Genomic DNA, 47421 nt, shown 5'->3' with positions numbered 1-47421 from the left:
ATGGTAACATGTTCAGCTGACCGATACTAATAGGTCGAGGGCTTGACCAATACAAATTATTACAAAGTAAACTTAAGTGCAATTTTGAAAGAATAATCTTTCAATATCTAGTGATGATGCGTCTAAGGGTTACACCCGTACCCATACCGAACACGAAGGTTAAGACTTAGACGGCTGATGGTACTGCATGGGCGACTGTGTGGGAGAGTAGGTGGTCGCTAGGTTGTATCTTTTAAAGATACAATATTCCGCGATAGCTCAATGGTGGAGCACTCGGCTGTTAACCGATAGGTTGGAGGTTCGAGCCCTCTTCGCGGAGCCATTTGTACATAACGCCAGTATATCTGGCGTTTTTTTATTTTGGAAAAATACTTTATAGCAAGTGCTTTTTTAAAATTATATATCCACAGATTAAAAAGCGGTGGCACTATAATATGTGGATAATTCATCGTAGACACATTAATTATGTGGATAAATAATTAAGTAATAGAAATTACATATAATTATTATCTATAAAATTATAAAAGTTTAATATTTATATACAATCTAAATAAGGTTATGAAAGAAATAGATTAAGATTTGAAAAGAGCGAATGAAGTAAACGGTTTATTAGCACATATACACAAACTATAACATTGACGTTAATGTTATAGTTTATTAAAATTATAAATGGAGGCGAAAAACATGGAACAAAAGTATTATCAAATAGACGATGTTTCTAAAGTTACTGGCTTGACTAAGAGGACCATAAGATACTATGAAGATATGGAGTTATTTGCACCTACAGCAAGGACAGATTCAGGTTATAGAATGTATAGTGATGATGATATAAATATCATAAATGAAATAAAAGAACTTAGATCTAAGCTAGGATTAACTATACCAGAGGTAAAGCAAATATTAGGGTTGAGGAAGATATTAAATAAGATCTGGTCTAAAGATATCACTGATAAAGATCATATTAAGGAAGCTTTAGAGAAATTAAGTACCCTAATAGAAACTATCGATGAGAGAGAAAAGGTATTAAGAAGAGTAAAAGATAATTGCAATAATAGTTTAAATAAATTAATTACACTACTAAATGAGAAAGAGGAATAGTAAATGAAAAAAGATAATTACAAATGGATAGCATTATCCTGTACTACAATTGGTGCATTGCTGTCAGTTATGAGTGGTAGTACTCTAATGATAGCATTACCTGTAATAATGAAAGATATAAATGCAGGAATGGGCATAGTTACTTGGGTTCTTATGGGATATATGCTAGTTTTAACGATATTAGTTCCTTCAATAGGAAGAGTGGCTGATATGGTTGGTAGAAAAAAGTTGTATGTAAGTGGATTCGCTGTATTCACAATAGCGTCTTTTTTATGTGGATTAGCACATAGTGGAATAACACTACTTATCTTTAGATTAATACAAGGTATAGGTGGTTCACTAATGGTAGCGAATAGTACAGCTATAGTAACAGATGCATTTCCAAAGAAGGAGCTAGGCAAGGCTCTTGGAATTAATACCATGATAATAAGTGTTGCTAGTGTTATAGGACCTATATTAGGTGGGTTTTTAGTTAATTTTGGATGGAGAAGTATATTTTATATAAATGTACCGATAGGTATTGTAGGAACTATTTGGGCAGCAGTTCAATTAAAGGAAATAGCTAATTTACCAGAGAAACAAAAATTTGATTTTAAAGGAACTATAGTATTTACCTTAGGTATGTTATCATTACTTATTGCATTGACTATGGGAAGTTTTTCAGGATGGTTTAATCCAAATGTAGTGATTTTAATAATAGCATCAATTATATTAATTGCATTGTTTGTTAATATAGAAAGTAAAATTAAATACCCAATGTTAGACATGAGATTATTTAAGAATAGAATATTAGCATTTGCATATGCAAGTAACTTTTTTAATGGAATAGCGAGAGGAGCAGTAACGTTCCTATTAGTATTCTATTTTCAAGGGATAAAGGGGATTGATCCAATAATAGCAGGCATATTATTGACTCCACTTGCAATATCAATGATGATCGTTTCACCTATAAGTGGAGTATTATCTGATAAGTATGGATCAAGGGCATTAAGTTCAATAGGACTTGCAACTTCTGCCGTAGGACTAATAGGATTTATGTTTATAAAAGAAAATTCATCTATGACACTGTTGATAATATCAATGCTTATAATGGGCTTAGGTTCTGGGTTATTCTTCTCTCCAAATACAAATGCTATAATGGGCTCTGTACCAGCAGACAAAAGAGGTGTAGCTGCTGGGGTAAGAACTATGCTAAATAATGCAGGAACAGTTTTAAGCATAGCTCTTTCTATGGCTATAATAGCTTCAAGTGTGTCACCAGAAGCTATGCAGGCTTTATTTGTTGGTACTCAAGTTGGTGCTGAAGGAATAGCTATCGGGAAGTTTATCGGTGGATTGAGGTTAGCTTTTACTATATCATTCATATTTAGTGTAGTAGCAGCTCTATTGTCTTATTTAAGAGGACCAGAACCAGCATGGGACGAGAATGAAGAAGAAAAGGTTGCATAGAAAACTATAAATAAAGATAGGCTGTCCGTAATAAGTTTAATACTTATATGGACAGCCTATTGCTTATTATAACTAATTTATAGTTATAAGCTTTAGTTTTTATTAGTTAATGTGTTCATTTCCTTAGCTAAATCTCTTAGGTATTCTGAACTCGCAGCTATTTCTTCACCAACAGCAGCATTTTGATTTACTGAATCAGACACTTCTTTGAATTTATTTATCGTTTCTTCAGTAAGTTCAGATATCTTGGAATTAAATGAAACAACATTTTCTGTTTCATTAATCATTGAGAATGCTAATTCACTTATAGTACTAATATTAGTATTAGATACCTTCAGTTTATCAACCATAGTAGATACATTATCAACGGCATTAGTCAATATAGTATTACCAGTGGAAATTTGAGCGTTATTTTCAGTCATTAGCCCTTCTACTTCTCTTATTTTTTCTTTAAATTCGCTTAATATTGATCCTATATCAGTTAAAGAATTTCTACTATCTTCAGCTAATTTTCTAACTTCTTCAGCAACTACAGCAAAGCCTTTGCCTAGTTCACCAGCTCTAGCAGCTTCTATAGATGCATTTAAAGCAAGAAGATTAGTCTGCTCAGATATATCGCTTATTATCCCTATAATACTATCTATTTCAGCTGATTTTTCTTCAAGCACTTTAGAAGCTTCAAAAGTATTTTTTATTCTTACGCTTATATGATTTATTATATTTAGAGCTTCTCTTAGAGATTTGTTATTTTCATTAGATAATGAAATAATTTCATTAGAAAATGCTTTAGTATTATCAACCTTATTAGAAACATTCTTATTTATGTCAAGTAAGTTAGATAGTATGGTTTCATTCTTTTGAGAGTTATTTAGCATGTGGTTTGCATCATTATTAATGTCATTACTTAATGAGGCAATATATTGAAGAGATCTTGCTTCTTGATCAACAGCTGTTGATAAAGTTGTACTTGAATTTAATAGCATCTCTGAGAACTCACTTATTTGAGAGAATAAATTAAAGATACGTTCGTTTTTTTCCTTTATATCTTTTTCATTATTACTTATGTCTTTAAGTAATAGTGAAGAGAAATATGTAAAGATATATATTGCAAAAGAAGTAAGTGTTATTACAATTATTCTAATAACTATTTCTCTTAAAAAAACTTGATTTTCAGGTAGTAAGTTTGAATTACTAAAGAATATATATATTTGTGATAATATACTAACTCCAACTGAGATAAGAGTTAGCTTGTGATCAAATAAAAGCGCACTTAATAGTATAAAATAAAACACTACTAACCATAACTCTTTAGATGGAACCATCCAAGTCAAATAAATATAGTTTACATAGCATATGATCACTAAGCTAGCTTTTAGAAAAGCTAAACCTCTTTTCCATGACTGAGCATCTTTCATAGCCCATTTGTATCCTAGTCTAAAAAGTATAACCTCAAATAAGGTTAGAGCCATTAAAATATACAATGAGCTCCAACTTATTTCAGGATATAAATTCATTACCTTCATACCTATAAATACTGTTCCTGCCATTAATGCACTAACAGAATATATTATTAATACGAATTTTAATGTTTTTTTCTGAAAGTCAATTATACTGCTTGATAAGGCTTCCATTCTTATCCCCCTGTTTCTAAAAATTAGTTACCATTTATAGATTAGAGAAGACATAGTGTAGCCTGCTGCAACAGAACAAAATATTAGAATATCTCCTGATTTAAAACCTTCAATAGATAATTTATCATCTAGTGCCATAATTGGGCTTGCACAACCGGTATAGCCATACTTATCACCAATAAATATAGCCTTAGATTTATCTACACCTAGTTTTTCAATAGTTTGATATAAATCATATTTAGAAAATTGTGATATAAAATAATGAGAAACTTCTTCTGGAGTAAGATTATAATCTCTTAACAAAGAGCTTATAAGTTTAGTCCATTCATCAGAAAGAAAACCAAAATCGAAAGGATCCCATTTTAATCTTCGATCGTAATTTGAAGTTTTTTCATCAGTTATTTTTGATAAACCACAATTAGGAAATCTTATATTTTCATTATAACTATCATCAGTAAATACCCTAGAACCTAAAAATCCCCTTTCTTCCTCCTCTTCTATAATTTCAAGTATAATAGCTGCAGCGCCATCTGATATACCTTGATAAACAACCAAATCATCTTCTCTAGAAAATGGTACCATGTTCATTGAACCTAATACAAGAATTCTCTTATATTTATCGTCCGTTTTTAAAAATCTTGAAGCAATGTCGATTCCTGTAAGCATACCTATACAATCATTATTTATATCAAAAACATTTGTAGCATTTTTTGCATTTAATTCATTTTTTATAATTAGTGCACAACATGGTGTAAGAAATTCTGGGGTATCTGATGCTGATATTATTGCATCAATATCCAGTGCGCTAAGATTACTATTGCTTAAAGCAACTTTTGCAGCTTCTACTGACATGGTAATACTTGTCTCACCTGGAGAAGCTATAGTTCTCCTGTCTCTTCCCATCTTCTCCATCAGCCCTATTGCATGATTTTCTGTTCCAAATTTTTTATAGTGTTCTACATAATAATCATTATACAATGTCTTTTCAGGATGATAACTTCCTACGCCTTTTATTATTACATTCTTTGCCATAATATCTCCTCCTTGTGATTAAAAATAATATTAAAAATAAAAATGGACAAATTAGAACTTGTCCATTTTTAATCCAATAAACTTAGCAGCCTGGCAATCATAAATAAAATTCTTAGATCCATAGCTTTGCGTCCCTACCTTTCGATAGGTTTGCCTTTATTAAGTAAAAATAGATGACATTATTAATATAACTTCTTGGTAAAAAATACTAATTACGACTATATTACCAAATATTATGTAAAATGTACATAAATACACAAAAAATTAACATTTGTCACAAGAAATGTTATTCTCAAAATAAAGTTTTTTCGGTATAAGGTATAATTTATAGATTTATTCCAATAATTAGAGATATAGAAAATGTTTTCAGAATTTTTCGAAAATAAGAAGGATAATAATTTAAAGAAGAGAATATTATTTAATATAATAATATATAAAAGTTATGAATACATTTATTAGTAACTAATTCTATTTTATTCTTTAGGATTTTATAATTAAATTATATATGTGGATAATTATGCGAATAGACTTAAGACATAATATAAGTTAAAGAATAAAAAGGAAGAATATCCCGCCATATGATACACAACATCTATAAAATTAAATCTATTAATTTAACTTTCAACACATTAATATTTAATCGTTTATATTTACCATTAATACATTCTGTTCAAAAAGAAAATATTCTTAGCTATGGGAATCTTTAGCTAGTTGATATGAATTTCTTTAGTTTTAGTAAGATATTAAAAGATTAGTGTAGTATCTTGCAAAAATAAATCTCAAAGAGACATAAATCAACTACAGCTTTATATACAGCTAAAGTCTAAATTTTAATGGAAGGTAGGTGAATATCTTAACTTTATAGATTATGGAGTTAAGATAAAATGTATGAAAGACTATAAAACTGATAATCTAAGAAATGTAGGTATAATTGGACATAGTTCATCAGGGAAAACAGCCCTAGCAGAAGCTTTATTATATTATACTAAAACCGTTGATAGATTAGGAAATATAGAAGAAGGCACAACTACAAGTGACTATGATGTTGAAGAAAAAAAGAGGGGAATCTCTTTATCTGCTTCTGTCATTCCTTTTGAATGGAATGATAAAAAGATAAACCTTGTAGATATTCCTGGATATTTTGATTTTGTAGGTGAGGAAATACAAGGGATTAGAGCTATAGACGTTTCCATGATAGTAGTTTGTGGTGCCGCTGGAATACAGGTTGGTACGGAAAAAGCATGGGAATATTGCAATAAAATGAAGTTACCTAGAGCATTTTTTATAAACAAGTTAGATAGAGAAAACTCAGATTATGATAAAGTGTTATCTGATCTAAAGAGCAAATTTGGTATAACAGTAGTTCCAATACAATATCCAATTGGGAAAGAAAGTGAATTCTCAGGTGTAATTGATGTAATAAAGGGAAAAGTTAAGGTTCATGATAAAAAAACTAATAAAGTTGAGTTAAAAGAAGTTCCAGAGGAATATTTAGATAAAGTTGAAGAGTGTAAACAGATGATTATGGAAGCTGTGGCAGAAACTGATGAAGAGCTTTTAGATAAATATTTTAGTGAGGGAAAATTAACTGATGAAGAGATATATAGAGGATTAATTAATGGGTGCTGTACTGGAGAAATAGCTCCAGTTATGTGTGGTAGCTCACTAGAAGTAATTGGTATGGGAGCGTTGATTGAAGATATAATTGAATGTTTTCCTTCTCCAGATAAGATGGTGAGAAGTGGATACAAAAAGTTAAACGATAACAATAATTCTGTAAAGATAGATGAAGAGAAGCCTTTTTCAGCCTTTGTTTTTAAGACTGTGGCTGACCCCTTTGTAGGAAAGTTGTCTATATTTAGAGTATTAACAGGGAAGGCTGTGGCTGATTCTATAGTGTATAATTCATCTAAGGAAAGAAATGAAAAGATGGGAAATTTATATTTCCTAAGAGGAAAAAATCAGATATCTACAAAAGAAATCACTGCTGGAGATATAGGTGCTGTAGCTAAGCTTCAGTATACAGCAACTGGTGATACAATTTGTGATAGTAATAATAAAGTTATATATGAGCCTATGGAATTCCCAGATCCAGTTATATCTATGGCTGTACTTCCTAAGAGTAAGGGAGATGAAGATAAGATATCATCAGCACTTACAAAGTTATTAGAAGAAGATCCTACGTTTAGGGTATCTAGAGATGTAGAAAATGCAGAAACTATAATTTCAGGTGTTGGAGAAACCCATCTTGATGTTATTGCATCTAAGTTGAAAAATAAGTTTGGTGCAGAGGTTATTCTTCAAAATCCAAAGGTACCATATAGAGAAACTATAAAAAGCTTGGCAGATGTGCAAGGTAAGCATAAAAAACAATCTGGTGGGCATGGTCAATACGGCGATGTAAAGATTAAATTTGAACCTAGAAATGATGGCTACGATGAGTTGCAATTTGTAGATCAAGTAGTAGGAGGAGTTGTTCCGAGAAATTATATACCAGCTGTAGAGAAAGGGCTTAAAGATTGTATACAGCACGGAGTATTAGCTGGATACCCAGTTATAAGATTAAGAGCAACTTTACATGATGGTTCTTACCACCCAGTAGATTCTTCAGAAATGGCATTTAAGATTGCAGCATCATTAGCATATAAAAAGGGTGTTGAGATGGCAAAGCCAATCTTGCTCGAGCCAATAATGCATTTAGAAGTTATGGTTCCTAGTGATTATATGGGAGACGTTATAGGAGATATAAATAAAAAAAGAGGAAGAGTACTAGGTATGGAGCCTGTAGATGGAATGGAAAAAGTTACAGCAGAAGTTCCTATGGCAGAGCTTTTCAAGTACGCTACTGATCTTAGATCAATATCTCAGGCAAGGGGAAGTTTTAGATGTAATTTTGAAAGGTATGAAGAGGTACCGGCATTAGAAGCTGATAAAATAATAGAGAATGCTAAGAAGTTAAAAGAATTACGAAGTGAAGCTTTATAATAGTGGAAAAGTGTAAAACTTAGTACATGTTTTTTAAAAGATTGAGTTAATATTTAGTATTTACTCAGTCTTTTTTGCTTAATAAAAGCTGATCTTGAAGGAAGAGATAGATACTTTTTTATATTATAAAATTTACTAAAATAAAAATTAATTAAACAAAGGAATATTAATCATATTTTTATCTATACTAATAGTAAAAACTTATATCTAGGGGGTTGCAAATGTCAGATTATAAAATGGATATTAGAGGAAGCATCGGACTTAGCGATTATAGCAATATTTATGATTATATTGGTGTGGTAGATAACAAAGATAACTTTACGATAACGGTAGATAATTGTGGAAATGAGAGTATACAAGTTATATGTAAAATGTTGTCAGATAGCGACTTTTACATAAAAGATCAAGGTTATGATAATCAAGGTAGGTATTATATAAATGCCTATAAGAATAAATAGAATTTAGTTGTATAAGGTTAAATAGAAAATAATATTTTCAATATATACAATATTCTAATGAAAATTTAGGAATATTGTATAAATATTATAAGGTGATAAAATATACAATAATATTAATTGTATATATGTTATAATATTGTTGTAAAATTTTAAGAGAATTATGTTTTATCTTAGGATATGGGGGGAAAATAATGAGTAACTATGTTATAGGTATAGACTTAGGTGGAACAAAAATAAGTACTGCCTTGTCTGATTTTAATGGAAACGTTGTAAGTCAATCAATAATCGCAACTGATGCACATGAAGGAGAAGCTGCAGTATTAGGTAGAATAATTAAGACAGTGGAAGATGTTATAGAAAATGGAAAGGTAGATGCTGTTCAGGTTAAGGCTATTGGAATCGGATCTCCAGGTCCGCTAGATGCTAAAACTGGGATAATAATAACTACTCCAAACCTTCCTTTTAAGAATTTTGACTTAGTATCGCCTATTAAAGAAAAATTTCAAATTCCAGTATACTTAGATAATGATGCTAACGTTGCTGCTATAGGTGAATTCATGTTTGGTGCAGCAAAAGGTACTGAAAATATGGTTTACTTCACAGTTAGTACTGGAGTAGGTGGTGGAGCAGTACTTAATGGAAAGATATACAGAGGAAATACAAGTAATGCTCTTGAAATCGGACATGCTACTGTAGCACCAAATGGTCCTAGATGTAATTGCGGAAATATAGGCTGTCTTGAAGCTACGTCATCTGGTACTGCTATAGGAAAGAGAGCAAAAGAAGCTTTAGAGAGCAAGGTAGACACATCACTTAGAAAGTATAAAAGCGTAACTTCAGCTGAAGTTTTTACTGAAGCAGCTGCTGGTGACGTAATATCACAAGATATAATAGATAATGCATTAAATTACCTTGGAATAGGTGTAGCTAATGCAATTTCTATATTTGACCCTGAAATGATCATAATAGGTGGAGGGGTATCAAAAGCAGGAAAAATAGTTTTTGATAAGGTTCAAGAAGTAGTAAATAAGAGATGCTTTAAGAATATGGCTGAAGCATGTAAGATAGTTCCAGCAGGTCTTGGAACAGATGCAGGTGTTATAGGTGCAGTAGCTCTAGCTATTATGGAGAGTAAATAATATTAAACAGAACCGAATGATTAAAAGAGTTTGAAGCTTATAAAGCTTTAAGCTCTTTTTTTGTGTAAAAAACTTACTGAAGAAGGTAACTTTAGCGATTTTTTTATAATCACATAATTATTTAGAAAGATACACAAAAGGTAAGTTAAAAATACTATGAATATTTGAAATAGAAAGTACATAAATTAAAGAGTGAAGAGAGGGACAAAGTTCCAGAAAACAAAAGAAGGAGTGATGAACTATGCCAAAAGATAGTCAAATTGATAACAAGTTATCTAGAAAACTTAAGTCAAATTGGGATACAACCTTAACAGACGAAGAACCAAAGAATAGTAATAGAAATGCTAAGAGGCAGTCTACAAAGCCAGGCTCTGGGCAATAAATTCTTTTTCTCATACATGGCTTACTTTGAATATACTTTCGAATACTTAACTGATAGCCGTGTCAGTTTTTATTTGTACCCCTTCTCACAAATAAAGACTGTATAATTCCATATGTAAGCTTTGAGAGAAAGAGTTTTTTTAATACTGCTCATCGTAATTTTATTTTACGGTGAGCAGCTTTATTATATGTGGAAATCCACAAATACATATAATTTTAGTCACTACATGATAAGTCAGTATTATAGTATAATAAGTATAGATATCCAGACTTTAGTTGTAATCTTATATTTTTAACAGTCGTAAGAAGTATGATTTTTAAAATATTATGATTTAAGTACGCATAGGGTATATCGATATACACATTGAGTGTAAAAACAAATATTTTGGAGGTAGCAATGAGGGGGCACTTATTCGCAGATAACAAATTTATTAAAAGCATAGAGGAAAGAATTCTAGTTCTCGATGGGGCAATGGGAACTATGATTCAGAACTATAAGCTTAAAGAAGAAGACTTTAGAGGAAGTCAAATTCAATCGAATAAAGAACAAAAAGGAAATAATGATGTGCTTGTACTTACAAAACCTGAGATAATAACAAGCATACATAAAGCGTATTTAGAAGCAGGGGCAGACATAATAGAGACTAATACTTTTAATAGCAATATTATTTCACAAGAGGATTATGGTCTTCAGGATATGGTTTATGAGCTTAACCATACTGGAGCTAAGCTTGCTAGAGCAGCAGCAGATAGTCTGTCTACAGAGGATAAACCAAGGTATGTGGCTGGATCAATAGGACCAACAAATAAAACCTTATCTATGTCTCCAGATGTGGAAAATCCAGCTTATAGAAGTGTTACCTTTGATCAGGTTGTAAATTCATATAAGATACAGGTATCTGGCTTACTAGATGGAGGAGTAGATGTACTACTTATCGAAACTATTTTTGATCATTTAAATGCAAGAGCTGCATTAATAGCTGCAGAGGAAGTTTTTAAAGAAAAGAATAAAGTACTTCCAATAATGTTATCAGGAACTATAAATGATAAAGGTGGAAGACTTCTATCTGGTCAAACTTTAGGAGCATTTGTTAAGTCAATGAGAAGTGACTATGTTATATCTATAGGACTTAATTGCTCTTTTGGAGCTAAGGATCTTGTACCTTTTGTAAAAGAACTATCAAAAGAGCATGAGTTATATATATCTTTATATCCAAATGCAGGCCTGCCTAACATTTTAGGTGAGTATGATGAAACACCAGAGGTAACTTGTAGTTATCTAAAGGAATTATTTGAAGACAAATGCCTAAATATAGTTGGAGGGTGCTGTGGTACAACACCAGAGCATATAAGAGCGATAAAAGGGTTAGCAGAAAACTATCTGCCAAGAGCTTTAAAGAAACAAAAAAAAATCAGTACTTATGCAGGTTTAGAATTACTAGAAGCAAGAGCTGAAAATAACTTTATAAACATAGGTGAAAGATTAAATGTGGCTGGTTCAGCAAAATTTGCAAGACTGATAAGAGAAAAGAAATATGAAGAAGCACTGGCAATAGCAAGAGAACAAGTTGAAAATGGTGCGCAAGTTTTAGATATAAACTTTGATGACGGTATGTTAGATGGAAAGGAAGAAATGTCATATTTTTTAAGACTTTTGGCTTCTGAACCAGAAATAGCATGCAAACCTATAATGATTGATTCTTCAAGGTGGGAAGTAATTACAGAGGGATTAAAGTCCATTGGAGGAAAGTGCATTGTAAACTCTATTTCCTTAAAAGAAGGAGAAGAAGAGTTTATGAAAAGGGCTTCCATAATAAAAAGTTTTGGAGCAGCAGCTGTCATAATGGCTTTTGATGAAAAAGGTCAAGCTGATAGCTATGAAAGAAAGATTGAAATATGTAAGAGGGCATATGACATATTAACAGAAAAGGTTGGATTCCCTTCTGAAGATATTATATTTGATCCTAACATATTAGCTATAGCAACTGGTATTGATGAGCATGACAATTATGCTGTGGATTTTATAAAAGCTACAAAGTGGATTAAAGAAAATCTCCCTAATGCAAAAGTGTCTGGAGGAGTATCTAATTTAAGTTTTTCCTTTAGAGGGAATAATTTTATTAGAGAAAGTATGCATGCAGTATTCTTATATCATGCGATAAAATCAGGAATGGATATGGGAATAGTCAATCCTGGAATGATAAGAATATATGATGATATACCTAAAGATGTTTTAGAATTAGTAGAAGCTGTAGTTCTAAATAAAAGAAGCGCAGCTAAAGAAGAGTTATTAGAGCTTGCAGATAAATATATAAATAGTGAAGAAAAGCAAGATGAAAAAATAAAGCTATGGAGAAATGAAGAAGTAGAAAAAAGATTAAGCTATTCCATAGTAAAAGGCATAAGTGAATACTTGGAGGAAGATTTACAAGAAGCACGAATTAAGACATCACGAGCACTTAATGTAATTGAAGGCCCGCTTATGAATGGGATGAAGGTTGTTGGAGATTTATTTGGTGATGGAAAAATGTTTCTTCCACAGGTAGTAAAATCAGCTAGAGTGATGAAGAAAGCTGTAGAAATATTGCTGCCATTCATAAAAGAAGATAATTCAGATGAAAGCAGCAAAGCAGGAAAAGTTCTTTTAGCCACTGTAAAAGGCGATGTTCATGATATAGGAAAAAACATTGTAGGTGTGGTATTGGCCTGCAATAATTTTGAGATAATAGATTTAGGTGTTATGGTATCCTGTGAAGAGATTCTTAGAGTAGCAAGAGAGGAAAAGGTTGATGTTATAGGACTTAGTGGACTTATTACACCTTCGCTTGAGGAAATGGCACATGTTGCAGAAGAAATGGAAAGGCAAGGCTTCGATATACCATTATTAATAGGTGGAGCCACTACTTCAAAGATTCATACTGCTTTAAAAATAGCTCCAAAGTATAGCAAAGGTGTAATTTATGGTGGAGATGCATCTAAAACCGTAGAAATAATGAAAAACCTTATGAAGGATAAATTATCCTATTTGGAGAATATAAGTAAAGAATACAAAGATATAAGAGAAAATTACAAGCAGATGACTACGGCAGATAATATATCAATTGAAGAAGCAAGAATGAATAAATTTAGAGTTCAATGGCATAAAGAAGCTATCGATATTCCTGAGTTTATTGGGATAAAAGAAGTAAAATACTCAGTAAAAGAGCTTAGGGACTATATAGATTGGACGTTTTTCTTCATAGCTTGGGAGATGAAAAAGACTTATCCTGAGATATTAGATGATGAAGTCTACGGAGAGGAAGCTAAAAAGTTATTTCAAGAAGCAAATAATATGCTAGATGAATTAGAGGGTAATAACAGAATATCACCAAAGGGAGTATTTGGAATATTCAAATCCAACTCTGTAGAAGATGATGTTGTCATATATGATGGTGATTATGAAATAGAAATATTTAATTTTCTTCGTCAGCAGAAGAAAGTAAAAGAAGGAAATCACATGTGCTTATCTGATTTTATAGCTCCTAAGGAAAGTGGAAAGACGGATTATATAGGAAGCTTTTTAGTTACTGCTGGCAATGAAATCTATGAGTATGAAAAAGAACTTAAAGAAGCTGGTGAAGAGTATAAGGCAATTATGCTTAAGCTTTTATGCGATAGATTGGCAGAAGCTGCAGCTGAAAAGCTTCATGAAGACATAAGAAAGATATACTGGGCGTATGATAAGAATGAGAGCATTACTAAGAAAGAATTGTTCCAGGCTAAGTATAGAGGTATAAGACCAGCCTTTGGATATCCTTCACTGAAGGATCAGAAGCAAATGGAGAAAGTATTTAAGCTTTTAAAAGTTACTGAAAGAACAGGTGTGACACTTACTGAAAGTTACATGATGAATCCAGTTGCATCAGTATGTGGATTATATTTTGGGTCTAAGCATGCTAAATATTTTGACTCATTTAAATTATCTAAGGATCAAGTTATAGATTACTGCAACAGAATTGATGAGCCTATAGAAGATGTAGAAAAGAGATTGAATAATTATCTTCATCCAAGATACAACGGATAATTATATGTCTTAATAAATTAATATAGGTTGAAGTTTATATGAGGAAAGAAGGTAAGGAACATGAGGGCAGAAATAATTTCTGTAGGAACTGAGATATTGTTAGGAGATATAGTAAATACAAATGCTCAATTTTTAGCTAAAGAACTGGCAGCTATAGGTATAGATGTTTATAACCAAACCGTAGTTGGTGATAATGAAGAAAGAATACTTAAAGCTTTTAAAAATGCTTTTGAAAAGTGTGATTTGATTGTTACTACAGGAGGGCTTGGGCCAACACCAGATGATTTAACAAAGGAGACAGCTGCTAAGTTTTTTGATCAAGAACTTGTTGTTCATGAAGAATCCTGGAAACATATAGAAAGCTATTTTAGTAAAAGTGGGAGAATCATGGAAGGAAGCAATGCTAAGCAGGCGTATTTTCCAAAAGATGCAGTAGTACTACCTAATCCTAATGGGACAGCGCCAGGTGCTATATTAAAAAAGGATGAAAAAATGATAGTAGTGTTGCCTGGTCCGCCTAAAGAAATGAAGCCAATGTTTATTAATCATGTTGTTCCTTATCTTCAGCAGTATTCTGATACAATACTTATATCAAAGGTTCTTAGAATTTTTGGTATTGGTGAAGGAGTTATGGCAGAAGAAATTTCAGATATAATAAATGGTCAAAGCAATCCTACTGTTGCGCCTTATGCTAAGGAAAGAGATGTAACTCTTAGAATAACCGCTAAAGCAAAAGATGAAGAAGAGGCAAGAAAGCTGATTAAGCCAGTTGAAGATAAAATAAGAGAAAGGCTTAATGATAATATATACGGTGAAGATGATGTAACCTTAGAAGAGGTTGTGGCTAAAATACTTGTAAATAATAAACTCACTATAGCTACAGCAGAGTCTTGTACTGGGGGACTTATTGCAGCTACTCTTATAAATTATCCTGGAATATCAGAAGTGTTTATGGAGGGTGCAGTGACTTATTCCAATGATAGTAAGATGAAAAGACTAGGGGTAAAAGCAGATACACTAGAAAAGTATGGAGCTGTAAGCGAAGAAACTGCTGGAGAAATGGCTGAAGGTATAGCTAAAAAAGCTGGAACAAGGGTTGGGATATCTACTACTGGAATTGCAGGACCTGGTGGTGGTTCAACTGATAAGCCAGTGGGACTCGTTTATATGGGAATTCATCTAGATGGAAATACAGTAGTTAGAAAATTTAACTTTCAAGGAAGTAGAGAAAGAATTAGACAAAGAGCTACCATGAACGCATTGGATTGGCTTAGAAGAGAACTTATAAAGAAGTTTAATAGTTAGCCTTTGCGCTGAAATAAGTGATTACGCATCAAATGCTTTAATTCTAATAGCTCGCTCATATAGCACCTCTTGCATAAGCACTTAATTTTAACAATATTCTTAAACATAAACTAATATTAAATGGAGAATTATCAGCAAATAAAAATTCCTCTTAAAGTGAGGAAAAACATCACTAAAAGAGGAATTTTCTATATTAAATAAAATGGGGGAGAGGCAATTTAATATAAAAGTTATCTACAATAATAATTGTCTCCTAAAAGGAAGAAAATATACATTAGCATAAAAATAAATGCATAAATAAAAACATATGTTATGGTATTTATGAGTAAGAGATTAAGGAGAGATTTATGAAACCTGTATTTAAATCAAATTTATATTTTTTGATAGTATTGTTTGTATCAATGGTAGGACCTTATATAGTAAGAAGACCTCTTGCACTTTTAGGTTTGAATTATGGAGAACTTCTAATGACTGTGCACGCCATATTTTTTATATTGCCTGCCATAATATATGTTATAGTAACTAAGGCTCCAGTAAAGCAAACCTTCAGGTTTAACAAAGTAAGTTTAAAGGAAATAGGTTATGCAGTTCTAATAGCTCTTTTAGCGCAACCTATAATGACTTTATTTTCCTTAATAACTTCATTTTTCTTTGATAATGATGTTGCAAAGGCTATGGACGTTATGAAAGATCTGCCATACTGGATGATGCTTTTAGTTGTGGCGGTTACGCCTGCCATTACGGAAGAGATAACAATGAGAGGTATAGTATTATCAGGATATAACCATAAGAGTAAGATAAAAGCTTCATTAATGATAGGTTTATTATTTGGTATTTTTCACTTAAATGGGCAACAGTTTCTCTATGCAGCAGCTTTAGGCGCACTTTTTGCTTATATGGTAAGAGTAACTAATAGTATATTTGTATCTATGATATGTCACTTTACAGTAAACGGATTTCAAGTAAGTCTACAGGCTGTACTTTCACCATTCACTAAACTTGTAGCTAATAGGCAAGATTATTCTTTAAGAAGTTTACCTATGAATGATAAGATAAATATGGTTCTTACATGGGGGTTTGTAGCAGTAATCTTTGCAGCTTTGGTTGCAATTTTAATTAAGAAACTAAAAGAAGCAGCAGAAGAAAGAGGAGTAGTTGATAGTTATGACCTACTAACTAACTACGGAAGAGAAGCTATTAACGGAACAAGTGGTTTAGCTTTAAAAAAGGACAATATAATAAATATACCGTTTATAGCTACAGTAATTATTTATTTAATATATATGATATTTTTTGCGTAGTATTTAAATTAAGTACTGCTCTAAACTAATGATGAGTTTAGAGCAGTTTTTTTAGTTGCTTCAGCACCTTTTTTCATGTAAACAATTTATATATATAATATAGTAAGAATTTCTTTTGACAATACTCTATAGAATACCTTAAAATATTCATGTTATTATTAAAAGTTTAAATTGCAATATTCTTAAATATAAACATATAAAAAATATATGATTATAGAATCAAATAAATATAAAATTATATAAATATATAGTATTCATGCAGGTTTTAGGGAAGAAATTTTATTATAAGAAGAAGAGGAGAAATATAATGAGTATACTTACAGTAAAAAACCTTAGTCATGGCTTTGGTGATAGAGCTATATTTGAAGATGTATCCTTTAGACTTTTAAAGGGAGAACACATAGGATTTATAGGTGCTAATGGTGAAGGTAAATCTACGTTTATGAATATAATAACAGGAAAACTTATGCCTGATGATGGTAAGGTTGAATGGAGCAACAGGGTTAGAGTTGGATATATGGATCAGCATGCTCATCTTGAAAAAGGAAACTCAATAAGAGATGTACTTAGAGGAGCATTTCAATATCTTTTTGACTTAGAAAAAGAGATGCTCGATATGTATGATAAAATGGCTGATGCTACACCTGAAGAGTTAGATAAAATGATGAATGATATAGGAACAATCCAAGATATGCTTGATCATAATGGATTCTATGTTATAGATGCTAAGATTGATGAAGTTGCTGGTGGACTTGGATTAAAAGATGTAGGTCTAGATAAAGATGTTATGGATTTAAGTGGTGGACAAAGAACTAAGGTTTTATTATCTAAGCTTCTTTTAGAAACTCCAGATATACTTCTTTTAGACGAGCCTACTAACTATTTAGATGAAGCTCATATAGAGTGGCTGAAGAGATTCCTACAAAGCTACGAAAATGCATTTATATTAATATCACATGATATTCCGTTCCTAAACAGTGTTATAAACTTAATCTATCATGTTGAAAATAGACAGCTTAATAGATATGTTGGGGATTATGATAACTTTAAGAGAGTACATGAAGCTAATAAGAAGCAGTTAGAATCTGCTTATGAAAGACAACAACAAGAGATAGCAAAGCTTGAAGACTTTATAGCTAGAAACAAAGCTAGAGTAGCTACTACTGGAATGGCTAAAGCTAGACAAAAGAAATTAGATAAGATAGAAAAAATAGAGCTTACTGCTGAAAAACCAAAGCCAGAGTTTAATTTTAGAAGTGGAAGAACTTCAGGAAAGCTTATATTTGAGACTAGAGATTTAGTTATTGGATATAATGAGCCTCTATCAATACCTCTTAATTTAAGAATGGAAAGAGGCCAAAAAATAGCTCTAGTAGGAGCAAACGGACTAGGTAAGACTACTCTTCTAAAGAGTCTTATGGGAGAACTTAAATCCTTAGGAGGAGAAGTTGAGTTAGGTGACTATCTACAAATGGGATACTTTGAACAAGAAATAAAAGATGCTAACTATAACAGTTGTATAGATGAAGTATGGGGTGAGTTCCCTGCATTTACTCAATATGAAGTAAGAGCAGCCCTTGCGAAGTGCGGCCTTACAACAAAGCATATTGAAAGTAAGGTTGTTGTACTAAGTGGTGGAGAGCAAGCTAAGGTAAGATTATGTAAGCTTATAAATAAAGAAACAAATTTATTAATCCTAGATGAGCCTACTAACCACTTAGATGTAGAAGCTAAGGATGAATTAAAGAGAGCTCTTAAGGCATATAAAGGAAGTATATTAATAGTATGCCATGAACCAGAATTCTATAGAGATGTGGTTACAGATGTATGGAACTGTGAAGAGTGGACAACTAAAATAGTATAACGGCAACCAATATGAAAAAAATTATGAATGAGCAATTAATTTATGAAATACTTTCCGTTGTGGAAGAAATCCCGGAAGGGAAAGTAGCTACGTATGGGCAAATTGCAAGCCTTATTGGCAGAGACAAAAATGCACGACTTGTGGGGAAGGTTCTTAGCCAGTCAGAATTTTATGGGAGATATCCATGTCATCGTGTGGTAAATCATGCTGGAAGGTTGGCACCAGGGTGGCAGGAACAACGATTTCTGCTATTAGAAGAAGGTGTGTCATTTAAAGATGAGAATCATGTTGATATGAAGAAAAATCAGTGGGACAATTAGCATGAAGATTCAAGATGAACGGACAGAATTATTTAAATCCGATAAAGTCCAGTTTGTAGTGATGATTATAAAAAATAATATTAGAAAAACAGCATTGATACTGACAAGTATTATTGCTGTTTTTTATTTGACTAATTTGACTTATTATTTCTTAAATCAAATATTTCTAGTGGTTCTGGGCCTCTTAATATCTTCCTTTTTATATGGAGATCACCGGATGAATCAGTTCTTATCTTCCATTCAACCAACATTATTTCTCCATTTATTATTTCAAGACCTTGTATCCCACTTGCTCGAACGCATGAACCGTCATTGAAATAAGGCAATTCATTGATTTTGGGGAAATGTGGCCTATGAGTATGTCCACAGATGAGCATAATTTTGTTTGTTTTAATCCAACTACTATAAATACGTTCGATTTTATGAATTTTTTCAGCGTTTTTTACAGGGCTTGCAGGATTTATAAATCCTATTGAGTGAAGAAACCTCCAAAAATATCTTACTGAAAGCATATTAATATGCCATAGAGTATCATTCATTCTATCACCTTGATGACCATGAACAGTTAGTATTTCCTGTCCGGTATTTTTATGCTTAAACACTACTGCCTCATAGGGGGTAAGTCCAGGAAATAATTCTATTTCTTCTTCGTTATAATCATCATAAAATTTATAATAGTTCTTTTCTACGAAATCTTTATATTTTAATTGTATATTATGATTACCATATAACATGATCAATTTATTACAATCAAAGAACTTTTTTAATTGTGAGTATACCTCATCATGAGCCAGCCTTATGTGTTTAAAGTTAGAATGTTCCCAAAGCTCATCACCATCTCCAACTTCCACGTAGGTATATCCATTATTAAAGTAGAACTCTAATGCGAATAGAAAGATATTTTGGTTTTTTGCAAATTCATCTGATGGAGTACAATCTCCTCTATGACAGTCGCTAAAAAAAATATATTTAGAATTGTTATCAAAGTATTCAATTTTCGCGTTATTGTAAGCTTCTGTTAATCGCTTTCTTGCTAACTTCTTTTCTAATATCATCTTTTACCCCTTTTAAGACTAATCCAATTAACTTTTATATTAAAGGGTTCCTATCTCAACTATTAATTTATACATGCCAAAATTCATAGGTGCATAATTTTAGAACAGTATAAATTTTTATATAGGAACTGTTTAAAGATGTGCCACTTCAATCTGGAAATATAAGTTTTATAATGAAGTGATACACGCATATAACGTAAGTGTAATTTAAATATATATAATTAATCTACCCTTTTAAACAAAATATATTTAATCTGAATTAAAGAATATAATGATTTAGCAATGGATATTGACAATAAATAAAAAATTATTGATAAACAATAAATATTTTGATATCCTATACATATAAATTAGAAGTAATGATGAGTAAAGTTTATTTGAGGTGATCATATATGAAGATTAAATTAATCCAACCTGCAATGCTGCCAAGGCCTATGGATACAAAGTTAAAAACAAGAATGTCTCCTTCATTAGCTTTATTAACAATAGCAAATCTTACACCGAAAGAGCATGAAGTTATTATTGAAAATGAAAATGTTGAAAACATAGATTTTGATGAACATGTAGATTTAGTAGCAATAACTGTCACTGTAGATGTTATGAATAGAGCTGTAGAAATATCAAAAGAGTTCCAGAGGCGAGGCGTAACAGTAATTGCAGGTGGTATACATATCACAGCAGATCCAGAAGGAGCTCTCAATAGCTTTGACGCGATAAGTGTGGGGATGGCTGAGAGAATTTGGGGGAGAATCCTTAAAGATAAAGAAAGTAATTCTCTTAAAAAAATATATTATGATATGGAAGGTATTTCTGGAGAAGAAATAGTTTCACCTGATTATAGCATTATTGATAACAAAAAGTATTTATATACAAATATAATAAGTACAAGCAGAGGGTGCCCATTTAAATGCGATTTTTGCTATAATAGCTGCAAAGATACACTTAAAACATATATTAATAGACCTGTAGAAGATGTAATTAAAGATATAAATGTATTGAAGACAAGACACATAATGTTTATTGATGATAATTTTATTGGGAATCCTAAATGGACAAAAAAATTATTGAAAGAAATGAAACCTCTTAAATTAAAGTGGAACGCAGCGGTTACTTCCAATATAGTAGATATGCTTGATTTATTAGATGAAATGAAAGAGTCAGGTTGCCAAAGCTTGTTTATAGGTTTTGAAAGTATAAATAGTAAATCAATAGATAGTGTACATAAGGTACAAAATAGTGTAAACAGATATGAGAAACTTGTAGATGAAATTCATAAAAGAGGAATAATGATAAATGCAAGTTTTGTTTTCGGATTAGATGAAGATGATACCTCTGTATTTAAGAATACATTAGAATGGATAGTTAAAAATAAGATAGAAACGGTAACTTCGCATATTCTCACACCATATCCAGGTACAAGGCTGTACTCATCATTAATAGAACAAAATAGAATTGTAGATTTTAATTTGTCAAATTATAATACTGCTCATGTGGTATATGAACCCAAAAATATGACAGCAGAAGAATTATATAATGGCTATCTATGGATATATAAAGAAGTGTATACTTTTAAAAATATAATGAGAAGATTACCAAAATCTAAAGAACAATGGATTCCATTTCTATCGTTTAATTTGTTTTATAGGAAATTTGGAAAGTTGATAGAATTATTGTGCACTATAGTTTCTTTTGAAAATATAGGAAGATTTTTTAGATGGGTAGCTTATCGTATAAAGTAGGTTAGAGAAGTTTTATTTTTCTATTGTAGATAACATCTAAACAGCAGTAATACCATTAGGTAGTACTGCTGTTTCTTATTTAACGGAAAAATGAAAGTTTAGGTGATTAGCATAAAATTAAGTGACTGCATTTGGGAAAATGTGTAATAAAAGCGAGATAGTAAGCGTACATATTATATGTGCACATATTATCATGATAAAAAGAGAGAGGTATATATGAGAATAAATGAATCTTTTGGATATTTAATTAATTTAACAGCTAGGAACATAAAAAAGGAATTAGAAGAAGAAATAAAAAAGTACGGTATAACTACATCACAATGGTTTGTACTAAAGGTGTTGGAAGAGGAGGATAATTTAACGCAAGCAGAGGTGGCAGAAAAGTTATCAGGTGATAGGGCAACGGCTGGAGCAGTAATTGATAGACTAATTAAAAAAAATTTAATTTATAGGAATCAATGCGAAAATGATAGAAGAGCGAATAGAGTTAATATATCAGCTTATGGACGAGAATTAGCAGAAAAAATTTGTAGTGAAGCAGTTAAATGCAATGAGAAAGCTTTAGGAGGATTTAATGACGAAGAAGTAAAACAGTTATTTACATACCTATATAGGATTAATAATAACTTGAATATAAATAATATGTAAAGGATTGAGTGTATTATGAAAGTTTTAATTGCGCCTATGTCTGCAATGACAGAAACAAGTGGACCATTTTCAAGAGCAGTAGCTCTATGTCATGAATTGATTAGGAAGAAACATAAAGTCGCATTTTGTTCGCCTGAGGATATTAATTATAGAAAAATAGAAAACGTAAAAAATTATTATGCTCCTATTCCATCCCCATTTGGTACACCTATTTTTATTGGAAAGAAAATGCTTAAACTGGGGCAATTTTTTAGGATTCAAGAAGATAAAAAAATAAATAGTTTCGAACATGTATTGCATTTTATTGGAGCAATCAGTAAGAAATACTTTTATGAGGATGTATTTTATATAAGAAAGGCTATCCAAGACTTTCAGCCTGATGTTATATATGCTGAATTTAGAATTTCTGCAATAGTTGCTGCAAAATTAGAAGGAATTAAGGTAGTTACAGGGTATAGCTATCCTGTTCAAAAGTCATTTGCTTCAAATCCTGAATATAGCACAAGCGTTAAGAGATTCTTGAAGGAAAATAATTTACAGCCAATTGATTCGGTTCTTGATATATTCGATTGGGCTGACTTAAAAATAGTATTAAGTTCATATGAGTTAGAACCTATTGACAGTAATAATATAGTTTTCACAGGACCTTTTTTTAGACCAAATATAAAATTTACGGAAGCTCCAAAGAACAAAATCATAGCGTATATGGGTTTTGGAACAATTAATATTACAACAATGATAGATAACTTAACTAAAGCCTTTGAAAATACAAATATTGAAGTATATATTGCAACTCGACAAGTAAAACCATACAAAAGGAATAATATAATTGTTGATGAAAGGTTTGATTTTAATCAACTGATGCCTGAAGCAATAGCTTATATAAATCATGGAGGTCAAAATAGTATTATGACAGGTTTGATTTATGGAGTGCCACAAATTATTTATCCAGGCAATGTGTTTGAACGTAGATATAATGCTAGTTCAATAGTTAATTTGAAAGCAGGGATATCGTTAGAGGTAAATGGGTTTAATTATGTAACAATTAAAAATATAGTTAATGATTTTATTGAAAATCCTATATATGCAAATAATGCTAAAAAGTCAGGAATACAATTATTAAATCTAGGAGGAGTAAATAAGGCTGTCGAGGTAATAGAAGCTTTGTAAATAACAACATAAAAACAGCTATAGCATCTATTGAAGAGGTTTCAAAGTCAAATGAATATCAATCAATAGCTTTAGCTGTTTCATTCCAAAGCTTTACTGAAGGAATGAACATGTTAGGAGTTAAAATTATCAAGATAAATGATATTACTAATTATATAAATAATATTTCAGAACAAACTAATCTTCTAGCACTAAATGCTGCATCAGAAGAAATGACAGCTTCATCAGAGGAAGTTTACAGTGCAACAGATGAGGTTGCAAAGTCAGCGGCTATATTAGATAATGCTACAGAAGAAATGATGTTATATGTAAGTAAGTTTAGATTACAGGAATAAATAGATAACATGAAGTAATAAAGGATAAATTTTTACCACTTTCACATAATAAAACTGATACTAGAGACGTACTAATTCTAGGGTAAATACTGAATCCATAATTGTAGAATGTTTTTACTATAAAAATTTTAGAAGGAAGTGGTTAAATGAAGATTGAAGCATATTTTGATAGTATAAAAAGAGCAAGAGAAGCTGTTGAAAAGCTTAGAGAAGAAGGATTTAAGGGAGCTTTTGTAGATATAAATGAACATAATAACGATGTGTATTCACAGAGTGGTATGGTAGGTACAGATAAAATATCAACTTTATCAGCAGCAGTTTTAGGTGAAGATAATAGTAATTCTCCTATAGCTGCTGCAAGTCCAATGGCCAGTGGTATGGGAGGCTTTCAAGAAATAGCTAGTATAAATTGTAAAGTAGTGGTTGAAGCAGACGGGAATAATGAAGAAAATGTGATAAATTTAATAAAAGATATGGGTGGAACTACTAAGGATCTTAATACTGGAAGGATACCTAAGGGACTTGATAATATAAATGAAGATGTGTTGGTGATGAAAAATTTAGAAGAGTAAAAATTTGAAGAGATGGCGTTACGATGTTGTCTCTTCTTTTTATTTGCTTTTACATTAAATTGTTTATAATGCTACAAAAGTATAATATTGACAATATTGATACACGATAATATACTTAAAATATAAATATCGATGCTCGATATTATGGATGTACCATTTCCAACCAAAATAATAAGTTTTATTACAAAGTGGTACATCCATAGGTAGGAGATTAAAATGGCAAGGGAACAATTTCAAAATTTAACTGAACCAATGTATTACATATTGATATCACTTCTGGAAGAAAGATGTGGTGTGGATATAATGCAGGCTGTAGAAGAGATTTCAAAGGGAAGAGTGAGAGTTGGACCAGGTACTTTATATGCACTTCTAGGAAAGTTTGAAAAAGAGAACATGATTAAAGAAACAGAGGTACAGGGAAGAAAGAGAAGCTATATAATAACTGGCAAAGGTAAAGAAATATTATTGGAGGAATATAGGAGACTAATTACTATGGTAAGTGATGGAGAAGTTTATATGGGGGATAAGGTATAATGGCAATAAATACAAAGATAAAAGTTTTTAACTTTTTTCCTTATGAATGCGAGGCTGCTGAAGAATATCTTAATGATATGGCGAGAAAGGGATGGATACTAAAATCTATAAAAGGGCCATTTTTGACTTTTAAAAGAGACAAATCTAAAACTGTTAGATATACAGTTGATATACTCCACAGAGTCTCTGAATTTGATTGTAAAGATAGTAATGAAGCCTTAGAGTATAGAGATTACTGTGAGGCAGCAGGCTGGAAGTTTGTAGGGCAGAGAGGGAAGGTTCAGATATTCTATACTGAAGAACCTAAAAATACCTTGGAGATACACACTGATGAAAAGGAGAAATTTAGATCAGTATTTAAAGCGTCACTTTATAATGCATTGGCACATGTAGTTTTAATTGGAACGTGGCTTTTCTACATATATACTGTATTGTTTGCAAGTAGTCCTGATTACACTCTTTCACATAATTTTGCACTTTTAACCCTTCTCATGATGATGTTATTGGTGTTGATATTTGGAGTGGAAGTGGTAGGTTTTATAACTTGGTCAATTAGAGCGAACCGTAATTTAAAAGTGAATAAAGTTATGAAGTATAATAATTATAAACAAATACGAATTAAGAGATCATTGCCACTTGCAATAGCCTTAATAACGCTTATAAGCATGATTTGTAATACAAGTGATATGCCTGTAGTTACCACATTAATGATTACATTTATACCTGTAATAGGAATACTTATAACTAGATTATTTATAAATAAAAAAAGATACTCTAGAAATGTTAATATAGCTATAACGCTTTTTGGTATATTAATTTCAGCCGTTTTAGTTATGAGTATAGTAGGTAGGGGTATTAGCAGAGCTATTATAAATATCGATAATAATAAATCACAAAATTCTGTGGAGCTATCGTTAACTGACTTTGGATATAAAGAGGCTAATAATTCAAATCCATATACGAGCTTTAATGAAAGTATCTTAGCAAAGAGATCAGTGTATTTTAGTGATGACAAAGAGCACGATTTAAGTTATACAATTTTTGAAAGTAAATATCCTATGATAGTTGAGTTTAATGCTGATAGACTAGTAAAAACGCTTAATAAATATAAGTTAAATATAAGAGAATACAAATCAAAACTACCTAGTGGAGTAAAAGTATATGCGTTAAATGAGTCGAAGAGCTTCATATTGGTATATGGAAATAGGATGATTGATGCTAGAAATAACTTTACTGATATGGATGACGAGAAGTTTTTAAGCATAGTTTATGATAAAGTTTTTAAAGAATAGATAGACTATCAATTTGGTAAAACCTTATAGGCGGTATAACAGTGGTACTAGTTAATAGTATCACTGTTTTTATTTGAAAAAAATATAGTGAAAAAATTCAAACCTAAATATTATAAATTATTAAGTTAATCAACAAGAGAATGTTAAAGCAATCTATAGTATAAAGTTTTTTATTAGATAAATTTGAATAAATCAACTATTTGGAATATAATGTTAAAAAGTATATTATATCTGGAGGTGTAGTATGAAAATTCAAGGTGTTTATGTTCCACTTATAACCCCATTCATAAATGATGAAATAGATCTTAAATCATATAAAAAAATGATAGAGCATTATTTAAATAAAGGGGTTAGTGGTTTTATTCCTTTAGGGACTACTGGCGAAGGTCCAACTATCTCTCAATATGAATATGAAAAAATAATAGATAAAACAATAGAGTATAATGACAAAAAAGTGCCTGTGTTTATAGGACTTGGTGGTAATAATACAAAGGAAGTTGTAAGCAAGCTAAAAATAGTAGAAAAGTATGAAGTGGATGGAATATTGTCAGTATGTCCATATTATAATAGACCTGAACAAAGGGGTATATATGAGCACTTTTTAAAGATATCTCAATCTACAGATTTAGATATCATTATATATAATATACCTTACAGAACAGGAAGAAATATAGAGAATGAAACAATCTATAAGTTAGCTGAATTAAAAAATTTAGTGGGCATTAAGGACTCTTGTGGTGATATAAAGCAAACTACAAGCTTACTGCTTAATCCACCAAAGGATTTTTCCATTCTAACTGGGGAAGATATTATGTTTTACACTGTTCTAACCCTTGGAGGAGATGGTGGAATATTAGCAGCTTCCCATCTGAGAACTGAAAAGTTTATGGATGTTTATAATGCGGTAAGAGATAATAATCATGAATTAGCACTTAAAATATGGAAGGAATTAGCTAAATTTATCCCGATGCTATTTGAAGAAGCTAATCCCGCACCGCTTAAATACTGTTTAAATAAGTTAGGGATTATTGATTCTGATGAAGTTAGATTGCCTTTAACTGAAGTCACAAATAATCTTAAAAATAGGTTAGATAAGGTTTTGATTTAAAGCCAGTTTGATAAATAAGAATATTGAAAATGAACATTATTTATATATAATAATAATTGAGAGATAAAAACACAGTTTCTGTTGGTAGTCAGAACCTGCGTATATTGATTATAAGATATTTATGCGTAGCAGTAACCTGCCCTCCTGGGGTTGTCCTTTCTCTTTAATAATAAATTACAGGAGGATTTAATTATGGACTCTATAATTAAATTAACAATTCTTTTTAACGAGCCCTTTTGGGTTGGTATTTTTGAAGTTATGGAGGATTATGAACTTAAGGTGTGCAAGGTTACCTTTGGGGCTGAACCAAGGGATCAAGAAGTTCATGAATTTATATTAATGAATTTCTACAGATTAGATTTCAGTGGTTCAGTAAAACTAGAGAAAAAAGATCTTACTTTAAAGAAACAAAATCCTAAAAGACTTCAAAGAAGTATAAGAAAAGAGATCAGTACAAAAGAAATAGGAACAAAAGCTCAAATAGCAATGAAATTGCAGCATGACCAATCAAAGTTGGAACGTAAAAAGAAAACCAAAGAACAAAGGCTTCAGGAAGAGGAAAGAAAGTTTAGTATAAAGCAGAGAAAAAAACTTGATAAGCATAAAGGACATTAAATTTTTCATAATACTTTTCAAAAGCTTTAATATGTGCTATTATATTAAAGCACTTTATTACCCATGCAGTTGCATAACGGGAAAAGAAAAACATCTACAAGTAAGTAGGTGTTTTTCTTTTTAATTTTTTATTAATTTATAAGATATATAATTGTATATTATCTATTCATCACATCTTGTGAACTGCTAAAAAGTAGTGAAAAGTCTGATTTCCGGAGCCAACCCTTAGAATTGAAGTCAGTATTTAATGGTAGAGATACAAAATACCATATCTGATTACTTACTTCAGCTTCTTCAAGAATTCTAACTTGAAGCTTTTGAGTTATCTTATTTATAATAGGACCTTTTTCTAAGGGCGAAAGCATTAAAAAAACTCCTTCAAGAGTAACGCCATTAGAGGTTGTGGTATTTAAGTATCTTATTGAAATATTAGTAAGGCTTGAGTTCAGAGAATTATATTTTTCTCTTAATGCCTTATGTTGATTAGATAGCAGTAGATACTGTTGCCTAGAAAAACTAAGTTTTCTATCAAAATATAAATACATACAGGCAATAACTAAGATTAATAAGAAGATTATTATTAGTTTCAAAGATTCCACTCCCACAAAAGAAATATCATTAGATTATATTAATATTTTTTCTGAAAAATGAGAGGAATCTATAATACTATAAACAGTTACAAAATGTTAATTAAATTTCTACAAGGTTTCTAACTAAAGTTATTCATGCGAAAAAACATAGATACATGATTTTTGGACATGTATCTATGTTTTTTAGTTGAAACTTATACAACTGAACTTAAGACTTTTCCAATAGAGTCATGAATGACTAAATTGGCTTTACTATCTGCAGAGGTAGTACTCTTGTTTATTAATACTAGATTTTCACCTCTGAAGTAGTTTATAAGTCCAGCAGCAGGATAAACAACAAGAGAAGTTCCTCCTATTATTAAAGTATCTGCGGCTGCTATAGCTTTAACTGCACCATTAATAATAGTCTCATCTAGTCCCTCTTCGTATAAAACTACATCTGGTTTAACTGTTCCGCCACATTTAGTACAAGTTGGGACTCCTTCTGATTCTAAAATAAACTTCTCATCATAAAAAGTATGACATTTAGTACAATAATTTCTTAACACTGATCCATGAAGTTCGAAAACATTTTTAGAACCAGCAGCTTGATGAAGTCCATCTATATTTTGAGTGACAATTGCCTTAAGCTTGCCCGTATCTTCTAGCTTTGCTAAGGCCAAATGTCCAGCATTAGGTTTCGCATCAGGGTATATTAATTTATCCTTATAGAAACTGTAAAAGTCTTCAGGATATCGTATATAAAACGTATGGGATACTAGCTGTTCAGGTGTAAAAGTCATGTTTAATTTTTCGTTGAAAAGTCCATTAGAACTTCTGAAATCAGGTATACCGGATTCGGTACTCATGCCAGCACCACCAAAGAAGACAATATTATTAGAATTATCTATGATTTCTTTTAATTTATCCAAACTCATCAAAATCACCTCATTAAAATTATATCACAAGTATTGAAGTGTTATTAATTTATCTGTTATTATTAAATATAGTGTATAAGTTACATAATGTTTGAAAAAGTTACCTTTCTTAGCCTAGAAGGGTTTATCAAAGAAGTACATGGAAAGATAAAATTTATTTCAGGGGGAATAGGATTTGCGTTTGAAGAGAGTTTTAACAACTGCTGCTTTAGCAGTATGCATAATAACAGGATCTCTTTTTTATTACAATAAAAATGTACAAGCTCAAAAATCAAAGGAAGCGTTTAGCGCCTTAAAAGATGATTATTTAAATGAACGTATTGATTACAAATTGCTTAGTACTAAAATTAATGATTTAGAAAAGACAGGTTCATATAAAGCAGAGGATAGTGAAATTAAGAGTTTAGAAACGCTAGAGAAGCAAAGAAACGAATTTAAGAATATAGAAGAACAGTTTGCAAAAAAAAATTATAGTTATGTTTTATCTGCAATAGCAAGTTTAGAAAAACAGATTGGAGATAAAACTCTTAAAGATAAGCTGTTGGAGCTTAAGAGTGCGGTAGAAGATTCTATCTCAGAAGATTTAAATCAAGATATAACTGATTCTAAATATGATGATGGACTAAAGTTCCTAGATGAAAATAAAGAGTACTTATCTAAAGATTTTTTGGATAGCAGTAAAAAACTTATTGAAGACGCGAAAATAAAGGCACAAGAAGAAAAGAAGAAGTTAGAAGAGGATAGAAAATTAGCAGAAGAAAAGGCGAAAAAATCTGTTAGTCCTGCTATTGCTGCTTACCTTAACGGATATAAGCCTAACCCTGATAAGGAAAATGTTGTTAAAGATTATTCAAGTAGATCTAAATTTTTAGTTTGGGTGGATCTTCAAAACCAGAAAACAAATGTCTTTGTAGGCAGTAAGGGCGATTGGAAGCTTATAAAAGAATTAGACTGTTCTACTGGTGCAGAAGGAAGCGAGACTCCAAAGGGAATATTTAAGGTTTCAGCAAGAGGTGACTGGTTCTATAATGCAAGTATAAATGAAGGCGCTAAAAACTGGGTTCAGTTTTTTGGTAACTACCTTTTCCACTCCTGGCCGATGGACAAGAATAAAAATATTACTGATTATACTTTAGGTAAACCTGTATCTCATGGATGTGTAAGATTAAGTCTAGAAAATTCTAAATGGATATTTAATAATATACCAGGTGGGACTACAGTTTATGTTAATTAAGAGAATATTTAAAAGTTATAAGCAAGGTAACTACATAATTTAATAAATATTAATAAAATCTAAGTCTATTGCAGCATTTCAAAAAGCTGGTGATGGACTTTTTTTCTTTAATAAATAAAGAATATATGAATCTTAAGAAATTTGTAAGGAAGTTGTAATAAAGAATGATACAATACTATGATATAATAGTGGTAAATTTTAACTTATATTGCAATAATATTTATATATTATAAGAAAGTAGGGGAATTATGAGAAAAGTAGTCAATAGGGCATTAATTTTTATTCTTGCAATTGCATTAATTATCCCTTTAGTTTTAGTAAAAGGTGAGACTGTTAAAGCAGATACTAAGAAAGGTATAACAGTAAAAACTACTGTGGGGTTTAATGACAAATACAAAATAGGTTACTATACACCTATAAATATATCCATAAAAAATGATTATAAGGATATACAAGGAACTGTAGAAGTTAAGGTTCCTACCTCCGAAAATAAATATGATAGTTATTTGAAAAATATCAGTATTCAAAAAGGAGCTGAGAAAATTGTTACTATCAATGTTCCTGTAAAGCAAGCCTTTTTGAAATATGAGGTTTCAATAAAAGATGGTAGCGAAGAAGTATATAGTGAAGAAATTAAGGTTGGAAACTCTACAAATCAAACTGTAAAATTTATAGGAATTTTAAGTGACGACTTTGATAGTTTAACATATCTTAATAAAATTCCAGCACCAAAAGGTGTTACTTTATCAACTGAGTTGATAAAGCTAGATGAAAATAAATTTCCAGATTATCTTCAGGTACTTGAAACCTTTGACATAATAGTAATCAATAATTTTGATAGTTCTAAATTATCTAAGGAAGCATATGAAAATCTAAAGAGTTGGGTAAAGCTCGGTGGAACCCTGGTAATTGGTACTGGTACCAACTATAACAAGACTCTAAGTTTATTTAAAGATGATTTTATAAAGGGGCAGCCTGGCGAGCTTACAAAGGTGAATACCACTAAAATATACAGTATAGCTACCAATGGTGATAATAACAACCCAGTTTCTGTAGAAAATTTGAATATACAGCTTGATAGAAGCAATACAAATATACAGGAAGGAAATTCAAAACTTCTTCAGACAGTTAATATAGGTACTGGAAATGTAGCTATAGCAGGTTTTGATTTTGGACTTAAACCTTTTGTTGGCTGGGCAAATAACAGCTCCTTCGGAGAAAAGATTTTTAGTATGATAAATCCCAATTTTGTTAACAGTGCTAAGTTTGATAATGGTTATATGAATACGTATTTCTCTGTAAGTGAACTAGTAAACAATTTAATGAATAAAAAAGCAAATATAAACATGTATCTTATTGTGTTAATAATTTACATTGTTTTAGTGGCTCCAACAAGTTATTTTGTGCTTAAAAAGTTAGATAAACGTGAATTCATGTGGATAACAGTTCCATGTATTGCTATAGTGTTTGGAGTTGTAGTTTATTTCTTAGGAAGTGGGACAAGGTTAAGTGATGTAGTTGCAAATAACGCCAACATAATAAACATGGATTCAAAAGGAGCAGCTACTAAAAACACATATGTAGGGATATTTACACCAAAGAAAATGACTGTTGAAGTATCAAGTAAAGAAGGTCAAAAGTTAGAGTCTGTAGATAATCCTAATTATAATGGTAATGCAGATAATGCGAAGAAAAATGAACTTGATACTTTAATAAGAGAAGATAAAGGAACTATCGAATTTAAAAATAAAAGTGTTCTTGCTACTAGAACTGTAAAGATACCGTCTTCTAATATAAGCATTGGAAAAATAGATGCTGATGTATCTATAGAGGGAGATGAGATAAAGGGGACTATTAAGAATTCCACCTCTTTTGATTTTGAATATTGTTATGTTATAACTCCTAAATCTTACTATATTCTTGGAGCTGTAAAAAAGGGAGATAGTGTAAAACTAGATAAAAAAACAGGGGATTATAATGGCGACATAAACCAACTAACATATGAAAACAAGATTTATAAAATAGGTAGTCCTAATGCCAGTGATGAGGATAGATATAATGGAAGCTTATTTAGAATGTCGTATTCCGAATCAATGCAAACAACAAGAATTAAAGATATTTCTATTATAGCGATAACAAAAGATAATATCTCAAAACCATTAGTAGTAAATGGTAAAGATTCAGTAGTTAAGGATAGAACCATAATAAGAATGCCATTACAACTAAACTTCAAGAATGGTGATACTATCCAGTATCCAACGGGATTTGTAAATTATAGAGTAGTAGAAATGTCCACTACAAATTATGATCCATATGGAGAAGTTTTCTATGGTGCTGGAACTCCTGAAATAGTATATGATATAGATAAAAATATGATTGTATCAGAGTTGAAACTAGACTCAAGTTCAACTAGTAGTAATACAGGAGCTTCTAATGCTGCTTTTGAAGTGTATGATTACAAGCAAAATAAGTATGTATCTGCAACTTCTGATAGTTTTAGTGGTGATGATGTAAAAAAATATTTGAGTAATGATAATGAATTTAAGATTAAAATTAGTGTAAGCAACAATGGCGGACCAGTTCAAATACCAGAAATATCTGTAAAAGGGAAGGTGAAATAATGTTAGAGATAAAGGATCTTTACAAAACATACGGAAAGTTCCAAGCTGTAAGAGGTCTAAATCTTGAAATTCCCAAAGGAGAGATATTTGGATTTGTAGGACCTAATGGTGCTGGAAAAACAACTACGATGAGAATAATATGTGGGCTATTAGATGCTACCTCGGGGAAGGTTACGGTAGATGGGATTAATGCATTAAAGGATACTAGGCTTTTAAAAAGTAAAATAGGTTATATGCCTGACTTTTTTGGAGTATATGATGATCTTAAGGTTACAGAGTATTTAGAATTCTATGCATCAATCTATAATATAACAGGTGCTGAGAGCAAAAAGATATGTATGGATTTATTGGAACTGGTAGATCTAGTAGATAAGAAGGACTTCTATGTAGATAACTTATCAAGAGGTATGAAACAAAGACTTTGCTTAGCTAGAAGTTTAGTTCACAATCCAGAGCTTTTAGTATTAGATGAGCCAGCGTCAGGCATGGATCCGAGAGCAAGAATTGAAATGAAGGAAATACTGAGAACCTTAAAAGGAATGGGAAAAACCATATTAGTAAGTTCTCACATACTTCCGGAATTGGCGGAGCTTTGTACTTCTATAGGTATCGTTGAACGAGGTCAGGTGGTTGTAAATGGCACTGTAGAAGAAATAATGAAAAAAATATACCACACTCAAACTATAAAGATTAAGGTTTTGGATAAAGCTGAAGAGACTTTAAGAATACTTAAAGAATACCCTGATTTAGATAATATAAATCCTGCTGGTAATAATATAATAGAAGCTTCTTTTAAAGGTGATGACAGGTATATGAATGAGCTACTGGTGAGACTTATAAATAATAAGATTCCTGTTGTATCTTTTAACCAGCTTGATGGAAATCTTGAGGATATCTTTATGAAAGTAACTGCTACTTTGGAGGAATAGTGATGAAGATGAATATTAATAAAAGTAGTTTTAGAATAAATCCAGTATTACTTAAAGAATTAAAAGTTAAGATGAGAGGTTGGAGAGCACCTATATTAATAGGAGTTTACAATTTAGTTTTAACTCTACTGACTATACTTTTTCTTAAAACGATCATGAATAGAGGAGTAATGAATGCGGAACAAGTATTTATAACTTATGGCTTTATGTCTGCAGCGCAATTTGGTCTTATCAGCTTAATTGCTCCAGCTTTAACTGCAGGAGCAATATCTGGAGAGAGAGAAAAGCAAACTCTAGATATACTTTTATCTACCACTTTAAAGCATAGATCTATAATTTTAGGAAAGTTGTTTGCATCACTAAGTCATATAATACTTCTTATATTGAGTTCAATACCGATATTCTCAATAATATTTCTATTTGGTGGAATTGGTATAAGTGAATTGCTACAGACCTTCTTATTTTATATTGTACTTGCAATAACCTTAGGAAGCATTGGACTTTTCTTTTCAACTTTTATAAAGAAAAGTACTGCGGCTAATGTATTATCTTATGCTTTAATTGTATTTCTGTTCATAGGAACGCTATTAATAACAGTATTCTATGTTCAGCTAGTTATTCAGCCTACTTTGTTAAATAAATCTTATGATCAAACATTTTGGCTCATGTATTTAAATCCGGCAGCTTCATTTGTTACACTTTTGGTAAGTCAGTTTGGTGTAAGCGGACAATCAATCTTCCCAGGGTTTTATATATCAGGTAGTAGTCAAAATATGTGGGCTATTAATATAGTTATAGATTTAGTTTTATCTATATTATTACTTACAGCATGTTCGTATAAATTGAACCCAGCAAGAAAAAAATTCTCTATAGATAAAAAGTATGATGAGCTTCACAAGGATGATGTCATTGAAGATAAGGATAAATAGGTTCTTTAATAGAAATTATAGGAGGTGCCATGTTGGATAGCCCATATAGAGAGATAATAGCTAGATTAAAAAAAGTAAGAAAAAGAATATATGTAGAAAAGTTTTTAAGGAACTTTTCTATTGCTCTTGTTATCTCTACCCTATTGATAATTGCGGTAGCATTAGCTTCGAGGCTGATACCTATATATGGAGTATACTTCATATGGCTTCCTTCCATATATTCCATGGGTTTAGCGGTTGCTTTAATTTCTACTATTGTATTCATACCAAAGTTGAAAAAGGTTAGTGAAATAGTTGATTCCTTTGGACTAAATCAAAGAGTGTCAACAGCTCTTGAGCTTATGGAGGAAGAAAACATATATAAAAAGGTTCAAGCTGAAGATGCTTTAGCGAAATTTAATAGCTTGGATTATGCTAAATATATAAGATTAATGCCTTCAAAATTGATACTTAGAATACTTATAGGAACTATGGTGGTATTTTCGCTTACCTTTCTTATACCAGATACATTAAAGGATGAAGCAAATAGGCTGCATGCACTTAATATTGAAAAGAAAGAAGAAGTGAAAAAGATAGAAAATGCTAAGAAGGAGGTAAGTGAAAACAAGAAGCTTACAGAACAAGAAAAGAAGGAACTCTTAGCGAAGATAGATGAATTAAAAAAGGATTTAAAACTCGCAAAAACTGATAAGGAAATAGATAAGGCAAAAGAAAAACTAGCAAAAAAGTTAGATATAGATAAGAACAAAGAGTTAGACAAGGATTTAAATAAATTAGCAGAAGGACTTAAAAAAAATGATGCTACAAAAGAGCTAGCAGATGCCATAAAAAATAATGATGATAAAAAACTTCAAAGTGAATTAGATAAGCTGAAGAATGATATGAAGAACATGGACAGTAAACAAAAAGAGGAGCTTAAAAACAGTCTCTCAAGTACCGCTGCCTCTTTAAGTAGCAGCGATCTTAAAAGTAGTTTAGGTGAACTTTCAGACTCACTATCGTCTGGTGATGAAGCTTCTATAAATAAAGCTGTAAGTTCAGTTAGTAGCTCGCTGGCTAAGTCTTCATCGCAGAGAAATAAAAATCAAGCATTAGCTTCACTTCAGAAAAACTTAGGAGATGAAGAGCAACAGTTAGCAGACAGTAAAGATCAAAATTCTCAAGGTCAAGGAAGTGGATCTGGTAACGGCAGTGGTAGTGGAAATGGTAGCGGAGATGGAAATGGAAGTGGTTCTGGATCTGGATCAGGAGGAAATGGAACAGGTGGCGGAGGAAGTGGAGCTGGAAATGGATCTTCTAATGGATCTAATGGTGTAAATCCTTATTCTGGAGGAGGGGTAGGTAATAAAGCACCAGGCTCTTCAAGTGAGAAGCAGTATGAAAAAGTATTTACTCCAAGCAGACTTGGAGGAGACGGTAAAACCTCTTCTTTAAGTGGTAAGGCTGGAACCAGTGGAAGCAGTGAAAGTGAAATAACAGATAAATCTAATGCCACTCTAGGAGAATTAAAACCTTATGATCAAGTTGTAGGTGAATATAGTAAAGAAGCTATGGAGAATATGGAAAACTATGAGGTTCCAGACGGCATGACAGAGATAATAAAGGGGTATTTTTCATCATTGCAGCAATAGATAGATTTTCATTGGAATAGATAAACCACTTCTAAGTTTCGGTACAGGAACTCTTTAAAACCGTTAAATTAAATCGAAGCATCTGTAGAGATGAAGATAATAAGGAGAATAACATGAGTATAAATGAAGAAAGCGTAAAAGGTATAATAGAAAAGATAGAGAAGGTTGAAAGCGAAATTGGTAAAGCGATAATAGGGCAAAAAGATATTGTTAGACAGGTTTTAATAGCTATCTTCACTGGTGGAAATGTACTTCTTGAAGGATCACCTGGACTTGGAAAGACTCAATTAGTAAAAACTCTTTCAAAGGTTTTAGACTTGCCATTTTCAAGAATACAATTTACACCTGATCTTATGCCCGCTGATGTGGTTGGTACAAATATTATAATTAAAGATAGTAAGGGAAATAGTGCTTTTCAATTTCAAAAAGGCCCTATTTTTTCTAACTTAGTATTAGCAGATGAGATAAATAGAGCCACTCCAAAAACTCAATCTGCACTTCTTGAGGCAATGCAGGAGCATACTGTTACGGTAGGAAGCTCAACTTATACTCTTTCTGAACCTTTTATGGTATTAGCAACTCAAAATCCTATAGAAAATGAAGGCACGTATCCTCTTCCAGAAGCCCAATTAGATAGATTTTTATTTAAATTGAACGTTCCTTTTCCTAATTTAGATGAGCTTAAAAGCATAATCGGAGTTACTATAAATAATGAGGCGGAGGAGCTAGGAAAGATGATGGCTGGTGAAGAAATACTAGAAGTGAGAAGACTTTTAAAAGAAGTGCCTATTTCTAAGGCTGTAGAAGAATATGCTTTAAAAGTAGTTCTTTCTACCCATCCAGACTATGAGAACTCTCCTGAAATATCAAAAAAGTATATAAGATATGGTGCGAGCCCGAGAGCAGCACAAGCAATAATCTCAACTTCTAGAGTTAGAGCTATTATGGAAGGCCGATTTAATGTGTCTTTTGAAGATATAAAATACGTTGCTTATCCAGCACTTAGACATCGTTTTTTCATGAATTTTGATGCAGTAGCAGATGGTATTACAGCTGAAAATATAATTTCAGAAATATTAGAAAGTCAATTATAATAAGGACGTGTTTAGATGAGTGAGAAGGTATTTAATGGTGATTTCTTTAAAAACCTTGAAAATATATCTCTAAAAGCTAGAATGACCATAAATAATGGAGCAGCTGGAGGAAGGCGATCAAAAGCGAAGGGTAGTTCTGTAGAATTTTCTGATTTCAGAGAGTATACCCCAGGAGATGATTTTAGAAGAATAGACTGGAATGCCTATGGAAGATTTGAAAAGCTTTTTTTAAAGTTATTTATGGAAGAGAGAGAAGCATATATAAATATTTTTATTGATTGCAGTAAGTCTATGGATTTTGGAGAAGACAGTAAAGCGAAAATGGCTCAAAGGCTTTCCGCAGTATTTACATACTTAGCTATAAACAATTTAGATAGAGTATGTGTTAACAAGATAGCTGGTAATAGCTTAATTCCATCTACCTCTTTTATGGGGAAAGGATCTTTTCAGCAAGCTCTTAATTTTATTGAAAATGCTGATTTTAATGGGAGTACGAACCTTTGGGAAGCTATAAAAAAGAAGCCTCTTAAGCCTAGAACAGTAGCTGTGGTAATATCTGATTTCTTTACTAAAGGTTCAATTGAAAGTCTAGTAAAGTATTTTGCTTTTAATAAGCAGCAAATAATATTTATTCAGATACTTTCAGAGGAAGAACTTAACCCTAGGATTGATGGACAAGTGAGACTTGTTGATAGTGAAACTATGGAGGAGATAAATATAACTATTACTCCAAAACTAATGAAGGCATATGAGTTAAAACTAAAATCATTGACTAGTGGGATGAAAGAGCAGTTAAAAAAATATGGCGGAAGCCTTATACAAGTATCTTCAAAGGAAGATCTACAAAAGGTAGTGTTTGAGAAATTTAGTAAGGAGGGAATCATATGAAGCTTTATTCACCAATGTTTTTATGGTTTCTTCTTCTTATACCTATATTAATTTTAATGTATATATTAAAGCAAAAATACGAAGAGAGAGAGATACCAAGTCTCTTTTTATGGCAGCAGGTGTTAGCCGAAACAGAAGCTTCTACACCTTTTGAAAAGTTTAGGAATAATCTATTGTTTTTTCTTCAGCTTTTAGCTTTACTATTAGCTATCTTTGCGCTTGCAAGTCCTTTTATAAATATAGGAAGTAAGAATTTTGAAAATGTAATTATAGTTATAGATAATAGTGGAAGTATGAGCGCTGTAGGTGAAAAAGATACTAGATTAGAAGAAGCTGAAAAAAAGGCAGAGGATATGGTTAAAGGCTTGTCTTCGGATAGTAGAATTACATTAGTTTCTGCTTCAAAGAACAGTAAGGTTGAGCTTAGTGGCTCTACTGATAGAAAAGAAGTTATAAATAAGATCAAAGATATTAAACCTACTAATAGTGCAGGTGATATAAATGATACATACTCACTTATAAAGTCAATATGTAATAGCTATAATAGCTACAAAGTAGTATATTATACTGATTCTGATGTTAATTTAAAAGAGATAAATGGTGAAGTTGTTAGTTTAGCAATACCAAAAGAAAATGTAAGTTTGGATTATATATCTCAAAGTAAAGATAATGATTATTTAAAGGTTATGGTGAGAGTTACTAATCATGGAAATGAAACTAATTCTGAAATTTTACTGTATGGTGAAGAGAAACTTTTAGATATAAAGAATGTAGATATAAAAAGTGGAGAGACGAAGACTATTTATTTTGATAAGGTTCAGACTAAAGATAGATTTTTAAAGTGTGAGTTATCACAAAAGGATGCTCTAGATGAGGACAATGTTATTTATTCTATAGTCAAACAAAAAGATGGGTCCAAAGTCCTAATGTCTTCTAATCAAAACGTGTTTCTTGAAAAGGCTATCTCAACAATAAAAGATATAGAATTATTTAAAACTAATCCTGGAGAGGCTATAAATGGCGATTATGATCTATATATTTTTGACGGTAAACTTCCTAATTCTTTGCCTAAGAAAGGAAATATATTAATCATTAATCCGGAGCAAAACAATGAGTATTTTAGTGTTTCATCAGAAAGAGATGGGGGAAAAGGAAATGTATTATCCCATGCAGTGACCAAGTATATGGATAAGAGCAGCTTTGTAGTTTCCAAGGTTAAGAATATAGAAGTCCCTTCTTGGGGATCAACTATAATAAAGGTCGGAGATAATAATGCAGCGTTTTGTGGGGAAGTAAAAGGACAAAAGGTTGGAGCTATAGCATTTGATCTACATAACAGTGATATGCCGCTAACTCCAGAATTCCCTATATTTATAAATAACTTAATGTCTTATATGCTAAACAGAGATACTGTATCGGGAACTCAGTATTATACTGGTGAAAATATAGAAGTAATACCACAACCAGAAGCAAATAAGATATGGATGAAGACTCCATATAATGACAATATTGATCTTGGAACAAAATATCCTCTGAAGCCTTTTGATGAAGCGTATAAACCTGGTATATATGAAATTCATCAAAAGATAGATAAGAATGAGCAGACTAAGCTCATAGCCGTGAATTTTCCAACCTCTGAAAGTGATACTTCTAAAAATTTCGCTTCTAAAAACTCACAAAAGGATGGAGGAGAGCTTTCCAAAAGTGGCATTAATTTGACCAATATTCTGCTAGCGCTAGCGCTTTTAGTGTTACTTATAGAATGGTTTGCCTATGTGCGGATTCATGGAAGATAGCGTTTTGATCAATATAAAGGATGAGGAGGACGGTTATGGGATTTAGTTTTATAAGACCATATCTTCTGCTATTTATTCCAATTCTACTAGGAATTATAATATTTTTATCAAAGTATGCAGTTAGAATAAATAAATCAAAAAGAAAATGGGCTGTAATTTTAAGAAGTATTGTTATTATATTAATAATGTTATCTATATGTGGTACCAGCTTTTATTGGAAGTTAAATAATAATACAACTATATTTTTGATTGATAACTCAGATTCAGTAAATGCAGATAAGGATTCTTTTGAAACATTTGTAAAAGATGCTATAAAAGAAAAATCATCGAAGGACCAAATAGGAGTACTTTCTTTTGGGGGAAATACTCAAGTAGAAAGTTTTATATCTAAGGATTCGACTTTTTCAAAAATTGATGGAAATGTAGATAAAAATTATACCGATATCGAAAGCGCATTAGCATCAGCCATCGCGTTGTTTCCAAATAATTCGAATAAAAGAATTGTATTACTTTCAGATGGAGATGAAAATCAGGGTGATTTAAATAAAATAATGCCTTCGATAAAGCAGCAGGGGATAGAACTTGAATATTATAAAAAAGAAAAAGATAAATCAGAAGAAATAGCTGTTCAAAGTATTTCTGTACCTGAGAAACTAGTATTAGATGAGGAATTTAATCTGTCGGTTACTATACAAAGCACTACTGACACTAATGCAAAATTATCATTATTTAATGGCAGAGAAAAGGTTGGAGAACAAAGTGTCCATTTAACTAAGGGTATAAATAAATATGTCTTTAGGGATAAGGCTACCAGTGGAGGATTCAAGGGATATAAAGTAACTGTAGAAGCAGATAAGGACACAGAACTAAAAAATAATGAAGCATCAGCCTTTACAATGATTACTTCAAAACCTAAGATTCTTATAATAGAAGGTGGCGAAAATGAAGCTAGAGAACTTACTAAGATGCTTGCAGCATCCTCACTAGATTTCACTGTGGTAAACGCAAAGTCAGCTCCAAGAAGTTTACAGGAGATGACAACGTATAAGAGTATAATAACTTGTAATGTATCAGCTGACGACCTCAATGAAGGATTTATGAATTCCTTAGAAAGTTATGTAAAAGACTTTGGAGGAGGTTTCATAGCTACTGGCGGAGATAACTCCTTTGCTTTAGGGGGATATTCTAAGACACCTCTTGAAAAGGTATTGCCAGTATATATGGACATGAGAGGGAAGAAAGAAATTCCTAAAATGGCTATGATGCTTATTATTGATAAATCAGGAAGTATGACTGAAGGAATGGCTGGAGTAAGCAAAATTGATATGGCAAAGGAAGCGGCTATAAGAAGTCTTGATTCTTTAAGAGCAGGAAAAGATGAAATTGGAGTTCTTACCTTTGATGGTGAATATAGTTGGGCGGCTAAAAGAGGCGTTATAAATGATCCTAAAAAGATAGAGGATGATATAGGGAGTATACGTGCTGGAGGGGGAACTAGCATACTACCAGCACTTGAGGCTGGTTATAAGTCATTAAAAGAAAGTGATGCAAAAATAAAACATATAATTCTTTTGACAGATGGCCAAGCAGAAAGAACAGGATATGATAATTTATTAAAGGATATAAATAAGGATAATATAACTGTTTCAACAGTAGCAGTTGGAAGAGATGCTGATAAGAACCTTCTTAAAGGTATTGCAGACTTTTGTGGAGGTAGATCATATGTTACTGATGAATACACTAATATACCTAGAATCTTTTCAAAAGAAACTTTTATGGCTGCAAGAATGTATCTGAATAATAGAGAGTTTACACCTAAGATAAGCACTGAACACAGTATTATAAGTGGAGTAGCTGATGGAGGGGTACCATCACTTTTAGGGTATGTAGGTTCATCTCAAAAAGAAACTGCAAGAATGATATTAAAGAGTGATGAGGATGATCCAATTTTAACCGTTTGGCAGTATGGGCTTGGAAAAGCTGTAGCCTGGAATTCAGATATATCAGGTAAATGGAGTGCAAACTATACAGGATGGGGAAAAAACTTAAAGTTATGGCAAAATATAATTAACTTTTCTATAGAGAATTATAATAATGAAGATGTATCAATGGAAGTAAGCAATGATGGAAATGGAGCAAAGGTTGTCTTAAAAGATAAGAAAGATCAAGGTGAAGTTGATACCACTGCAACTATTGTTACACCTCAAGGTGAAAGTAAAGATATAAAGCTATATCCTACAGCGCCAGGAGAATACACCGGCAATTTTCAGACAAAAGAAGATGGTGTATATATGGTTAGTGGAAAGCAAAGTAAAAACGGAGAAACATTAAGTTCAGTAAACTCAGGATATGCTAGGCAGTATTCTCCAGAATATAAGATAAGGGAAGAGGGCAATAAAACTGATAAAATCGTTACTGAAAATGGTGGGAAGATAATAAAAACCTCTGAAGAAGTTTTTAGTACTGAAATTATTAAGAAAAAAGGCCAAAGAGATTTAAGTCCATTTTTACTAGCGATAGCATTAATAATTTTAATGTTCGATATTGCTTTAAGAAGATTGAATTTGAATTTATATAAGCTTAAGTTATTTATAGATAAATTATTTAAAGCTTTAACTCCAAATAGATTTAAGTTTAAGAAAACAAAAAGGGTAAAAACCGTAGGTACAGTAGTTAATGGTAGTGATTTAAAAGATGTGAGTTTAAATAAAGATTCTAATAATAACAGTAGAAGTAATACTGACGAATCAAGTAAACATGAAACTTATAATAATGAATTCATTGACTTAAGTCCTAAAAAAGCTACGGAGGTCAAGAAAGAGTCAGAAGATAATAAAGAGAAGAAAGATGAGAATAATCCTTTAACTTTAAATACCTCACAACTATTAAAAAATAAAAGATTTAAAAAATAGTCTGTTTATTAAGAAATGAAGTATTATGCATTATTAAAAGTAATAAGCTAGCTACCGTAGGAATAACTGCTACAGTGGCTAGTTTATTATATAGATCAATATTTATTTTTTATAGTTTTTATTCCTTAGCAAATTATGATTCAATAAGCTCTGTAGATAAGAATGAGTAATAGACTAGTAACTTTTTTATTTATTGACAAAATACGAGTAAATGTGTATAATCTATAATTGTGAGTTATGGCTCGATAGCTCAGTCGGTAGAGCAGAGGACTGAAAATCCTCGTGTCGCTGGTTCGATTCCTGCTCGAGCCACCAAAACTCTAATAACTTTAGTTATTAGAGTTTTTTGTTTTCTACAAAAAAGTATTTTAACTAAATCTTAATATTACTTTAAGTTTTTTGAAAGGATTTCTTAATAAATTGGAATTATAATTAGAAGTAAGATATAAAACTTTTCATTATAACCTATTAATTTATTAAGGAGTTGCTGTCATGTTAGATAAACTAAGTTTAACCGATAAAGAAAATGATTTGCTCGCTAAAGGTATAGCTATTGGTGCAGGTGTCGGCATAGTAGGAGGCGCATTACTAAATTACGTAACTTTAGGATTTGCAGCCGGAGGTGTTGTAGGAATATTGGTTTCCTTAACTTACTCATTTTACTTAAGAATGAGAAAAAAAGTTTTTGTACAAGGGGAACATACATCTATAGAAAGGTAGTTCCAATGTGGATGCTTAATAGTTGAGTAAGGAACTCTATATGATAAAGACGTGGGATGTTATGAAAAGATAATAAATAATATATTTAAAAAGATATAGTATGAGAATAAACTTAGTTTTAAGTAAAGAAGGACTGAATTGTTTAATATAATTCAGTCCTTTTATTTAATGTAAAGGAAAGTTTGTAATTTTTATGATAGCTCAATCTAATAATTTAAATTGATTTGAATAGCTTTTTATGTAAGTTATATGTTTTCTATTTGCCAATCAATAGGAGCTTTACCTATAGACTCAAGAAAGCTATTTGTTTTAGAAAAAGGTTTACTGCCAAAGAAACCTCTTGAAGCAGATAGTGGACTTGGATGAACTGATTTAATTATGTGATGCCACCCATTTGTTATTAGCTTTTCTTTTGATATGGCATTGTTTCCCCAAAGTATAAAAACTATAGGGTCTTTCCGTTCGTTTAATAAAGTTATTATCTTATCGGTGAAGATCTCCCAACCTATACTCTTATGAGAGTTTGCTTCACTAGCTACTACAGTAAGAGAGGTATTTAAAAGCAAAACTCCTTGGTCAGCCCATTTCTTCAAATATCCATTATTAGGTATGTAGTACCCTAAATCATCTTTTAATTCTTTGTACATATTTAAAAGCGATGGAGGAATTTTAACTCCAGGTTTTACAGAAAAGCTTAAACCATGGGCTTGGTTAGGGCCATGATATGGATCTTGACCAAGAATAACTACTTTAACATCACTATAAGAAGTATAATGCAAAGCATTAAATATATCATATTTATCTGGGAAGATGGTTTTCTTTTCATACTCAGAGACTAAAAATTTCCTTAATTTAAGGTAGTATTCTTTTTGAAATTCATCTTTTAATAAACTATCCCATTCATTTTTAAAATTGACAGACATTAAATTATCACCTCATCTTATAAAATTGCTATGAACATAAATACATCAATGATTTTTAATAAATACAAATTTAAAAATAGGTTGAAATATCAACTTGTTAAATAAGTATATTTATATTATTATATCAAATTTTCATAAAATAAATAAAAATAATATCTTACATACAACTTAAGTGCAATATTAATAAAGAATAAGAAAAAAAAGATATTTGATTGTAACAATCTCATATTATACTGTCCTGTTGGAAAAAATAAAACAGTTGAAGTGTATTTTATGGAAAAGATATAATTTATATTGAGATATAAATATTGTTAAGGGGGCTTTAAAATGGCAATTAAACCAAGGAAAGTAGCTATTGTAGGAACAGGTCTTGTAGGTTCAAGCTGTGCATTTAGTTTAGTAAACCAAGGTGTATGTGAAGAGGTACTAATGATAGACCTAAATGCAGAAAAAGCATTAGGTGAGGCTATGGATTTAACTCATGCAGTTGAATATCTTCCTAAGAGAACTAAAATATTTCAAGGTGGATATGATCAATGTGGGGATGCAGATGTAGTAATAATAACAGCAGGGGCACCACCTAAGATAGGGCAAAGTAGAATTGATACCTTAGAAATTAGTGCTAAGATATGTAATAGTATTGTTGAACCTATAATGAAGTCAGGATTTGATGGCTTCTTTATAATAGTATCTAATCCAGTTGACGTAATAACTTATCATGTTTGGAAGATATCAGGGCTACCAAGAAATAAAGTCATGGGAACGGGTACTTCTGTAGATAGTGCTAGACTGAAGACAATGATTTCGGAGTATTTAGATGTAGATCCAAGATCAGTGCAAGGTTATGCTATGGGAGAACATGGTGATGCTCAAATGATTCCATGGTCACATGTTTATGTAGGTGGTAAACCATTCCTAAAGATAATGGAAGATCATCCTGATACTTATGGTAAGTTAAACTTAGATGAAATAGAGTATAGAGTTTCCCAAGAAGGTTGGGCGGTTTTTAATAGAAAAGGTGGAAGTACTTATTATGGTATATCTTCTGCTGCTGTAGGAATAATAAAGTCAATATTATTTGATGAACACAGTATAATACCTGTGTCAGCGATATTAGACGGTGAATACGGTGAATATAATGTTGCATCTGGAGTTCCAGCTATTATTAATGCTGAAGGTGTAAAAGATATACTAGAAATAAATATGACAGAGCAAGAAAAATTGAAATTTAAAAAAGCTAATGAATCTTTAAGAGGATATATAGCAAGACTAGGACATTAGAATATATTAGTGTTATATAAAGACCTTATGAATTAATTAATCGTAATTAATGACTTCATGAGGTCTTATTTTTTATTCTTTAGGAATTTATAACTCAATTATATCTGCGGATAATCATGAGAACAGACTTAAGACATATAATAATTTTAACTATTAACGGTATTTTGATTATTAAATAAACTTTATTTGAAACTGTTATATCTATAAGAACAAAATTACTTATAATATTACTTATGCTTTTTAACAAATTTAATTAATTTATTAATTTAGATGAATATAATACTTTCATGTAATGCATAATAAACAAGGATAACTCGATTTTTGATACATAAACATCACCGAGTGTATCAATATAAGAAAATTAGAGGATTATTGAGGAAAAGTTATATAATCATGGTTAAAGTTTGTTTACCTAATATTTAGTAAAGCTATTAAATATATGAGCATGATATTATAAAACACGTCGCTGAAACACACAGCAAATAACACGAAAGTTAAAACTTATGAATACAAAAAAAGTTTTAGAAAAGTGTTGACAGTAACATCTCAGAAATGTTAAGATGTAAAAGTCGCTGATGAGTGACAACAAAAACTTGGTCTTTGAAAATTAAACAGAGAAGATAAACAAAGTCTAAAATTAGACTTAAACTAAACCAGCAATTCTTTTGAAAAAAGACTTACTAAGTAAGTAAGCTATGATTAAACTTTAAATTGAGAGTTTGATCCTGGCTCAGGACGAACGCTGGCGGCGTGCCTAACACATGCAAGTCGAGCGGAGAAAGTTCTTCGGAACTTTCTCAGCGGCGGACGGGTGAGTAACACGTGGGTAACCTGCCTTATAGAGGGGGATAGCCTTCCGAAA

Annotated in this window: 37 protein-coding genes, 2 tRNA genes, 2 rRNA genes and 1 riboswitch; of the genes, 35 read left to right on the top strand and 6 right to left on the bottom strand. The window is 31.4% G+C overall.

Features of this window, described 5'->3' with window-relative positions:
• Window positions 1–106 precede the first annotated feature (106 nt).
• From rrf to J3477_RS25535, 4 genes are all read left to right on the top strand, one after another.
• Window positions 107–224: ribosomal RNA gene (gene rrf / locus J3477_RS25550) — 5S ribosomal RNA — on the top strand.
• Window positions 225–247: 23 nt separating this feature from the next.
• Window positions 248–322 (top strand) — tRNA-Asn (locus J3477_RS25545).
• Window positions 323–684: 362 nt separating this feature from the next.
• Window positions 685–1098, top strand: a complete 414-nt coding sequence (locus J3477_RS25540; RefSeq protein WP_206873057.1) for a helix-turn-helix domain-containing protein — start codon at window positions 685–687, stop codon at window positions 1096–1098.
• Window positions 1099–1101: 3 nt separating this feature from the next.
• A complete protein-coding gene (locus tag J3477_RS25535) occupies window positions 1102–2547 on the top strand; it encodes an MFS transporter (RefSeq protein ID WP_206873056.1) in 1446 nt (481 codons plus the stop codon).
• 92 nt (window positions 2548–2639) lie between these two features.
• Here J3477_RS25535 and J3477_RS25530 read toward each other — a convergent pair whose 3' ends face one another.
• Both J3477_RS25530 and J3477_RS25525 read right to left on the bottom strand, forming a co-directional pair.
• Window positions 2640–4178, bottom strand: a complete 1539-nt coding sequence (locus J3477_RS25530) for a methyl-accepting chemotaxis protein (protein WP_206873055.1) — start codon at window positions 4176–4178, stop codon at window positions 2640–2642.
• 27 nt (window positions 4179–4205) lie between these two features.
• Window positions 4206–5210 carry a ketoacyl-ACP synthase III gene (locus J3477_RS25525; RefSeq protein WP_206873054.1) on the bottom strand — a complete coding sequence of 335 codons (1005 nt, stop codon included), beginning with the start codon at window positions 5208–5210 and terminating at the stop codon, window positions 4206–4208.
• 81 nt (window positions 5211–5291) lie between these two features.
• A riboswitch (cyclic di-GMP riboswitch) is annotated at window positions 5292–5375 on the bottom strand.
• A 723-nt stretch (window positions 5376–6098) separates the two neighbouring features.
• Here J3477_RS25525 and fusA point away from each other — a divergent pair.
• The 9 genes from fusA (at window position 6099) to J3477_RS25480 (ending at window position 19026) form a co-directional block, all read left to right on the top strand.
• The gene (fusA, locus tag J3477_RS25520) at window positions 6099–8195 is read left to right on the top strand and encodes an elongation factor G (protein ID WP_206873053.1); all 2097 of its coding nucleotides are present in this window, start codon (window positions 6099–6101) and stop codon (window positions 8193–8195) included.
• Between the two features lie 221 nt (window positions 8196–8416).
• Window positions 8417–8653 (top strand): hypothetical protein, encoded by a 237-nt coding sequence (locus tag J3477_RS25515; protein WP_206873052.1) that lies wholly within the window; start codon window positions 8417–8419, stop codon window positions 8651–8653.
• Window positions 8654–8844: 191 nt separating this feature from the next.
• Entirely contained in the window at window positions 8845–9792 is a 948-nt protein-coding gene (locus J3477_RS25510; RefSeq protein WP_206873051.1) for an ROK family protein, read from the top strand.
• Window positions 9793–10033: 241 nt separating this feature from the next.
• Window positions 10034–10174, top strand: a complete 141-nt coding sequence (locus J3477_RS25505) for a hypothetical protein (RefSeq protein ID WP_206873050.1) — start codon at window positions 10034–10036, stop codon at window positions 10172–10174.
• A gap of 396 nt (window positions 10175–10570) precedes the next feature.
• A complete protein-coding gene (gene metH, locus J3477_RS25500; protein ID WP_206873049.1) occupies window positions 10571–14236 on the top strand; it encodes a methionine synthase in 3666 nt (1221 codons plus the stop codon).
• A 60-nt stretch (window positions 14237–14296) separates the two neighbouring features.
• Window positions 14297–15541: a competence/damage-inducible protein A gene (locus J3477_RS25495; protein ID WP_206873048.1), complete on the top strand. Its 1245-nt coding sequence runs from the start codon at window positions 14297–14299 to the stop codon at window positions 15539–15541.
• A gap of 347 nt (window positions 15542–15888) precedes the next feature.
• The gene (locus tag J3477_RS25490; protein ID WP_206873047.1) at window positions 15889–16842 is read left to right on the top strand and encodes a CPBP family intramembrane glutamic endopeptidase; all 954 of its coding nucleotides are present in this window, start codon (window positions 15889–15891) and stop codon (window positions 16840–16842) included.
• A gap of 307 nt (window positions 16843–17149) precedes the next feature.
• Entirely contained in the window at window positions 17150–18706 is a 1557-nt protein-coding gene (gene abc-f, locus J3477_RS25485; protein ID WP_206873046.1) for a ribosomal protection-like ABC-F family protein, read from the top strand.
• An 11-nt stretch (window positions 18707–18717) separates the two neighbouring features.
• Window positions 18718–19026, top strand: a complete 309-nt coding sequence (locus J3477_RS25480; RefSeq protein WP_206873045.1) for an MGMT family protein — start codon at window positions 18718–18720, stop codon at window positions 19024–19026.
• Window positions 19027–19157: 131 nt separating this feature from the next.
• On the opposite strand, the gene J3477_RS25475 is transcribed toward J3477_RS25480, so the two are convergent.
• Complete coding sequence (locus J3477_RS25475) at window positions 19158–20081, bottom strand: metallophosphoesterase family protein (RefSeq protein ID WP_206873044.1); 924 nt, start codon at window positions 20079–20081, stop codon at window positions 19158–19160.
• 392 nt (window positions 20082–20473) lie between these two features.
• On the opposite strand from J3477_RS25475, the gene J3477_RS25470 reads away from it, so the two are divergent.
• From J3477_RS25470 to J3477_RS25430, 9 genes are all read left to right on the top strand, one after another.
• On the top strand, window positions 20474–21820 hold the full coding sequence (locus tag J3477_RS25470; protein WP_206873043.1) for a B12-binding domain-containing radical SAM protein: 1347 nt from the start codon (window positions 20474–20476) through the stop codon (window positions 21818–21820).
• A gap of 216 nt (window positions 21821–22036) precedes the next feature.
• Window positions 22037–22468 (top strand): MarR family winged helix-turn-helix transcriptional regulator, encoded by a 432-nt coding sequence (locus tag J3477_RS25465; RefSeq protein ID WP_206873042.1) that lies wholly within the window; start codon window positions 22037–22039, stop codon window positions 22466–22468.
• Window positions 22469–22483: 15 nt separating this feature from the next.
• Complete coding sequence (locus J3477_RS25460; protein WP_206873041.1) at window positions 22484–23638, top strand: glycosyltransferase; 1155 nt, start codon at window positions 22484–22486, stop codon at window positions 23636–23638.
• A gap of 110 nt (window positions 23639–23748) precedes the next feature.
• Complete coding sequence (locus J3477_RS25455; protein ID WP_206873040.1) at window positions 23749–23973, top strand: hypothetical protein; 225 nt, start codon at window positions 23749–23751, stop codon at window positions 23971–23973.
• A 146-nt stretch (window positions 23974–24119) separates the two neighbouring features.
• A complete protein-coding gene (locus J3477_RS25450) occupies window positions 24120–24545 on the top strand; it encodes a hypothetical protein (protein ID WP_206873039.1) in 426 nt (141 codons plus the stop codon).
• Window positions 24546–24761: 216 nt separating this feature from the next.
• Entirely contained in the window at window positions 24762–25079 is a 318-nt protein-coding gene (locus J3477_RS25445; protein ID WP_206873038.1) for a PadR family transcriptional regulator, read from the top strand.
• Complete coding sequence (locus J3477_RS25440; protein WP_206873037.1) at window positions 25079–26371, top strand: DUF2812 domain-containing protein; 1293 nt, start codon at window positions 25079–25081, stop codon at window positions 26369–26371. Before J3477_RS25445 ends, J3477_RS25440 begins: the two co-directional genes overlap by 1 nt.
• Before the next feature lie 244 nt (window positions 26372–26615).
• Window positions 26616–27479, top strand: coding sequence for a 4-hydroxy-tetrahydrodipicolinate synthase (dapA, locus tag J3477_RS25435; protein WP_206873036.1), 864 nt, complete (start codon window positions 26616–26618; stop codon window positions 27477–27479).
• 192 nt (window positions 27480–27671) lie between these two features.
• Window positions 27672–28094 (top strand): YjdF family protein, encoded by a 423-nt coding sequence (locus J3477_RS25430; protein WP_206873035.1) that lies wholly within the window; start codon window positions 27672–27674, stop codon window positions 28092–28094.
• Between the two features lie 158 nt (window positions 28095–28252).
• Here the strand turns inward: J3477_RS25430 and J3477_RS25425 are convergent, their stop codons facing one another.
• Together J3477_RS25425 and J3477_RS25420 are read right to left on the bottom strand one after the other, a co-directional pair.
• Window positions 28253–28684: a hypothetical protein gene (locus J3477_RS25425; RefSeq protein ID WP_183280033.1), complete on the bottom strand. Its 432-nt coding sequence runs from the start codon at window positions 28682–28684 to the stop codon at window positions 28253–28255.
• Window positions 28685–28878: 194 nt separating this feature from the next.
• Complete coding sequence (locus tag J3477_RS25420) at window positions 28879–29601, bottom strand: NAD-dependent protein deacylase (protein WP_371876620.1); 723 nt, start codon at window positions 29599–29601, stop codon at window positions 28879–28881.
• A 175-nt stretch (window positions 29602–29776) separates the two neighbouring features.
• On the opposite strand from J3477_RS25420, the gene J3477_RS25415 reads away from it, so the two are divergent.
• From J3477_RS25415 to J3477_RS25365, 11 genes are all read left to right on the top strand, one after another.
• Window positions 29777–30835, top strand: coding sequence for a L,D-transpeptidase (locus J3477_RS25415; RefSeq protein WP_206873034.1), 1059 nt, complete (start codon window positions 29777–29779; stop codon window positions 30833–30835).
• A gap of 248 nt (window positions 30836–31083) precedes the next feature.
• A complete protein-coding gene (locus tag J3477_RS25410; RefSeq protein WP_206873033.1) occupies window positions 31084–33456 on the top strand; it encodes a DUF8726 domain-containing protein in 2373 nt (790 codons plus the stop codon).
• Window positions 33456–34385, top strand: coding sequence for an ABC transporter ATP-binding protein (locus J3477_RS25405; protein ID WP_206873032.1), 930 nt, complete (start codon window positions 33456–33458; stop codon window positions 34383–34385). The genes J3477_RS25410 and J3477_RS25405 overlap by 1 nt, the downstream gene beginning before the upstream one ends.
• A 2-nt stretch (window positions 34386–34387) precedes the next feature.
• Window positions 34388–35314 (top strand): ABC transporter permease, encoded by a 927-nt coding sequence (locus J3477_RS25400; protein ID WP_206873031.1) that lies wholly within the window; start codon window positions 34388–34390, stop codon window positions 35312–35314.
• Between the two features lie 29 nt (window positions 35315–35343).
• Window positions 35344–36945, top strand: coding sequence for a DUF8809 domain-containing protein (locus J3477_RS25395; protein WP_206873030.1), 1602 nt, complete (start codon window positions 35344–35346; stop codon window positions 36943–36945).
• A gap of 113 nt (window positions 36946–37058) precedes the next feature.
• Entirely contained in the window at window positions 37059–38039 is a 981-nt protein-coding gene (locus tag J3477_RS25390; RefSeq protein ID WP_206873029.1) for an AAA family ATPase, read from the top strand.
• Between the two features lie 15 nt (window positions 38040–38054).
• The gene (locus J3477_RS25385; RefSeq protein ID WP_206873028.1) at window positions 38055–38927 is read left to right on the top strand and encodes a DUF58 domain-containing protein; all 873 of its coding nucleotides are present in this window, start codon (window positions 38055–38057) and stop codon (window positions 38925–38927) included.
• A complete protein-coding gene (locus J3477_RS25380; protein WP_206873027.1) occupies window positions 38924–40723 on the top strand; it encodes a vWA domain-containing protein in 1800 nt (599 codons plus the stop codon). Before J3477_RS25385 ends, J3477_RS25380 begins: the two co-directional genes overlap by 4 nt.
• Before the next feature lie 35 nt (window positions 40724–40758).
• Complete coding sequence (locus J3477_RS25375; RefSeq protein ID WP_206873026.1) at window positions 40759–43635, top strand: VWA domain-containing protein; 2877 nt, start codon at window positions 40759–40761, stop codon at window positions 43633–43635.
• A gap of 239 nt (window positions 43636–43874) precedes the next feature.
• Window positions 43875–43950: transfer RNA gene (locus J3477_RS25370), tRNA-Phe, on the top strand.
• Window positions 43951–44127: 177 nt separating this feature from the next.
• Window positions 44128–44355: a hypothetical protein gene (locus tag J3477_RS25365; protein WP_206873025.1), complete on the top strand. Its 228-nt coding sequence runs from the start codon at window positions 44128–44130 to the stop codon at window positions 44353–44355.
• Between the two features lie 245 nt (window positions 44356–44600).
• Here the strand turns inward: J3477_RS25365 and J3477_RS25360 are convergent, their stop codons facing one another.
• Window positions 44601–45278: a uracil-DNA glycosylase gene (locus J3477_RS25360; protein ID WP_206873024.1), complete on the bottom strand. Its 678-nt coding sequence runs from the start codon at window positions 45276–45278 to the stop codon at window positions 44601–44603.
• Window positions 45279–45605: 327 nt separating this feature from the next.
• Here J3477_RS25360 and J3477_RS25355 point away from each other — a divergent pair, with 327 nt between their 5' ends.
• Window positions 45606–46559 carry an L-lactate dehydrogenase gene (locus J3477_RS25355; protein WP_206873023.1) on the top strand — a complete coding sequence of 318 codons (954 nt, stop codon included), beginning with the start codon at window positions 45606–45608 and terminating at the stop codon, window positions 46557–46559.
• A gap of 707 nt (window positions 46560–47266) precedes the next feature.
• A 16S ribosomal RNA gene (locus J3477_RS25350) occupies window positions 47267–47421 on the top strand; the annotation flags it as partial.

The sequence above is a fragment of the Clostridium zeae genome (genome assembly GCF_017312485.1).
Classification (GTDB): Bacteria; Bacillota; Clostridia; order Clostridiales; family Clostridiaceae; genus Clostridium_AR; species Clostridium_AR zeae.
This window is presented reverse-complemented; position numbering and strand designations above follow the sequence as displayed.

Excerpts from the sequence above, each read along its gene's own strand:
- J3477_RS25540 (WP_206873057.1), top strand. The coding sequence starts at position 685 with ATGGAACAAAAGTATTATCAAATAGACGATGTTTCTAAAGTTACTGGC.
- J3477_RS25535 (WP_206873056.1), top strand. The coding sequence starts at position 1,102 with ATGAAAAAAGATAATTACAAATGGATAGCATTATCCTGTACTACAATT.
- J3477_RS25530 (WP_206873055.1), bottom strand. The coding sequence starts at position 4,178 with ATGGAAGCCTTATCAAGCAGTATAATTGACTTTCAGAAAAAAACATTA.
- J3477_RS25525 (WP_206873054.1), bottom strand. The coding sequence starts at position 5,210 with ATGGCAAAGAATGTAATAATAAAAGGCGTAGGAAGTTATCATCCTGAA.
- fusA (WP_206873053.1), top strand. The coding sequence starts at position 6,099 with ATGAAAGACTATAAAACTGATAATCTAAGAAATGTAGGTATAATTGGA.
- J3477_RS25515 (WP_206873052.1), top strand. The coding sequence starts at position 8,417 with ATGTCAGATTATAAAATGGATATTAGAGGAAGCATCGGACTTAGCGAT.
- J3477_RS25510 (WP_206873051.1), top strand. The coding sequence starts at position 8,845 with ATGAGTAACTATGTTATAGGTATAGACTTAGGTGGAACAAAAATAAGT.
- J3477_RS25505 (WP_206873050.1), top strand. The coding sequence starts at position 10,034 with ATGCCAAAAGATAGTCAAATTGATAACAAGTTATCTAGAAAACTTAAG.
- metH (WP_206873049.1), top strand. The coding sequence starts at position 10,571 with ATGAGGGGGCACTTATTCGCAGATAACAAATTTATTAAAAGCATAGAG.
- J3477_RS25495 (WP_206873048.1), top strand. The coding sequence starts at position 14,297 with ATGAGGGCAGAAATAATTTCTGTAGGAACTGAGATATTGTTAGGAGAT.
- J3477_RS25490 (WP_206873047.1), top strand. The coding sequence starts at position 15,889 with ATGAAACCTGTATTTAAATCAAATTTATATTTTTTGATAGTATTGTTT.
- abc-f (WP_206873046.1), top strand. The coding sequence starts at position 17,150 with ATGAGTATACTTACAGTAAAAAACCTTAGTCATGGCTTTGGTGATAGA.
- J3477_RS25480 (WP_206873045.1), top strand. The coding sequence starts at position 18,718 with ATGAAAAAAATTATGAATGAGCAATTAATTTATGAAATACTTTCCGTT.
- J3477_RS25475 (WP_206873044.1), bottom strand. The coding sequence starts at position 20,081 with ATGATATTAGAAAAGAAGTTAGCAAGAAAGCGATTAACAGAAGCTTAC.
- J3477_RS25470 (WP_206873043.1), top strand. The coding sequence starts at position 20,474 with ATGAAGATTAAATTAATCCAACCTGCAATGCTGCCAAGGCCTATGGAT.
- J3477_RS25465 (WP_206873042.1), top strand. The coding sequence starts at position 22,037 with ATGAGAATAAATGAATCTTTTGGATATTTAATTAATTTAACAGCTAGG.
- J3477_RS25460 (WP_206873041.1), top strand. The coding sequence starts at position 22,484 with ATGAAAGTTTTAATTGCGCCTATGTCTGCAATGACAGAAACAAGTGGA.
- J3477_RS25455 (WP_206873040.1), top strand. The coding sequence starts at position 23,749 with ATGTTAGGAGTTAAAATTATCAAGATAAATGATATTACTAATTATATA.
- J3477_RS25450 (WP_206873039.1), top strand. The coding sequence starts at position 24,120 with ATGAAGATTGAAGCATATTTTGATAGTATAAAAAGAGCAAGAGAAGCT.
- J3477_RS25445 (WP_206873038.1), top strand. The coding sequence starts at position 24,762 with ATGGCAAGGGAACAATTTCAAAATTTAACTGAACCAATGTATTACATA.
- J3477_RS25440 (WP_206873037.1), top strand. The coding sequence starts at position 25,079 with ATGGCAATAAATACAAAGATAAAAGTTTTTAACTTTTTTCCTTATGAA.
- dapA (WP_206873036.1), top strand. The coding sequence starts at position 26,616 with ATGAAAATTCAAGGTGTTTATGTTCCACTTATAACCCCATTCATAAAT.
- J3477_RS25430 (WP_206873035.1), top strand. The coding sequence starts at position 27,672 with ATGGACTCTATAATTAAATTAACAATTCTTTTTAACGAGCCCTTTTGG.
- J3477_RS25420 (WP_371876620.1), bottom strand. The coding sequence starts at position 29,601 with ATGAGTTTGGATAAATTAAAAGAAATCATAGATAATTCTAATAATATT.
- J3477_RS25410 (WP_206873033.1), top strand. The coding sequence starts at position 31,084 with ATGAGAAAAGTAGTCAATAGGGCATTAATTTTTATTCTTGCAATTGCA.
- J3477_RS25405 (WP_206873032.1), top strand. The coding sequence starts at position 33,456 with ATGTTAGAGATAAAGGATCTTTACAAAACATACGGAAAGTTCCAAGCT.
- J3477_RS25400 (WP_206873031.1), top strand. The coding sequence starts at position 34,388 with ATGAAGATGAATATTAATAAAAGTAGTTTTAGAATAAATCCAGTATTA.
- J3477_RS25395 (WP_206873030.1), top strand. The coding sequence starts at position 35,344 with ATGTTGGATAGCCCATATAGAGAGATAATAGCTAGATTAAAAAAAGTA.
- J3477_RS25390 (WP_206873029.1), top strand. The coding sequence starts at position 37,059 with ATGAGTATAAATGAAGAAAGCGTAAAAGGTATAATAGAAAAGATAGAG.
- J3477_RS25385 (WP_206873028.1), top strand. The coding sequence starts at position 38,055 with ATGAGTGAGAAGGTATTTAATGGTGATTTCTTTAAAAACCTTGAAAAT.
- J3477_RS25380 (WP_206873027.1), top strand. The coding sequence starts at position 38,924 with ATGAAGCTTTATTCACCAATGTTTTTATGGTTTCTTCTTCTTATACCT.
- J3477_RS25375 (WP_206873026.1), top strand. The coding sequence starts at position 40,759 with ATGGGATTTAGTTTTATAAGACCATATCTTCTGCTATTTATTCCAATT.
- J3477_RS25365 (WP_206873025.1), top strand. The coding sequence starts at position 44,128 with ATGTTAGATAAACTAAGTTTAACCGATAAAGAAAATGATTTGCTCGCT.
- J3477_RS25360 (WP_206873024.1), bottom strand. The coding sequence starts at position 45,278 with ATGTCTGTCAATTTTAAAAATGAATGGGATAGTTTATTAAAAGATGAA.
- J3477_RS25355 (WP_206873023.1), top strand. The coding sequence starts at position 45,606 with ATGGCAATTAAACCAAGGAAAGTAGCTATTGTAGGAACAGGTCTTGTA.